The organism is Sphaerisporangium rhizosphaerae, assembly GCF_042665155.1.
Lineage (GTDB): Bacteria > Actinomycetota > Actinomycetes > Streptosporangiales > Streptosporangiaceae > Sphaerisporangium > Sphaerisporangium rhizosphaerae.
This window is the reverse complement of sequence record NZ_JBHTCG010000001.1, coordinates 56,987-114,657: the sequence shown is the minus strand read 5'-3', so window position 1 is coordinate 114,657 and position 57,671 is coordinate 56,987. Positions and strand designations below refer to the sequence as shown.

Annotated in this window: 47 protein-coding genes (2 of these 47 running past the window's edge); 24 read left to right on the top strand and 23 right to left on the bottom strand. The window is 69.6% G+C overall.

Features of this window, described 5'->3' with window-relative positions; all coding sequences use genetic code 11:
• From nirB to ACFQSB_RS00450, 4 genes are all read right to left on the bottom strand, one after another.
• A protein-coding gene (gene nirB, locus ACFQSB_RS00465; RefSeq protein WP_380823685.1) for a nitrite reductase large subunit NirB crosses the window boundary here: on the bottom strand, positions 1 to 847 show its 5' end (the start). It extends 1,607 nt beyond the left edge of the window; 847 of the gene's 2,454 nt are visible here — the first part of the coding sequence; the start codon lies at positions 845 to 847; its stop codon lies off the left edge, out of view.
• A gap of 11 nt (positions 848 to 858) precedes the next feature.
• The gene (locus tag ACFQSB_RS00460) at positions 859 to 3,303 is read right to left on the bottom strand and encodes a molybdopterin oxidoreductase family protein (protein WP_380823684.1); all 2,445 of its coding nucleotides are present in this window, start codon (positions 3,301 to 3,303) and stop codon (positions 859 to 861) included.
• A gap of 244 nt (positions 3,304 to 3,547) precedes the next feature.
• Positions 3,548 to 4,258: an alpha/beta fold hydrolase gene (locus tag ACFQSB_RS00455; protein WP_380823683.1), complete on the bottom strand. Its 711-nt coding sequence runs from the start codon at positions 4,256 to 4,258 to the stop codon at positions 3,548 to 3,550.
• 104 nt (positions 4,259 to 4,362) lie between these two features.
• On the bottom strand, positions 4,363 to 4,956 hold the full coding sequence (locus ACFQSB_RS00450; RefSeq protein WP_380823682.1) for a helix-turn-helix domain-containing protein: 594 nt from the start codon (positions 4,954 to 4,956) through the stop codon (positions 4,363 to 4,365).
• Positions 4,957 to 5,036: 80 nt separating this feature from the next.
• Here ACFQSB_RS00450 and ACFQSB_RS00445 point away from each other — a divergent pair, with 80 nt between their 5' ends.
• Both ACFQSB_RS00445 and ACFQSB_RS00440 read left to right on the top strand, forming a co-directional pair.
• Positions 5,037 to 5,969, top strand: a complete 933-nt coding sequence (locus ACFQSB_RS00445; RefSeq protein WP_380823681.1) for an NAD(P)/FAD-dependent oxidoreductase — start codon at positions 5,037 to 5,039, stop codon at positions 5,967 to 5,969.
• Between the two features lie 106 nt (positions 5,970 to 6,075).
• Positions 6,076 to 6,264, top strand: a complete 189-nt coding sequence (locus ACFQSB_RS00440; protein WP_380823680.1) for a hypothetical protein — start codon at positions 6,076 to 6,078, stop codon at positions 6,262 to 6,264.
• Between the two features lie 39 nt (positions 6,265 to 6,303).
• Here the strand turns inward: ACFQSB_RS00440 and ACFQSB_RS00435 are convergent, their stop codons facing one another.
• Positions 6,304 to 6,660: a nucleotide pyrophosphohydrolase gene (locus ACFQSB_RS00435; protein ID WP_380823679.1), complete on the bottom strand. Its 357-nt coding sequence runs from the start codon at positions 6,658 to 6,660 to the stop codon at positions 6,304 to 6,306.
• A gap of 52 nt (positions 6,661 to 6,712) precedes the next feature.
• A complete protein-coding gene (locus tag ACFQSB_RS00430; protein ID WP_380823678.1) occupies positions 6,713 to 7,348 on the bottom strand; it encodes an ATP-binding protein in 636 nt (211 codons plus the stop codon).
• A gap of 218 nt (positions 7,349 to 7,566) precedes the next feature.
• Here ACFQSB_RS00430 and ACFQSB_RS00425 point away from each other — a divergent pair, with 218 nt between their 5' ends.
• Both ACFQSB_RS00425 and ACFQSB_RS00420 read left to right on the top strand, forming a co-directional pair.
• The gene (locus tag ACFQSB_RS00425; RefSeq protein WP_380823677.1) at positions 7,567 to 8,943 is read left to right on the top strand and encodes a helix-turn-helix transcriptional regulator; all 1,377 of its coding nucleotides are present in this window, start codon (positions 7,567 to 7,569) and stop codon (positions 8,941 to 8,943) included.
• 504 nt (positions 8,944 to 9,447) lie between these two features.
• Positions 9,448 to 13,890 (top strand): AAA family ATPase, encoded by a 4,443-nt coding sequence (locus ACFQSB_RS00420; protein ID WP_380823676.1) that lies wholly within the window; start codon positions 9,448 to 9,450, stop codon positions 13,888 to 13,890.
• Positions 13,891 to 13,898: 8 nt separating this feature from the next.
• Here the strand turns inward: ACFQSB_RS00420 and ACFQSB_RS00415 are convergent, their stop codons facing one another.
• Together ACFQSB_RS00415 and ACFQSB_RS00410 are read right to left on the bottom strand one after the other, a co-directional pair.
• Positions 13,899 to 15,353: a phosphorylase family protein gene (locus ACFQSB_RS00415; RefSeq protein WP_380823675.1), complete on the bottom strand. Its 1,455-nt coding sequence runs from the start codon at positions 15,351 to 15,353 to the stop codon at positions 13,899 to 13,901.
• A 62-nt stretch (positions 15,354 to 15,415) separates the two neighbouring features.
• A complete protein-coding gene (locus ACFQSB_RS00410) occupies positions 15,416 to 16,150 on the bottom strand; it encodes an NUDIX hydrolase (RefSeq protein ID WP_380823674.1) in 735 nt (244 codons plus the stop codon).
• Between the two features lie 110 nt (positions 16,151 to 16,260).
• Here ACFQSB_RS00410 and ACFQSB_RS00405 point away from each other — a divergent pair, with 110 nt between their 5' ends.
• From ACFQSB_RS00405 to ACFQSB_RS00395, 3 genes are read left to right on the top strand one after another with little or no spacing between them, the layout of a single operon-like run.
• Positions 16,261 to 17,973 carry a hypothetical protein gene (locus ACFQSB_RS00405; RefSeq protein WP_380823673.1) on the top strand — a complete coding sequence of 571 codons (1,713 nt, stop codon included), beginning with the start codon at positions 16,261 to 16,263 and terminating at the stop codon, positions 17,971 to 17,973.
• 22 nt (positions 17,974 to 17,995) lie between these two features.
• Positions 17,996 to 18,907, top strand: coding sequence for a 5'-methylthioadenosine/S-adenosylhomocysteine nucleosidase family protein (locus ACFQSB_RS00400; RefSeq protein WP_380823672.1), 912 nt, complete (start codon positions 17,996 to 17,998; stop codon positions 18,905 to 18,907).
• Positions 18,908 to 18,945: 38 nt separating this feature from the next.
• A complete protein-coding gene (locus ACFQSB_RS00395; protein WP_380823671.1) occupies positions 18,946 to 19,617 on the top strand; it encodes a hypothetical protein in 672 nt (223 codons plus the stop codon).
• Positions 19,618 to 19,701: 84 nt separating this feature from the next.
• Here ACFQSB_RS00395 and ACFQSB_RS00390 read toward each other — a convergent pair whose 3' ends face one another.
• Positions 19,702 to 20,673, bottom strand: coding sequence for an HNH endonuclease (locus ACFQSB_RS00390; RefSeq protein WP_380823670.1), 972 nt, complete (start codon positions 20,671 to 20,673; stop codon positions 19,702 to 19,704).
• Positions 20,674 to 20,851: 178 nt separating this feature from the next.
• Here ACFQSB_RS00390 and ACFQSB_RS00385 point away from each other — a divergent pair, with 178 nt between their 5' ends.
• The 3 genes from ACFQSB_RS00385 to ACFQSB_RS00375 all read left to right on the top strand — a co-directional run bounded on the left by ACFQSB_RS00385 (position 20,852) and on the right by ACFQSB_RS00375 (position 23,626).
• Positions 20,852 to 21,319: a hypothetical protein gene (locus ACFQSB_RS00385; RefSeq protein WP_380823669.1), complete on the top strand. Its 468-nt coding sequence runs from the start codon at positions 20,852 to 20,854 to the stop codon at positions 21,317 to 21,319.
• A gap of 648 nt (positions 21,320 to 21,967) precedes the next feature.
• Entirely contained in the window at positions 21,968 to 22,471 is a 504-nt protein-coding gene (locus tag ACFQSB_RS00380) for a hypothetical protein (RefSeq protein ID WP_380823668.1), read from the top strand.
• Positions 22,472 to 23,071: 600 nt separating this feature from the next.
• Entirely contained in the window at positions 23,072 to 23,626 is a 555-nt protein-coding gene (locus tag ACFQSB_RS00375; protein WP_380823667.1) for a hypothetical protein, read from the top strand.
• A gap of 140 nt (positions 23,627 to 23,766) precedes the next feature.
• On the opposite strand, the gene ACFQSB_RS00370 is transcribed toward ACFQSB_RS00375, so the two are convergent.
• The gene (locus ACFQSB_RS00370; RefSeq protein WP_380823666.1) at positions 23,767 to 24,345 is read right to left on the bottom strand and encodes a TetR/AcrR family transcriptional regulator; all 579 of its coding nucleotides are present in this window, start codon (positions 24,343 to 24,345) and stop codon (positions 23,767 to 23,769) included.
• An 84-nt stretch (positions 24,346 to 24,429) separates the two neighbouring features.
• On the opposite strand from ACFQSB_RS00370, the gene ACFQSB_RS00365 reads away from it, so the two are divergent.
• The 7 genes from ACFQSB_RS00365 (at position 24,430) to ACFQSB_RS00335 (ending at position 35,533) form a co-directional block, all read left to right on the top strand.
• Positions 24,430 to 25,254: an NAD(P)H-binding protein gene (locus ACFQSB_RS00365; RefSeq protein WP_380823665.1), complete on the top strand. Its 825-nt coding sequence runs from the start codon at positions 24,430 to 24,432 to the stop codon at positions 25,252 to 25,254.
• A 12-nt stretch (positions 25,255 to 25,266) separates the two neighbouring features.
• On the top strand, positions 25,267 to 26,325 hold the full coding sequence (locus ACFQSB_RS00360; protein ID WP_380823664.1) for a haloalkane dehalogenase: 1,059 nt from the start codon (positions 25,267 to 25,269) through the stop codon (positions 26,323 to 26,325).
• A gap of 154 nt (positions 26,326 to 26,479) precedes the next feature.
• A complete protein-coding gene (locus tag ACFQSB_RS00355) occupies positions 26,480 to 27,019 on the top strand; it encodes an MBL fold metallo-hydrolase (RefSeq protein WP_380824043.1) in 540 nt (179 codons plus the stop codon).
• Positions 27,020 to 27,422: 403 nt separating this feature from the next.
• On the top strand, positions 27,423 to 29,948 hold the full coding sequence (locus ACFQSB_RS00350) for a GmrSD restriction endonuclease domain-containing protein (protein WP_380823663.1): 2,526 nt from the start codon (positions 27,423 to 27,425) through the stop codon (positions 29,946 to 29,948).
• Positions 29,949 to 29,994: 46 nt separating this feature from the next.
• Positions 29,995 to 31,425, top strand: a complete 1,431-nt coding sequence (locus tag ACFQSB_RS00345) for a hypothetical protein (protein ID WP_380823662.1) — start codon at positions 29,995 to 29,997, stop codon at positions 31,423 to 31,425.
• Entirely contained in the window at positions 31,422 to 34,367 is a 2,946-nt protein-coding gene (locus tag ACFQSB_RS00340) for a DEAD/DEAH box helicase (protein ID WP_380823661.1), read from the top strand. The genes ACFQSB_RS00345 and ACFQSB_RS00340 overlap by 4 nt, the downstream gene beginning before the upstream one ends.
• Positions 34,364 to 35,533, top strand: coding sequence for a hypothetical protein (locus ACFQSB_RS00335; RefSeq protein WP_380823660.1), 1,170 nt, complete (start codon positions 34,364 to 34,366; stop codon positions 35,531 to 35,533). The genes ACFQSB_RS00340 and ACFQSB_RS00335 overlap by 4 nt, the downstream gene beginning before the upstream one ends.
• Positions 35,534 to 35,588: 55 nt before the next feature.
• Here ACFQSB_RS00335 and ACFQSB_RS00330 read toward each other — a convergent pair whose 3' ends face one another.
• Entirely contained in the window at positions 35,589 to 36,185 is a 597-nt protein-coding gene (locus ACFQSB_RS00330) for a hypothetical protein (protein ID WP_380823659.1), read from the bottom strand.
• A 336-nt stretch (positions 36,186 to 36,521) separates the two neighbouring features.
• Between ACFQSB_RS00330 and ACFQSB_RS00325 the strand changes: the two genes are divergently transcribed.
• A complete protein-coding gene (locus tag ACFQSB_RS00325) occupies positions 36,522 to 37,928 on the top strand; it encodes a trypsin-like serine protease (RefSeq protein WP_380823658.1) in 1,407 nt (468 codons plus the stop codon).
• A 105-nt stretch (positions 37,929 to 38,033) separates the two neighbouring features.
• Here ACFQSB_RS00325 and ACFQSB_RS00320 read toward each other — a convergent pair whose 3' ends face one another.
• From ACFQSB_RS00320 to ACFQSB_RS00310, 3 genes are read right to left on the bottom strand one after another with little or no spacing between them, the layout of a single operon-like run.
• The gene (locus ACFQSB_RS00320) at positions 38,034 to 38,243 is read right to left on the bottom strand and encodes a hypothetical protein (RefSeq protein WP_380823657.1); all 210 of its coding nucleotides are present in this window, start codon (positions 38,241 to 38,243) and stop codon (positions 38,034 to 38,036) included.
• A 46-nt stretch (positions 38,244 to 38,289) separates the two neighbouring features.
• Positions 38,290 to 38,784 (bottom strand): group II truncated hemoglobin, encoded by a 495-nt coding sequence (locus tag ACFQSB_RS00315; protein ID WP_380823656.1) that lies wholly within the window; start codon positions 38,782 to 38,784, stop codon positions 38,290 to 38,292.
• Positions 38,781 to 38,936, bottom strand: coding sequence for a hypothetical protein (locus tag ACFQSB_RS00310; RefSeq protein WP_380823655.1), 156 nt, complete (start codon positions 38,934 to 38,936; stop codon positions 38,781 to 38,783). The genes ACFQSB_RS00315 and ACFQSB_RS00310 overlap by 4 nt, the downstream gene beginning before the upstream one ends.
• Positions 38,937 to 39,173: 237 nt before the next feature.
• On the opposite strand from ACFQSB_RS00310, the gene ACFQSB_RS00305 reads away from it, so the two are divergent.
• Positions 39,174 to 39,794, top strand: a complete 621-nt coding sequence (locus tag ACFQSB_RS00305; RefSeq protein ID WP_380823654.1) for a VOC family protein — start codon at positions 39,174 to 39,176, stop codon at positions 39,792 to 39,794.
• Positions 39,795 to 40,062: 268 nt separating this feature from the next.
• On the opposite strand, the gene ACFQSB_RS00300 is transcribed toward ACFQSB_RS00305, so the two are convergent.
• Positions 40,063 to 40,581 (bottom strand): CGNR zinc finger domain-containing protein, encoded by a 519-nt coding sequence (locus ACFQSB_RS00300; RefSeq protein WP_380823653.1) that lies wholly within the window; start codon positions 40,579 to 40,581, stop codon positions 40,063 to 40,065.
• A gap of 495 nt (positions 40,582 to 41,076) precedes the next feature.
• The gene (locus ACFQSB_RS00295; protein WP_354920541.1) at positions 41,077 to 41,397 is read right to left on the bottom strand and encodes a hypothetical protein; all 321 of its coding nucleotides are present in this window, start codon (positions 41,395 to 41,397) and stop codon (positions 41,077 to 41,079) included.
• A gap of 186 nt (positions 41,398 to 41,583) precedes the next feature.
• Here ACFQSB_RS00295 and ACFQSB_RS00290 point away from each other — a divergent pair, with 186 nt between their 5' ends.
• Positions 41,584 to 42,543, top strand: a complete 960-nt coding sequence (locus ACFQSB_RS00290) for an ArsR/SmtB family transcription factor (RefSeq protein WP_380823652.1) — start codon at positions 41,584 to 41,586, stop codon at positions 42,541 to 42,543.
• A 108-nt stretch (positions 42,544 to 42,651) separates the two neighbouring features.
• Here the strand turns inward: ACFQSB_RS00290 and ACFQSB_RS00285 are convergent, their stop codons facing one another.
• Entirely contained in the window at positions 42,652 to 43,278 is a 627-nt protein-coding gene (locus ACFQSB_RS00285; protein ID WP_380823651.1) for a TetR/AcrR family transcriptional regulator, read from the bottom strand.
• A 101-nt stretch (positions 43,279 to 43,379) separates the two neighbouring features.
• Between ACFQSB_RS00285 and ACFQSB_RS00280 the strand changes: the two genes are divergently transcribed.
• Positions 43,380 to 44,117, top strand: coding sequence for an SDR family oxidoreductase (locus ACFQSB_RS00280; protein WP_380823650.1), 738 nt, complete (start codon positions 43,380 to 43,382; stop codon positions 44,115 to 44,117).
• A gap of 54 nt (positions 44,118 to 44,171) precedes the next feature.
• Here the strand turns inward: ACFQSB_RS00280 and ACFQSB_RS00275 are convergent, their stop codons facing one another.
• Entirely contained in the window at positions 44,172 to 45,416 is a 1,245-nt protein-coding gene (locus ACFQSB_RS00275) for a cellulose binding domain-containing protein (protein WP_380823649.1), read from the bottom strand.
• A 197-nt stretch (positions 45,417 to 45,613) separates the two neighbouring features.
• On the bottom strand, positions 45,614 to 46,837 hold the full coding sequence (locus ACFQSB_RS00270; protein ID WP_380823648.1) for a cellulose binding domain-containing protein: 1,224 nt from the start codon (positions 46,835 to 46,837) through the stop codon (positions 45,614 to 45,616).
• A gap of 453 nt (positions 46,838 to 47,290) precedes the next feature.
• Here ACFQSB_RS00270 and ACFQSB_RS00265 point away from each other — a divergent pair, with 453 nt between their 5' ends.
• The 3 genes from ACFQSB_RS00265 to ACFQSB_RS00255 all read left to right on the top strand — a co-directional run bounded on the left by ACFQSB_RS00265 (position 47,291) and on the right by ACFQSB_RS00255 (position 53,169).
• Positions 47,291 to 49,024 carry an ABC transporter ATP-binding protein gene (locus ACFQSB_RS00265; RefSeq protein WP_380823647.1) on the top strand — a complete coding sequence of 578 codons (1,734 nt, stop codon included), beginning with the start codon at positions 47,291 to 47,293 and terminating at the stop codon, positions 49,022 to 49,024.
• Between the two features lie 32 nt (positions 49,025 to 49,056).
• Positions 49,057 to 51,150, top strand: a complete 2,094-nt coding sequence (locus tag ACFQSB_RS00260; protein WP_380823646.1) for an ABC transporter ATP-binding protein — start codon at positions 49,057 to 49,059, stop codon at positions 51,148 to 51,150.
• Between the two features lie 177 nt (positions 51,151 to 51,327).
• A complete protein-coding gene (locus ACFQSB_RS00255) occupies positions 51,328 to 53,169 on the top strand; it encodes a hypothetical protein (RefSeq protein ID WP_380823645.1) in 1,842 nt (613 codons plus the stop codon).
• On the opposite strand, the gene ACFQSB_RS00250 is transcribed toward ACFQSB_RS00255, so the two are convergent.
• From ACFQSB_RS00250 to ACFQSB_RS00235, 4 genes are all read right to left on the bottom strand, one after another.
• Positions 53,159 to 53,485 carry a hypothetical protein gene (locus ACFQSB_RS00250; RefSeq protein ID WP_380823644.1) on the bottom strand — a complete coding sequence of 109 codons (327 nt, stop codon included), beginning with the start codon at positions 53,483 to 53,485 and terminating at the stop codon, positions 53,159 to 53,161. The genes ACFQSB_RS00255 and ACFQSB_RS00250 overlap by 11 nt on opposite strands.
• Positions 53,486 to 53,861: 376 nt before the next feature.
• Positions 53,862 to 54,443, bottom strand: a complete 582-nt coding sequence (locus ACFQSB_RS00245) for a hypothetical protein (protein WP_380823643.1) — start codon at positions 54,441 to 54,443, stop codon at positions 53,862 to 53,864.
• A gap of 255 nt (positions 54,444 to 54,698) precedes the next feature.
• A complete protein-coding gene (locus ACFQSB_RS00240) occupies positions 54,699 to 56,027 on the bottom strand; it encodes a M1 family metallopeptidase (RefSeq protein ID WP_380823642.1) in 1,329 nt (442 codons plus the stop codon).
• A gap of 20 nt (positions 56,028 to 56,047) precedes the next feature.
• Positions 56,048 to 57,671, bottom strand: the end of a protein-coding gene (locus ACFQSB_RS00235) for a Pls/PosA family non-ribosomal peptide synthetase (protein WP_380823641.1). It continues 2,525 nt past the right edge of the window; only the last 1,624 of its 4,149 coding nucleotides appear in the window; its start codon lies beyond the right edge, outside the window; its stop codon occupies positions 56,048 to 56,050.

Sequence of the window (57,671 nt, the reverse complement as noted above, 5' to 3'; positions counted from 1 at the left end):
CGACGGCGTAGACGCCGGGCTCGCCGACCGCCCGCATCTGGTCGTCGACGACGACGCCGCGCTCCACGACCAGGCCGCCCGCCTGCGCCACCTCGGTGTTCGGGCGGATTCCCGCCGCGATCACCACCATGTCACAGGGGATGACCCGTCCATCGGACAGTGCGATGCCGGTCACCCGCTCGGCGCCCCGGATCTCGGTGGTCCGGGCGTTCAGCTCGACGGTGATGCCCAGCCTCTCCACGCTGCGTTTCAGGACCGCGCCTGCCTGAGGGTCCAACTGCTGGTTCATCAGGTGCCCGCCCGCGTGCACCACGGTGGCGGAAAGGCCGTGGCTCTGCAGCCCGCGCGCCGCCTCCAGGCCCAGCAGACCGCCGCCGATCACCACCGCGCCGTGGTGGCCGCGGGCGTACCGGAGCATGTTGCGGGTGTCGTCGATCGTCCGGAAGGTGAACACGCCCTGGTGGAAGCCCCGCTTGGCGCCGCGCACCCCGGGGATGTCCGGAACGAACGGCCGGCTGCCGGTGGCGATGATCAGCCGGTCGTACGGCGTGGACGTGCCGTCGTCCGCGTACACCTTCCGGGCGAAGCGGTCGATGCGTCTGACGCGGGTTCCCGCGTGCAGCGTGATGCCGTTGGCCTCGTACCAGGCGAGGCCGTTCAGGAAGATCTCGGTCTCGTCGTCGGTCCCGGCCAGGACGTTCGACAGCATGATCCGGTTGTAGTTGCCGTACGGCTCGTCGCCGAACATCGTGATGGAGAACCGTTCGCCTCCGCCCCTGGCGAGGATCTCCTCCACCGTGCGCGCCCCCGCCATACCGTTGCCGATCACGACCAGCCGCTGCCGCATGGCGTTCCTCCTCACACCTCGACCAGGCCGAGATCGACGACGGCCGACCCGGAGACGCCGTCCGGGGCGGCCAGGTACACCTCGATCGTGGTCCCGGCCATCAGGTCCTCGACGACGCGAAGGGAGACGTGGACGCCGGCCTTGGCGCCGATCGGCAGGTACCGCATGGGAGTTCCGTCGCGCATCAGGACCAGGCAGACGAGCTCGTCGCAGGAGTTGCCGCCCCGCAGGTAGACGGGCTGGGTGACGTAGCCGTCGGGGACGACGTAGCGCAACTCCGACGCCAGCGGGAAGGGGGCGTCCATGCCCTTGCCGGTGAAGGAGAAGATTCCCTGCAGGAAGCGGGGTGTCGAGTCCATCTGAGTCCTTCCGTCGAGCCGTGGCCGTGGGTCTTCGACCTTCCTGACGGCGACCGCGCAGGCCTTGAAGGCGGGCATGCGCGAGAGAGGGTCCAGCGACGGATCGGTGAGGGCGTTCGCGCCGGATTCGCCGCCCCAGTGGAACGGGACGAAGACGGTGTCGGGACGGATGCCGTCGGCCAGCTCCGCCGCGAAGAGGGCCCTGCCCCGGCGGGTGCGCAGCTCAACGGCGTCCCCCGCGCCGATGCCATGCCGTCTCGCCAGATCAGGGTGCATCTCCGCGCTCGGGACCGCATCGCCCTGCGTCAGCGCCGCGATCCTGCGCGTCTGGGTGCCGCTCTGGTACTGGCGCATGAGACGCCCCGTGGTGAGGACGTAGGGGAACTCCGCGTCGAGCCGTTCGGTGGCGTCCCGGTGCTCCACCCGGACGAACCGCGCCCGGCCGTCCGCAGTGGGGAACCGGTCGGTGAACATCCTCGCCACCCCCGTCTCGCCCTCGGGGCACGGCCAGAACACCCCCTGCTCCGCTTCGATCCGCTCGTAGGTGATTCCGCCGTAGTCGGCGGCGCCGCCGGAACTGGCGCGCCGCAGCTCCTGGAACACCTCGCGCGCGTCGGCGCTGAAGTACGCGCCGCGCCCGAGCCGCCGGGCCAGAGCGGTGATGAGCTGAAGATCGTCGCGCGCCTGGCCGGGCGGCACCCGTGCCGGCCTGCGCCGGACGACCCGGCCCTCCAGGTTGGTCATGGTGCCCTCCTCCTCCGCCCACTGGGCGGTGGGGAACACCACGTCGGCCTCCATCGCCGTCTCCGACAGGAACATGTCCGAGACCGCGAGGAAGTCCAGCGCGCGGAGCCGATCGAGCACGCGGTCGCGATCAGGGGCGGACACCACCACGTTGGAGGCGAACACCAGCAGGGCGCGCACCCCGCCGTCCCGGCCCATGCCGCTGAGCATCTCCTGCGCCGACAGCCCTGGACCGGGCAACTCCTCCGGGGCGACCCCCCAGACCGCGGCCACGTGGGCCCGGGCGGCCGGGTCGTCGATCCGCCGGTACCCGGGCAGCTGGTCGGCCTTCTGGCCGTGTTCCCGTCCCCCCTGACCGTTGCCCTGTCCCGTGATGGAGCCGTACCCGCTGCCGGGCCGGCCGGGAAGCCCGAGCGCCAGCGCCAGGTTGACGAAGGCCTGCGCCGTGTCGCTGCCCTGGCTGTGCTGCTCGGCCCCCCGGGCCGTCAGGATCATCGCGGAGGCGGCGGTGCCGAGCATCTCGGCCACCCGTTCCAGGTCCTCCACCGGTACCCCGGTGACGCGCTCGACCCGGTCCGGCCAGTACGCCGTCAGGCCCGCCCGCACCTCGTCGAACCCCGTGGTGCGCGCGGCGATGTACGCGAGGTCGGCGTGACCGGCGCGCAGCACCAGATGGAGCAGGCCGTTGGCCAGCACGAGGTCGGTCCCGGGCACCGGACGCAGGTGAACCGTCGCCGCCTTCGCCGTCGCCGACGTACGGGGATCGACCACGATCAGGCCGCCCCCGCGTTCGTTCAGGTACTGCATCGCCGGCGGCATCGTGTCGGCGAGATTGCTGCCGGCCAGGAGCAGCACCTGGGTCCTCGCCACATCGGCCAGCGGAAACGGCAGCCCGCGGTCCACGCCGAACGCCCGGTTGGCCGCGGTCGCCGCCGACGACATGCAGAACCGGCCGTTGTAGTCGATCGAGGCCGTCCGCAGCGCGACCCGCGCGAACTTCCCCAGCAGATAGGCCTTCTCGTTGGTGAGCCCGCCGCCCCCGAAGCACCCGACACTGTCCCTGCCGTACCGCTCCTGGCTCGCGGTGATCGCCTCCACGGTGCGGTCGAGGGCCTCGTCCCATCCCGCCGCGCGAAACGGGCTGCGGCGGTCGCCGGGAACCGTCCTGACCAGCGGCGCGAGCAGCCGATCCGGATGATCGAGCAACTCGGCCGCGGTCCACCCCTTCACGCACAGCCCACCGCGATTGGTCGGAAAGTCGGCAGGCGACAGCGAAACCTCGCCGTTCCGGACCTCCAGCGAGATCCCACACTGCAACGAGCAGTACGGGCAATGGGTCGTCGTACTCGGCATCCCCACGACCACAAGGCTCAGCCCCGGCGATTACACCGGCATTCGTACGACATGTAGGCGCCGTTAACCCCTCCTCACCGGCCCCGGATCAATGTCTCGGGTCGTGGCCATTCCCAGGCTCGGCGGCGAAGCCCAGGAAGCACCTTGGCGACGTCGTCGCTGACTTCAGCCGACCGAAGACGCGGTGCAGCGGCCGGTGAAGACCTGCTTCAGTGGCCGGTGGTGACCCGGGCTCGCACGGTCCTCAACGGCAAGCCCGCTGCCGGCGCGTCGACGCCTCCGCGCCGCATTCACCGAGCAGCAGCGCGGCGACCGCCTCAGGGGCTTCATGCAGAGCGTCGTGGCCGGTTGGAACGTCGTGGACCTGCCAACCGGGATCGGCGTGGAGCCGGCTGCGGAGCTCGGCGAACGGCGTCCGGTCCTCCCAACCCGAGCAGTAGATGAACTCCCGGCGGGGGGCAGGCGCGAGCGCGCCTGTGAGCCGGATCGCCTGCACGAACGAGGTGAGGGGATGGGGACGGCAGCGGGGATCCACGCCGTCCGGCGGCCGGACGGCGTAGCCGGTGGTCGCGGCGCCGGCGGCGAACGCCTCCCGATAGCGCTCGGTCGTCGACGACCAGCACGACTCGCCGTCGCGCGGTACGTAGGCGTCCAGATGCACCAGCCGTGAGACCCGGCCGCCGGCGCGATCGGCGGCCGCGGTGATCACCATCCCGCCGTAGCTGTGGCCGACCAGCGTCGCACTGGTGATGTGGGCGCGGTCGAAGAGCCGCAACACATCGTCGGCATGGGTATCGAGGTTGGCGGCCGCGACCGTCGCGTCGTCGTCGTCCGGCCGCAGACCGGTCAGGGTCAGGGCGTGAACGGTATGACCGGCACGCTCCAGCAGCGGAGTCACCGCCTCGAACGCCCAGGAACCGTGCCACCCCCCGGGCACGAGCACGAACGTCGCCATGCTTCCTCTTTCTCTCCCACGCCGCACCATCGAAGAACATTGTCTCGATGACCCGTGGTCGGTCTGACACCCGGCGCGGCCGAGGACCCTCGCATGAAGGTGCGTCACCGCGTGGACCTGTGGCCGCTTCTGGCCCGGACCTGCATGCGTTCGCCTGGACGGTCGAAGATGCTGAGCACCTCCGCAGGGCCCTCGCCGGTGCTTCCGAACCAGTGCGGCACCTGCGTGTCGAACTCCGCGGCCTCACCGATGCCGAGAATCAGGTCCTGGTCGCCGAGGACGAGCCGCATCCGTCCGGACAGCACGTACAGCCATTCGAAGCCGTCGTGTGCGCGCGGTCGCGGGGTGGACTGTGATCGCGGAATGACGATCTTCCATGCCTGGACACCTCCGGGAGGGGTCAGCGGAAGGACCGTGCGGCCGTTGACCTGCCGGGGCTTGAGCCGGATGCGCGGGTCGCCGACCGCGGGTGCGCCGACCAGGTCGTCCAGCGGGACCTGATAGACCTGCGCCAGTGGCAGGAGCAATTCGAGGCTGGGCCGTCGCAGGCCGGTCTCCAGCCTCGACAGGGTGCTCTTGGAGATACCGGTCGCCGCGGCGAGAGCGGTGAGGGTGATGCCGCGCTGCTTGCGCAGGCTCTGCAGTCGCGGCCCCACACGGTTCAGTGCATCGGCGATCGGCTGTTCCTGGACGCTCATGGCCACCATGGTCCGCCGTTTTTCCCGGAAACGGCAACGTTCGTTGTCCGGGGCGGAGACGCGGCCGCACCCTGGTGGACATGAATCAGTACGACGTAGTGGTGATCGGCGGCGGGGCCGCCGGACTGTCCGCGGCGCTGGTGCTCTCACGGGCCCGGCGCGAGGTGCTCGTGGTCGACGCCGGTGCGCCTCGGAACGCGCCGGCGACCCACATGCACGGGTTCCTGTCACGCGACGGGACGCCCCCCGGCGAGCTGCTCGCCGCGGGCCGGCGCGAGGTCAAAGGGTACGGCGGCGACGTCGTCGACGGACAGGCGGTGAGCGCGCGGCGCGCCGGCGCGGTGTTCGAGATCGAGCTGAGCGGTGGTGTCACCGTCCGCGCGCGGCGTGTCCTGGTCGCGACCGGCCTGCGCGACGAGCTGCCGGATGTCCCCGGGCTGCGGGAGCGCTGGGCCCGTGACGTCCTGCACTGTCCGTACTGTCATGGCTACGAGGTCCGGGGTCGGGCGTTGGGTGTGCTCGGCTGGTCACGGGAGGCGGTCCGCTACGCGCAGATCGTGCGCCAGTGGTCGGACGACATCGTCCTGTTCGCTCCTCCCGAAAGCCTGACCGAGGACGAACGTGAGCAACTAGCCGCGCGTTCCGTCGGCGTCGTCGAAGGACACGTCGCGCGGGTGGTGGCCGAGGACGACACGTTGCGCGGTGTCGCGCTCACCGACGGCCGGTTCGTCCCCAGGGACGTCGTCTTCGTGCCCCCGCGATTCGTGCCCGACAACGACCTGTTGCTCGAACTCGGCTGCGACATCGACGACACCGGGTGGGTGGTCACCGACGCCACCGGCCGTACGACCGTTCCCGGCGTCTGGGCCGCGGGTAACGTGCGCAATCCGCGCGCCCAGGTCATCACCGCCGCCGGCGAGGGCTCGGCCGCCGCCATCGCCGTCAACACCGACCTCGTCGACGAGGACGTGCGCGACGCCGTCCGCGCGCACCGCGACACGATCGACCAGTGAAGCATCTACAAGAGAGGAATCCGTCATGTCACACCAAACCCCTCCTTCAAGCGCTCCGGCCGCGGAAAAGCCGATCGGCCCACCCGGAAGGCATCAGCTCGCACTCATGATCTGGATCGCGGTCTTTCCGACCCTCACCGTCCTCAACCTGACGATCGGGCCGTGGCTGTCCGGCACCGGCCCCGTCCTGCGGACCTTCGTCCTCGCGACCGTCGCCGTACCGATCGTCATCTACGGCCTGATGCCCCGGCTGAACCGGCTGCGCGCACACCTGCTGACGCGTCTCGCGGTCTGAACACACCGGATATCGTGCTGCTTCTCTGCGGGTGACAGCTCAGCTGAGCGGGGGTGCCTTTCTGGCCGAGCCGCGGTAGTCCTCCACGGTGTAGCGCTTGTCGCTTTCGTCGAGTTTCGCGTGGCCGGCCGTCACAAGGTCGATGCCGAGGACGTCGGCGAGCCGGACCAGATAAAGCGTCACGTCGGCGATCTCGGAACGCAGCCGCGCGGCCGCCTCGGGGTCCGCCATGACCTCGGACGCCTCCGCGGGCGTCAGCCACTGCAACTCCGCGAGCAGTTCGCCGACCTCCCCCGCCAGCGCCATCGCCAGGTTCTTGGGCGTGTGGAACTGCTCCCAGTCCCTGTCACGGGCGAACCGCCGCATACGCTCGGTCAACCCCTCAAGCTCGCTCATGCCAGCAAGCTACTGCGGCGCCACGTCCGCGGGTGGACGACGGCCAGGTCGGTCACCCTGTCGCACAAGACTGCGTATACGGGGCATTACTCTCCGGGGCCGGGGGTGGGGTGGTGGAGCCGCCACTGGCGGAGGTGGGCGAGGCCGGGGCGGAGGTCGGGGAGGGCGGAGTAGGGGTGCGGGGTCCTGAGGCGGTGGGGAGGGCGAAGCCGACGGCCTTGCCGGGGGAGTCGGTGGTGGTCGTGGTCGTCCGGTACGCCTGGCAGTGGCCTTGGGACAGTTCGTAGGTCAGCAGCAGGCCGCGCCCATTTTCGGCGAGGAGCGACAGGTCGGGCTCGGGCAGGGTCGCCAGCCGCTGGAAGGCGTCACTGATCTTCTCGGGCCTCGGGTCGCCGTCGACGACCTCGCACCAGGTGGGGACACCGTCGATCCGGAAGACGCGCAGCTCGTACGGGCGCTGCCCGTGCCGCTCGGCGTTCGCGGCCAGCTCGGCGACCACGATCTCGGCGTCGATGATCGCGTCGTCGCCGACGCCCGCCTCCCGCAGCACCTCCCTGACCACGGTGCGCGCCCGTCGCGCGGCCGAGCCGGGCTGTAGGACCTTCACCAGCACCCGGATGTCCCGATGGGACGCGGAGGCGGCCGGCCGCTGGGCAGGGGTGTGCGGGTCGGGGTCGACGGGGGGCATGACGGTGCTCCGTTCGTTGCGGTGACGGTGCACAGCAGGAAAGACCGCCGGGGGAGCACGCGGAACGGCGTCGCATGCGCGTTGATCAGGGCCGTGGCATCGCGTACGTCGGAAGTGGTCGATCTCTGGTCGTTTGATCCGAAGGGCTTGGCGCGGGGCCGGGACCGGTGTCATCGTCATCACATTCAGTGGTCACGCGATTACCGAGGGGGTAGGTCGTGGGGGTACGGGTAGAGCAGGCGGGGCGTCCGGAGCTGGTGCGGGCGCGGCGGCGGCGCGGGTTGAGCCAGGAGGCCGCGGCCGAGGCGGTCGGGGTCTCGCCGACGACGTGGGCGCGGTGGGAGCGCGGCGAGCAGGGCGTACGGGCTCGGCACCGGGCGCGGATGGCCGTGGTGTTCGCGGTCGAGGCCGTCGAGGTCGAACGGTGGGTGGAGGGGTGGGCCTTCGTGGAGACACCTTCCTGGCCGCTGGTGGACTGTGGCGGCGGTTCGCTGGAGGCTACGGTGAGGTCGGCCGACCTGCTGTGGAGGTACGAGATGGATCCGTCCCGCCGTCACCTGCTGGCCACGCTGCCGTTCGTCCCGGCCGCGCTGGGGGAATGGCTGACGTCCTGGACCTACGACACCCCGGCCGCCTCGACCGCGCACGCCGGTTCCGCCCGGGCGGTCGGCATGGCCGACGTACAGCGGATCAACGAGGCCCGGCAGGCGTTCGGCCAGCTGGACCACCAGTTCGGCGCTGGCCTGGTCCGCCCCGTGGTCCTGCGCTACCTCAACGGCAACGTCACCCCACTGCTCCACGGCCGCTACGACGACAAGGTCGGCGCCGAACTGATGAGCGCGGCGGCGGGCATGAGCAGAATGGCGGGCTGGACGGCCTTCGACATGAGCCTGCACGGCCAGGCACAACAGCACTTCGGTCAAGCCCTCAGGTTCGCCAAGACGGCCGACAACCCCTTGGTGGCAGCCTGGGTACTGACGGCCATGACCCGGCAGGCCATCCACATCGACCAGGCCCTCTGGGCTCTGCGGCTCTCGCGCTCGGCCGTGGACACCGCACGCCAGGCGCAGGCATCGCCGCGGGTCATGGCTCTGATGACCGTGCGCGAAGCCTGGGCGACGGCGCTGAACGCCAAGCCCGGTGAGACGGGCGACAAGCACAGCGCCAAGCAGGTCGAACAACTGCTCGCCGAAGCTGAGCGCGCCTACGAACAGGGTCCCAGTGATCGCGATCCGGCCTGGATCGGCTTGCATGAGTGGGCGGAACTGAACGCTGAAGCCGGTCAGTCGTGGGGCCTGCTCGGCGACCACCAGCGCGCGGCCGCCTGCGCCGAAGCCGCGGTGACCGCCTTCCACGACCGCCTGCCACGCTCGGCGCAGTTCAACCGGGTGCACGCCGCGGACGCCTACCTCGGGATGAAGGAACTGGAGCAGGCCCTCGACTCCGCCCGAGCCGCCATCCCGATGGCCAAGGCGCTGAGCTCCGCTCGCTCGGTCGAGTTCATCCAGGCGTTCGCCGACCGCCTCGAACCGCACGGCACCACCGTCGCGGTCAGAGAGTTCCGCGACCACCTGCGAAGCGAGCTGGCCGCCTGAAGTAGCGACTGGCCGGAAGCCCGACCGTTTAAGTACGGCAAGGGCCTTCAAAGGGAGGCTCCGTGCCGTAACTGATCACTTGTGCGAACAGGACGCATGCCTCCGGAGGGCAGGCCTGTCAGCCCGCTCGGAGGCCGTCACATTCGCTGAAGTCCTCGTTGGCCTCGGCAGCACGAGAAACAGATGGTCCGCCCGTTCGCCGGTCGCCTGTTCCACATCGCGGATACGTAGCGCTCCTTCGCGCAGACGCTGAAAGACCGGTCCGTCCCCGCCCAGCACCTCGTAGAGCAGGTGGCCGTCAGGTGTGTCGCAACTGACGTCGACAAGCGGAGTGGGCCTGGGAAGGCAGGCGGTCGAGATCCGGAGCGCCCTGAGCGCGCCCGCTGTGGGCGACTGTCGACGGATGGACCTCGTCCTGTTCGGCTGGAGGAGCACCCGGAGAAGCAAGGGCTCCGCCGCTGCGGGGTCCTGAACAGATGATGTAGGTAAGCGAGAATAAGGAGGTTGGAGTCGACCACCGGAGTGACGATGAGCCCTCGGCCGGCAGGTGAGCCCGATAACGTCGACCGCTACGAGAGCGCCTGGATCGTGCAACACGTTCTCCATGTGCTGCAAGGCGGTGTCGAATGGATCATGGTGGAGGACGTCGGCGAGCGAGCGGAGGGCGCTGAGTTCACGATCCACCGGGCTGGGGCCATCGAGGTTCACCAGGTTAAGCGCCAGCAGGGGAATGCCAACGCTTGGACCGTGGCTTCGCTGCGGGCCAAGGGGATCTGGGCCGCGGCTGCGCGACACGCGGAGGCCGGGCGGCACGTCCACTTCGTGTCGACGATCCCGGCCCGTCCCGTGCAGGAGCTGAGTGACCGCGCCAGGCGTTCAGCGAGCCCGGCCGAATTTCTCGATCACTGGCTCTCTGAAGAGCTCCGTACGCCGTTCGACGAGCTTGTGTCGGATGCCATCTTCGGTTCGGTGGACACGGCGTGGAAGACGCTGCGCCTGTTGTGGGTCGAGTGGTACGACGAGCAGAACATCGTTCGGACGAACGCGGTTCTGGCGGGGCTCCTCCTGAAAGGTGCTCCCGGTTCGCTCGCCGCGGTGGGCTTGTGGGACCTTGTCGTGCAGAATCTCGGCGTCCGGCTCGACGCCGCGGCCATCGAGGCGCGTCTGGAAGCGTATGGCCTGCGGCAAGGCCTTACGGAGCCTGATGTTGGCCTGACCGAGCAAGTAGGCGCGCTCACTTCGAGATGGCTCGACGGCATCGAACGTCATCTTCTGCGGCCATTCATCCCCAGGTCGGAGGTCGACGAGCTGGTGGAGCTTCTCAGCGGCTCGGACCGGTTGCTCCTCCTGACGGGGACGGCCGGTAGTGGGAAGAGTTCAGTGCTGCATGAGATGGCGTCGAAGCTAGGCATGCCCGTGCTGGGCTTCCGGTTGGATCGTCTCGACCCCTTCTCTACCACCTCCGGGCTGGGGGAACTGCTGGAGCTCGGGACATCTCCGGTAAGCGCGCTTGCCGCAGTGGCGGGAGACCAACCATGCATCCTGATCGTCGATCAGGTCGACGCTGTCAGCCTGCTGTCGGGGCGGATGCCGAAGAGCTTCGACCCTATCGCCGACCTGGTTCGAGAGGCGTCGGCCTTTCCGGAGATGCGCGTTGTACTCGCCTGCCGCAAGTTCGACGCCGAGAATGATCACCGCATCCGTGCTCTCACCGATGATCTGCGCGCTCGACGGATAGAGATTGGGGAACTCTCCGATGAAGCAGTCGCTGAGGCCATCGCCGATATGGGCTTGGACGGATCGAGGCTCAGCGATCCGCAGCGGCGGCTGCTCCGCGTGCCACTGCACCTGGTCCTGCTGAAGACCATCGGCGCCGAGGCTCTCTCCTTCCAGAAGACACGTCAACTCTTCGACGCCTACTGGCGACGAAAGTGCCTCGAGTGCAAGCAGCGGAACGGCTCCGTCCGCTTTCAGAGGGTCATCGCCGTACTGGCGGATGCCATGAGTAGGTCGCAGCGTCTCTCCGTTCCGAGTGCGCTGCTAGACGAGGACGACTTGGCGCTCGATGGCGAACTCCTCGTCTCTGAGCACGTACTGGTGCGGGACGAGGAGCAGATCGCTTTCTTCCATGAGGGTTTCTTCGACTATGCTTTCGCTCGGGGCTGGGTCATACGCGACCAGAAGCTGGTCGACTTTCTCGTCAGTGGAGAGCAGGAGCTCTTTCGACGGGCCCAGGTTCGGCAGATCGCGAACCACCTACGTGAGCTGGATGAAGAACGCTTCGTTCGCGAAATACGAGACCTGCTGCTGGATCCCGCTGTGCGGTATCACCTGAAGGACGTTGCGATCACTTTGCTGGGGGGACTCTCCGTGCCGACAGGCCTCGAGTGCGCCCTGGTGGTTGACGTCCTGAGTAAGGTTCCTCTCTTCGCCGACCAATTGTGGCTCGCGCTGCGCACCGGTGACTGGTTCCGGGCCTTGGATGACGAAGGCCTGATCGAGGAGTGGATGAGTGGGGCAGACGAGGCGCTTCGATCACGCGCGGTCGAGATCATGGCTGGTGGGGTGAGGGATCACCCCGATCGTGTGGCAGCGATCCTCGGTGCGCATTCCGCGGCTGACGCGTATCCAAGGTGGCTGCATTTCATCGTCATGGCAGGCACGGTGGCTGACAGCCGAACCCTATTCGACTTGGTCGTATCGGCTGTCCGGCAAGGGAACTACGCGGGGACCGAGCATGCCCTTTGGATATCAGTCCACGGGCTGGCGCAACGGCGACCCGAGTGGGCGCTGGAGCTCATGGCGGCGCATCTCGATGAGAGGCTGGACGCGCTGGCCCTTGACGATGCAGGAAATGTCGCCGCTTTGACGAGCCGAGACCATGAAGCGCTAGAACTCTTGCGCACAGGGGCGCGGCTCCGGCCGGAGCTTTTCTGCAGGAAATTTCTTCCCTACATGCGGCGGGTCATGGCCCTGACCGCAAAAACCGGTGACCAGCCTATCGCAGACCGCCACTTCGGCTTCCGTCTTCCCGATCAGACTGGGGATGACCTGGCCAGCGTGCTGCTGTACGGGGCAGCCGGCGCGATCAAGGCTGTCGCCAAATCCGATCCTGATACGGCGAAGGCTCTTCTTGGAGACTTGGCCGGTGATCCGTATGACGCGGCGCAGTGGCTCCTCTATCAAGGTCTGGCCGGAGCTGGTGAAAGCCTCGCCATGTGGGCGGCCGAGATAGTGCTTCAGGGACCACACCGGTTGCTGAGCGGGTACATCTCCGACTCGTTGTGGACTACCCGCGAGGTCCTTCTGACAATCAGCGAGTCGCTCCCGCACGAGGTGTTCTCCCGGCTAGAGTCGGCAGTCCTACACCTGTCCCTTCCCTTCGCAAGACAGAACTCCGGCCCGTACGTGTTCACGCTTCTCTCGGCTATGGAGGCGGGGCCGCTGTCCGACCACGGTCGTCGTCGGCTGGCCGAGTTACGCAGGGCTTATGGAACCGATCAGCCTCCCCCGCCCGGAGGCATGCAGACGGGCTTTCTCAGACCGCCGATACGGGCTGAGGCCGCCGAACGAATGACGGACGACCAGTGGCTACGTGCCATGACAAAGCACGCTGAGAATAGGTTGGACTGGCGGACCTTCACCGGGGGTGCCGCTGCACTCTCTCAGGTCCTGCAGGGGCAAGTTGCAAAGGACCCAGTACGGTTCGCTCGGCTGGCTCTGAGGCTGACACGCGAGACCAGCCCCGCCTACACCAACGCCATACTCATGGGGCTTCGGGAGGCCGACCAGCCAGAGTACGCGGCGCCTATTTTCGACGCGGTCCGTCATATCGCCGGGCTGTGCAGGACTGACAACGACCGCTGGCTGGGCTGGCCGTTGCACGCGCACCTCGCCGCGGTCCCGCCTGAGGTCATCGCGCTCATCCTCGACCGGGCGATCCATTCCCCTGACCCGGCTGACGACCGTCATCATCATTCCGACGGCGTAAGAGATCGCGCTGAGCACCTGTATGGGCTAGCGATCAACTGCGTCAGAGGTATCGCCGCCGGGACATTGGCGCAGATCCTCGCCTACGACGCCGATGGCTCACGTACCGCGCTCGTCCTCCCGGACCTTAACAGGATCGCTGCTGACCGGACGGTAACTGTCCGTACCTGTGCCGCCGATCTTGTGCACGCGACCCTGCGTCACGCCAGGCCGCAGGCGCTGGACGCATTCCAGTTCCTGATCGACACCGATGACGTGCTCCTGGCCACGCCTCCGATGGAGGGCCTGCTCGTCAGCGTTGGCTATGAGAATCCGGAAGTGATCAGGCCGGTGGCCGAACGCATGCTTGGTTCATGGGCTTTTGAGACCCGGGCCGCGGGCGGCCGAATAGCTGCGTTCGCCGCCATGCAGTGGGACATGTCGCACCTGCTCGACACGGTCCTGGAAGGTCAGGATCTCGCGCAGCGAAAGGGTGCGGCTGCTGTTTGCGCACACCGGCTATCGAACAGCTCCGACACAAGGACAGCGGAGCTAGCCCTTGCGCAGTTCTTCGACGATCCTGAGAAGGAGGTGCGTGAGGCCGCAGCAGAGGTGGCGGCCGCTCTGCGTGGATTGCGATTGCGGCCGTTCGGTAAAACGCTTACCCGCCTTGTCCACTCTGCTGCGTTCGAGCCTGCCCTGCCGCAGCTCCTCATCACGTTGGAGCGAGCACCGGATCGGATTGACGATTTTGTGCTGGCCTGTGCCCGGCGGTTCATCGAGACGCACGGTGCGCAGGTGGCAGACATACGATTCGCAGCCGCGGCTGATGGACGGTCTATTAGCGAACTGCTCGTCCGAGCCTACGCCCAGGCATCGGCGGTGGGAATGCGGTCGCAGATCCTCGATCTGCTGGACGAGCTGTTACTTCTTGGCGCCTTCGGCGTCGCCGAGAGGATCAGCGAGTTTGAGCGCTGACTCGTGCGTCATCGACCTTCCGTGCGGAAGGCATGGAGTAGACGTGCACAGAGTTCTTCAGCGACGTTTCCGGTGTCAGAGGTGAGGTAGCTGAAAAGCAGGGCATCGTCGGCTGGTACGCGCAGAGGTGCTGATGACATAGGTATGGAGCCGCCCGTCCGCGGAAGGTCTGACACTCGGCCTTCCGCGACGAGATAGGTACGCGTGAGACCGATTGCGAGACCCACCTCCGTGGTAATCGGCGCCTTGATTGTGACAAGCAGCGCTAGCAGTTCCGTCAAGCGGCCGACGAGGTCCGCTGCGTCCAGTACGGCGCCAAACATATCTGCTGGTAGTGGTTGCCAGACGGAGCGCTGACCGTCGCGGGTGACTGCCAGACCAGCCCCGGAGGGCGAGACGACGGCCGCCGGAGCTTCCGTCCGTAGCCCTTCAGTCGATGTGAACAGACCCTTTGCCTGTCCGAGGGCGGCGAGCTCCTCCTTTACCGTCGTCAGTCTGCGGGCCTCCAACCGCCGGCTGGGGGCGATTGGAACGACGTGCAGTTCCAGTGCGGCGGACATGTTCGAGGTGTCCAAGCCGAGATCGGATAGCCAGTACGTCGCCAGGGGGGCGTCGAGGGGTCTCCAGGTGGTTTCGTCGGTCGCCGCGAGTTCTGGTGCGGTGTCGTAGGACACGCTTTCCTCGGCGATCGCGAGCTCCTCGAGAAAGGCGGCAGCGAAGACAGCGGCATGTGAGGCCGCCCGCGGCTGGAGCCCCGCCGCGTCGCTCAGGTGCTTCTCCCCGTCGGCCTTATCACTGATTCCTCGGATCGTAAGGACAGGGAGTGACGCGTTGAGATGAGCCGCGGTACCTGTACCGGCGCTCTCCATCTCAATGGCCGCTGCATCGTTGTAGTGGCTTCGCAACTGCACGGCGAGTGCCGAGTTGCGTGAGTTGAGGACGATATCGCCCGCCGCGATCGGCTTAAAATGCACCGTTGGCTTGGCTGATGAGGGCAGGTGGTCGGTCCACTCGTCGCGAAAGTCGACCATCCGCGCCACCTGCTCCAACCGGTGCGCCGCTCCCCAGCCGCGGGGACGGGCTCGAAATCCGTCGTCATCCTCTTTCCCGCCATGATAGTCGTGGATCCACGTCGCCACTACGACATCGCCAAGCTCGATGTCATCTTTAAGTCCCCCAGCGATGCCGACAACGAGCAGCAGTCGGGGTTTGAACTCGTTGATGGCCCGTTCGGCCAGCACAGCCGCGTTCGCGTTCCCCTCGCCTGTCACTATCAACGCTACCTGCCACGGAATCCCAGGTATGCTTCCCACCTCGAACAATGTTCCCTCGGGGTGCCACCGTTGCCGTAGGTCGACGAGTTGCGTGCGCATCGCCTTGTACTCAAGGTTCATCGGAGTGATCACGACCACTGTTGCGTTTTCGCGCACCATTCGCCTGTTCTGCTCGGATGGCTTGTTCATTGAGGGGCCACCTTTAATGCCGACGCTTCGTTGTGACTATCTGGAGGACAGAGGGAAGGGTGTCACAGGCACAGGGACGCGTGGGCCGCTTCGCCTGACCGCAGTAGCGGGGGGACGAGCAACCGCGCCGGCCCTCGTCGGTAGAGCGTGGCTGGGCGGCCAATGTCGGGGTAGCGTCGTTCGCCGGTCGGCACCAGGAATCCCTCGGCGTGGGTGACCTTACGGCGGAAGTTGCTGGGGTCGAGGGGGACCCCCCAGACGACCTCATAGATCTGTCGTAGATCACCAACGGTGAAGGGCTCGTTGCAGAAGGCGGCGGCGACGGTCGTGTACTCCAGCTGCGACCTGGCTCTTTCGAGGGCGTCGCACAGGATGTCAGAGTGGTCGAAGGCCAGGGAAACGCGGTCCAGGACGGACGCCACCGGTGTCCAATGGGCGGCCCGGGCGTCAGTTCCCGCCACCGGGTGGGGGAGGTCGGGGCCGAGGGCGAGGTAGGCCACGGTGATGATCCGCCCCCGCGGGTCTCGTTCCGGTTCGCTGTAGGCGCGGAGCTGTTCCAGGTGCAACTGGCGGCCATCGACCCCGGTCTCTTCGCTGAGTTCGCGGAGTGCGGCTTGGTCCAGGGTCTCGCCGTCACGGACGTACCCACCGGGAAGGGCGGGGAGGCCGAAGTACGGCTCGTTGCCGCGCTCAATGAGCAATACCTGCAGCACGTCCTGACGGACCGTGAAGATCACCAGATCGACGGTCACGAAGATGGGTGCGTGCTTCGACGCCCTTATCGGGGTTTCGGTCACGCCTCCCACTCTAGCTAAAGGTCACCTTGACTCAAAATTTTGAAGAGGTTAAGGTCGCTTCTACCTAAAGTAGAGCGGGAGATCGTCATGGCCGATCGCCGGGAGCTTCGATGAACGAGGCCTTCCACCAAGAGATGCGCGAAGACGCCGCGACCCGCAATCTTTGCGCTGGCGTCTACCTTGATCGGAACTTCCGATCAACGGTGATCCAGAAGGTGTACAACGACACCCGGCGTCGGGTCGCCCCGTCCTACGGCTTCGACCTGGTGGCCGTCGTCCGGCACGCCTGGCGGGCATGGGCGCTCGAGGTCATTCAGGATGTCGGCATTCTGGGCATGCTGCTGATGGGATTCGTGGCGAACGCCCCGGTCACGTTGACGGCGGTCAGTTGGATCGCCCTAGGCCACCTGGTGCGGATGGCGTTGCGCAATGCGCTGGTGCTCGCACCGCTCAAAGCCAAGGAAGTGGCCGACCGATGGCTGCACCGCGACCGATGGGCTAGCGAAGGGGAGCTCCTGAGGGTGCATGCACGGCTCTTGCGGATCAGCCTCGGGGCTTCTCTTCCGCTGCTTCTGGTGCCGATGGTGGTGTCGGGTCTGGTCGGCCGGCCGTTGGCGCGGGTGGTGGAGGGAGCGGTTTGGCTTGTGGCGCTCGTCGCCACGTGGGCGGCGGGGTCGGCCGTCGCCAAGCGGATCGCCATCAACAAGATGCATAATGCCAAGTCGCTCCGGATCGTGCCGCGCACCGGACGGTTGGCAGCGATCTCCTTCCAGGAGAAGCATCCCTGCGTGGTGTACTCACGGCCTCAAAGTGCTGAACCCGCCCGGAAGGGGCGGGCACTCGTCACGCCTACTCTGTTCGACGATCCGGACCCGTTCGATGAGCCAAGCCTGTTCGTGGGCAGTGGCAGGCTGATTCACCGGTGGCTACCGCCGCTCGCGATTCAACTGCTGCCGTCAGATGCGGATGCCCCGGTCGATATCGACATTCCCTTCGAAGCGCACGAACTGGTGGGTCGTCTCAAGAAAGATCTGGACGCGATGCGGCCGGAGGAGGATGCGCACCACCCCACCAAGTTACGAGGACTGGAGTGCAGGTCCCGTTTGTACATCGCAGAGGCGGACGTCTCGGCCACGAACCGGGAATCGCTTCATGTCCATCCCGACTCTCAGGACCTCGAGTCGATCATCGACCACCCGAACAAGCTGTACCACCATTTCCTGGAGATCGTTGTCACGGACACCGGAGAGCTCGTGACCAGCATCTATCTCCGAGTAACGGTCAAGGGACGCGCCCTCAGCCTGGACTTCGCGGCATGTGCGCTGACCCGCACTCCGGAGGAATACGGAATCTTCGATGCCGGCGGGCGAAGCGGCTGGATCGCCGTTGTCCGCTCCGCGCTGACCGGCCTGCGCGATCTCCCTCTGACTGTCGGCATGGTGTGGCGCGTGGCGGCGGCGCCGGCGACGCTCGTGCGTGCCGTACGGGCGAGCAAGCGCGGTGCTTATCCGCGGCGCCATGTACCAGGTTCGGGCACGCAAGCCAGCATTCGCGAACTGAAATCCATGAAATGGGAGGAGGCGAGCCTGGACAAGTTCACTATTTATGACTACATGAAAATCATAGAGCAGCACCTTTTGAAGACCACAAAGGAATTCCTGGATGGCAGAGGGCTCGATACGTCGACCTTCGAGAAACAAGCCTCCACCATCATCAACAGCGGTGTACTCAACATGGGCGGGACGACCGAGGTGCACAACTCCGCGGTGGGCGCCCATTCCCAGGTCAAGGCAGACATCCGCGAGGACGCGAACAGTCAATGATCGAAAGATGGAGGAGCCGACTATGGCGGCGAACGTGCGGAACAGCGGGATTCTCACCACCGGAGGGAGCACGACCGTCAGTGGATCGGCGGTGGGGGACAATGCCACCGTCAACGTCACCGAACCAACGCCCGTGCCGACCGGTCGCCGGAAGGCGGACATAGGAGTGATCGCTGTCAAGCCGGTGGAGTTACGCGCGGTTCGCGAGGTCCTCGGTCTCCGTCCCTCCAGTGGCGGCGAACTGCCCTTCCACGAGGGCGAAGTGCAGGTCCGCGATCGGACTGCTCGCGTCGCCGCCATACGAACCCTCTCGCAGGGGCAACGTTCGGCCGTTACCGCGTTCGGAGACCTGCGGCAGCATTACCAGCCAGCCGTTATCGCGCTTGTCGGTATCGGTGGAGGTATCCACAGGGACGTCAACATCGGAGATGTCGTGATCGGCACACAGGTCGTGTATTACGACCGGCGAAAGGAGACGCCTAGCCAGGTTTGGCGCAGGGGTGAGGACGTCCCTGCTCCTGCGCCGATCGTGCGCGCCATCAATACGTTCTTTGACGACCACGACGAGCCGGCCAGATTCCAGGCGCAAGGATCGGATGGTGTCCTGCGCGGCTACCAGGTGCTGCATGGGCCGATCGGCTCAGGCGAAGCCGTCATCGCGGACGTCGCCTCAGAGATCCGCCGCTATCTCGTCGCTTACAACGACACCACGCGCGCAGTGGACATGGAGGCAGGTGGGCTCGTCCGGGCCTTCTATGAGCAGTCCGGAGTCGGCCGCGTCGAAGGGTGGCTGGTCATTCGTGGCATATCCGACAACGCGGACCCGGATAAGGGCGACGATCCCCAAGCCGCTGCAGCGTGGCATGCAGCCAAGGTTCTGCGGGCGCTTCTGCCCTACCTGCCACTCGGCCGTTCGACGCGCGCTGAGCGCTGAAGTCCACGGTCTCCCTGCGTGACAACAAGGAGATGACCATGAGTGCCTTTGTGCTCGGGGTGCTGAGCTCCATTCTCGCGACGGCGCTTACCGTGACCGCAGGGTGGGTGGTTTCCCCTTGGGCCAGGCAGCTTCCCATAACGCTGCTCTCGCGGCTCACCGGCTTAGGACTTCGGCGCCTTTACCTGCAGCAGAGACTGGCCAATCTCGATCTGCCGGCCGAACTGGTCCGCGCCCGGTGGGTGAAGGTGCTCGCCGGGCGGGGGAACGAGATGACCCGTGATGGGTTCGCCGCCGTCTGGCAGAACATCGGCAAGCGGTTGCGATCGGTGGAGATACTGCTGCCCGACCCCGAACTCGGCCCAGCGTCCTGGCTGGCGATGAGAGAGGCAGAGTTGCTCCGAATCGACCCAGGATTCGCGGTCGGACTGCTCGGGGAGCAGATCCGTTTGAACGCGGCATACATAACTGCGGCGACGTCCGATCGCCAAGATGTCCGTTTGCGGTTCTATGATCTGCCCAACCTGCATCGCGTCATCGTGACCGACCGGGTCGCCTACCTCACGATCTATGGGCCCGCAGAGCACGGTCGCAACTCGCCGTGTCTGGAGGCGCGCCGGCCCGGGTTGCTCTACGACTACGCACTGCTGTTGTTCGCAACGGCATGGGAACATTCCCGACCGGCATCCGTCGCGTCGACTGAACACTGACCTAAGGTGAACGGCGATCGGGCCAGCGGGAGGCTTACCGGGCGGACAATGGCAGTGGAGGATGACGACGCACACTGCCACCGCTCACGATGACAGGAACACCTCGTCGAGGTGCCATTCGAGGGCTTCGCGGTGGGGACGGTCGGGGCGCTGATCGGGTACGGCTATCTCGGAACCCGCTCGCTTGTAGAACTCCTCGCCGTTGCCGAACTCCTCTCGGCGGCGAGGGCTGACCCGCAGTCGGTAGCCGGGGTCCACCGCCAGGTATCCCCGGTCGAACAGGGTGTGGACGTCCGAGCGGAGCAGCAGCCCATTGTCCAGGCGGTGCTGCCCGCCGGCCAACAGCGGACGGATGTGGGCGGCCTGCAGGACAGGGCGGATCTTCTCGCCGGTGACGGCGCAACGCCGGTTGTAGGCGCCGAGAACGACGGCCTGGAACGACTGTTGGCCAAGGCGGCGAGGAGCCAGGCGAGGATCGCCGTACACCGGGCCGTCACGGTGCCACGGCTCGGAGAGATCTATCTCTACGGGAGCGCCCAGCAGGCGTAAGAGAAGATCGTGGAAATAGTCGGCGCGGGGGTGAACCGCGAGATCGTACCCTTTGCCCTGAACGATGTTCGGGGCGAAGTCCGGCGGAGGTCCTTCAGCATCGTCGAGCGGGAAGAAGCGCGTGTCGCGGACGAAAACACAGCCGATCACCGGGTCCTCACCAGGGGCGATCAACTTGCTACGGTATTTGCCTATCCTCTGGCGCATCTCGTCCACATCGGCCGCGCCGTTGGCCTGACCGAAGAACTCCCACGCCTCGGACACGCGGAGCTGGGCGAAGCCGCTGTAGAACCCGCCGCCGATGACGCTGTTGTGCGGGTGGTGACTTTTGAAGAAGAAGGGCTCGCCGGGGCTGAGAACCCGGAACTCCCGCGCTCCGGAGGGCCGCCAGAAATTCACCTCGGCCAGGGCCGGGCGGGCAGCGAGGAAGCGGTACCACTCACCATCGGTCACCCCGACGTATGCCTTCATGCGGGAATTGTCCACCGCGTTGATCGTCCCCGCCACTCGATCTCCCCAAATGGCCGGCCCGCCGACTGTGCTGGAACCGGATTCTCGTGGGCCCGCATGCAAGTACGGGGCGGCCGAAACATGGTCCGTTGACGCCGATCGGCCCGTCGTGGACGACTAGGGTGAAGCATTCGGGCCGATTCTGAGGACGGACGGCAGGATGCGCACACGAACGGTGAACACCATCGTCGCGATGGCCTTCTGTGTGGTGGTGGCTACTGGAGCCTTCGTCTTCGTGAGGGCGGAGGCATTCCTGGACGCGCTTCTCATGAGGGCGGATCCGGCATGCATCGAGCTGGCGGCGGCCGACAACGAGAGACTGGCCGAGGCCATCGCGCCGTACCTGCCGTCGGTGCGGCACGATGACATCGAAGGCGGCCATGGCTGCCAGCCTCCTGAAACAGGCGCGTGGGTGGAGATCGAACTGAACGGCATGTCGATCGAGAGCGCCCTGCGCGGGTTCAACCCTCCGACATGGACGCGCCTGCCGGAAGCCGAAGTCCGAGTGCAGATCGCGCCCGACGAGAATTCCGCGACCGTCATTGGGAAGGTCGGTGATCGCGAGGTGAATGTCAGCGCGTACCAAGTCCGGTCCGGTAAGGGCCCCGTGACCGTCATGGCCTGGTACACGGGCGAGAAATGACGCCGAACTGCTACTCCGGCCGTCCGGGAGGCACGCGACCTCCCTTGCGGGCCGAGCCGGGCGCGGGTGCCCGGATTCCTGGTTGCGCCAGAATCTGTGGCGGACCGCTGAAAGCATAGGTAGTCACGTGGGGCGCCATCGCGTAATTGATGCTGACATGAGGTGAGATGGCATGACATCCCCCTCCGTAAGCGGAAAAGGTCGCCGGACCGGCGTGTCGCCGGGGGGTTGGGGTGCTGTGTGGGGGGCGTGCCGTACGGCGGGGCGGATGTGCATGCCCTTGCTGGCCGCCTCCGTGGTCACCGTGGGCCTGGCCGGGCTCGTGGACGTCGCCGTGCTGGTGTGGGTTGCCGTGCCAGACGCGTCCGTGATCAACGGTGTGCCCGTTCCCGGCCCCGGTTCCGTCGCGACGCCGGTCCTGCTCGGTCTCGCCGCCATCGGGTCCGTGGTCGCGAGGGTGGTGTCCATGGTCGCGGGCTGTCGCCTCGTGGTCGCCGGGCTCGAAGGGCGTCCGGTGTCGGCCGTGTGGGCACTGCGCGGACTGGTCCGCCGGACCGGCGCGCTGTTGCTGCTGTTGGCGATCCTGTTCGCTGCGATGGCGGTGGTCGTGATCCCTTGGCGGTGGCAGGGGCGTATGCCGGGACCGCGGTGGGTCTGTTGGTGGCGGTGGGGCCGTTCCTGGTGGTGTGCCGGGTGCTGCTCGCGATCCCCGTCGTCGGGGCCCAGCCGGTCGGGGCGGTGGCGGCCACGGTGCGGGCGGTGCGGCTGGCCCGCGGAGATCACCTCACGACCGTCGCGCATATGGGGATGGTGGCGGTGGTGTCGGCGCCGGCGTGGCTGCCGTCCTGGACGACCCGGTCGCTGTTCGCCGGTGGTCCGGCGGTGGTCGCGGGCAGCGTGGCGGCCGTCGTCCTCGAGACACTGCTGGCGCCCTTGCAGGTGGTGTTGCTCGCGTGCTGCTACACCCACCTGTGCCGGCGTGCCGGCGTGCCGGTGAGCGGGCGCTGCAGGTGCCAGCGCCCGAGCAGGTGGTGCCCGAGCGGGTGGTGCCCGAGCGGGGGCGTCGCGTCGCCGCGGCCGGCCGGCCGTCCTCGTGACGGTGCTGGGGGCATTGCTGCCGGGGGCGCTCTACGGTGTAGTCCTCCTCGGTGATCCGCTGGGGATCCTCACGGCCACGCTCGTGGCTGCGCCGGCGGAGCGGGAAGAGCTTATACCGCCGCGCATCGTCTTCGGCGCGGGCGGCGCCCCATCGTCGCGGGTGTCGAGCCGCTGGTCTGCGAGGACGTACGATGCGCGGGCCGGCGGACGGTCGAGATCGACCAGCGTCTGAGGCTCGTGGATCCACGCGGCATCAATGTGGTGCCCGGCAGCGACGGCACCATCCGCATAATCCCGTGGGTGGACGAAGGCGCGGACATGACCCTCCGTCTGATCCCCTGCTCTCGCGGCCGCTGAACCGATCTCATGAAGGGCCGGCGCCTGGCGTCGGCGTCGCAGGATGGCCTGTCCGACTACAGCACCGTCGCCGCCGGCGTCCCCATGCCGGTGGTCGCATCGGTGGTCCAGCCAGGGTTGGCCGAGCCCGATGTTGCAAGTTCTTCGAGACGCTCCGCTCGGCGACCCCGACCACGTCCTCGTCCTCGGCGGTCCTGCTGACGTTGTGCGAGAGCGTGACATGCGCGTCCGCGCGAACGGTCAGCATGTTCCGGGCTCGCCGACATCGTCTACCAGGACCGTCCGCTGGCTGTGGCCGTGGGGGACACCGGCCGGGCCGTCGTGGCCCATCTCGACAGGGACCGCGGGCTCATCACCGTGGCGGTCTGCGGGTCGGCGTCCTGCGCCGGCCACACGGTCGAGACGCTGGGGCCGCTGTCCGGTGACTGGGCGATCTCGTACGGCTACGTCCGGCTTGCCCTCGCGGTCAGGCGCGACGGCCGGCCGGTGCTCGCCTACAACGACCCGGACACCGGCGCGGCCCGGATACTGACCTGGGCGACGGCCACCTGTGCCGGTACGCCGCAGGTCACGGAGCTGCGCCATGTTGTGCCGCTGCGCGGGTTCGGGTTCGCTTTCGACGACCATGACCGGCCGCTGATCGCCGGCTACTCCCGGGACGATGACCGTGTCACCCTCCACGCCTGCGCGGACGAGAGATGCGACGACGGACGGGATGTGCCACTGCTGCGGGCGGCGGAGCCGGGCTCGCTGGAGCTCGCGATTGGCCCCGACCGGCTGCCGCGCGTCGTCTGGGGCGCGGCGGGCGAGTACAACGTCCTCACCTGTGACCGCCCGCGCTGCGGCGCGTGATCACCGAAGTCCTGCATCGACATGGGGAGGAGGCCGCGGCTTCCCACTTGGTGGTCGAGCTGCTCTCCTGCGCCCTGGTCGCGGGGGACGACGTCGAGCGTGCACTGTCTGGAGATCAACGCGCTGTTGGCGCCCGCCGTTCAGGTCAGCGAGTCGATCCAGCGTTCCAGGCGGCAGCCTTCGGTGGCCATGAGTTCGGGGTCACGGAAGGTGTTGGTCAGCAGGGAGATCCCCTGGTAGGCGGCGATCAGGGCTACGGCGAGCTCGCGGGAGTCGGACCGGCCCATCGCCTGGAACTGTTGCTCGGCCCAGTCGAGCAGGACTTGCATGATCTTGGCGATCTGGCGGTCCAGGCCGTCTTCGCGCTTGTCGAGTTCTGCGGCCAGTGTTCCGGTGGGGCAGCCGTACCGGGCCGCGAGCTCGCGCTGATCGACCCACCCGCCCACGAGCGCCTTCAGCCGCTCTTGGGGGGTGGGCAGGTCGTCGAGCGCGGCGATGATCGTCTGCAGGTTCTGCCCGTGCGCGTCGATCGCGGCCTCGACGAGCTGGTCCTTGGTCTTGAAGTAGTAGTAGACGTTGCCCACGGGCACGTCGGCCGCTCGGGCGATGTCGGCGAGCGTCGTCTTCTCGACACCCTGTTCGTGCAGGACGCGGGCCGCGGCCGTGGCCAGCCGCTCCCGCTTGCCCGGCTTCTGCCGCACCTTCGTCGAGTCAGTCACCTGACTAACTATAGACGCGTGGTGATCTGATCGACTATGGTCCTGAGTCAGTTAGTCAGCTAACTCACTCAGGAGATGGTTTGCGTGATCGTAGTAACGGGTGCGACCGGGAACGTCGGACGGAACGTCGTGCGGATCCTCGCCGCGGCCGGAGAGCAGGTGACGGCGGTTTCCCGGCAGCCCGTGCAGCCCTCGCAGCTGCCGCCCGGCGTACGGCACATCCGGGGCGACCTCGCCGAGCCCGTCAGCCTGAAGCCCGCGCTGGAGGGGGCCGACACGCTGTTCCTGCTCGTCGCCGGTGACGACCCGCAGGGCATCCTGGACCTGGCCAAGGCGGCCGGAATCCAGCGGGTGGTGCTGCTCTCCTCTCAGGGAGCCAGGACACGACCCGAGGTCTACCGCCATCCCGCCGCGTTCGAGGAAGCCGTGCAAGGCTCCGGTCTGGCCTGGACGATCCTGCGGCCCGGCGGCTTCCACTCCAACGCCTATGCCTGGGCCGATCAGATCCGGTCGCAGCGGACGGCCGCCGCGCCGTTCGGCGACATCGGGCTGCCGGCCATCGACCCGGCGGACATCGCCGAGGTCGCGGCCGCGACCCTGACCCAGGACGGCCACACCGGCCGCGCGTACGAGCTCACCGGCCCGGAGCCGGTCACCCCGCGGGAACGGGTCGCGGCGATCGGTGGGGCGCTGGGCACTCCCGTCCGGTTCGTCGAGCAGACCCGCGAGGAAGCCCGCGCGCAGATGCTGCGGTTCATGCCCGAGCCGGTCGTCGACGGCACCCTCGCCATCCTGGGCGAGCCGTCGGGCGACGAGCAGCAGGTGAGCCCCGACGTCGAGCGGATCCTCGGCCGCGCACCGCGCACCTTCGCCGACTGGGCGGCACGCAACATCGCGGCCTTCCGATGACGACCCCGGCCGGTGACCGTCTGGCGACGACCTCAGATCATCCCCGAGGGCGCCTCACCACCCTGGTGGACCGCTGCGCCTCGCCGAGGGGGCACGTCGCTGCGCCGAACGCTACCGGTCCGCACCGCCCGCCCCGCCCGGTGGGGTTGTGATCGAGATAGCGGTCGACTGAGTGATGAAACTCAACATCTGAAAGGGACACACACCATGCCCACCCAGCCCGTACTCGACTCGACGATGTACTACGAGGACCTCGGCGCCGGCGCCCCGATGGTCTTCCTGCACGGCAACCCGACCTCCTCCTACCTGTGGCGGAACGTCCTCCCGGCCGTCGGTGAGCCCGGCCGCCGTCTGGCTCCCGACCTGATCGGCATGGGCAGATCCGGCAAACCGCCCATCGACTACACCTTCGCCGACCACGTCCGCTACCTGGACGCCTGGTTCGACGCCCTCGGCCTCGACGACGTGGTGCTGGTCGGCCATGACTGGGGCAGCTTCCTCGCCTTCGACTGGGCCGCCCGCCACCCCGGTCGCGTCCGCGGCATCGCGTTCACCGAGGCGATCGTCAAGCCGATGTCCTGGGAGGAGTTCCCCGAAGGTGGCCGAGAGCTGTTCCAGGCGATCAAGACCAGCGGCGTGGGCGAGGCGATGATGCTCGACGACAACCTCTTCCTCGAGCAGGGGCTGCCGGGCAGTGTCGCCACCACCCTCGGCCAGGAGGACCTCGACGCCTACCGCAGGCCCTATCCCACGCGGGAGAGCCGCCTGCCGCTGCTGCGATGGGCACGGTCGATGCCGCTCGGCGGAGAGCCCGCCGACGTCGTGGCCAGGGTCGAGGCCTACGACCAGTGGCTGGCGACCAGCCCCGAGGTGCCCAAGCTGCTGCTCACCTTCAACCCCGGCCCCGGCCACATGATGACCCCGGCGATGTACGACTGGTGTGCGGCCAACATGGCCGGCCTGGAGATCCGGCATCACGACGTGATCGCCGGGCACCACACCCCGGAAGACCACCCTCACCTGATCGCCGCCGCCATCGCCGACTGGGCCGACAAGCACGGACTCCGCTGATTCCCGATGGCAGGGGCAGATGTCCCTGCCGGGGACCTGCCCGAGCAGGACGTTCTGCTCGGTGTTGTCCGCCGCCCATGCCGTGGCGGGCCGACGCGACGCCCGGTACCCGTCGAGATCGCGAAGATTGAGCTGACAGGTACCCAGGGGACCGATCTACAGTCGCCACGGCCATCTCGATGGGTGGGCGGGCGCGCTGGCGGACGCCGGGGTGGGCGCCGGTGACATCGCGCTGGTCGCGAACTGTCATCTGCATTTCGACCACTGCGGCGGCAACCCCATGCTGAGCGGTAGGCCCATCCTGGTCCAGGACTCCGAACTGGCCACCGCCCGCCGTGGCGGCTACACCGTGGACGCGCTCGTCGACTTCGCCGGCGCGACCTACGAGGAGCTCGCGGGGGAGACCGAGGTCTGGCCCGGCGTCTGGATCATCCCCACCCCCGGGCACACCGAGGGCCACCAGTCGCTGGTCCTCCAGCGTCCCGACGGGAGCGTGGTCCTCGCCGGCCAGGCCCACGACTTCGCGTCCCATTTCGCCTCCGACCACCTGGCCCGTCAGGCGGCACTCCACGGTGCGGCGGACCCGCTCCCTTCGTACCGGCCCTGGCTGGAACGCCTCGCCGACTTCGACCCGCGCCGTGTGCTCTTCGCCCACGACTGCTCGATCTGGGAACCCGCGCACATCGATTTCTAGCGCCGGGCCGCCCTCTGTCAGGCTCGCCCGACGCCACGGCCGCGACGCCGAGCCGTAGGGTCCGGGTCGAGCCGTGGGTCAGCCGCTTTCCCGATCACTTCCGGCGCGTCGTATCGAATTCGGCGTACTTCTGGGGAGTGCGGAGGTGAGTCCAAGGCCGGCGCGGGATATCAGGTGCCGGGCCTCCGCGTTGTCAGCTCATTGTCGTCCGCACCAGTCATTGGCGGATATATGCGTTATGCGAAGTATGGGTAATTGGTGATTACTTCTCACGTTCGCGTCTCTGGTCTTCTCCCGGGGATCAGTGGGTCGCTTGAATTCTGTGCCATCCATTTGCTCAATGGAGTCGGCCATGTGAGGATCATTAGCTCTGCTTGGCAGTGGCATTGCGAAGGGGATGGGTGTGAAGGCCAACGAGACGACGTTGCGGGAGATCATCGCCGGGGAGCAGCAACTGCTGGTGCCGCTGTACCAGCGGCCGTACTCCTGGGAGCGCGGGCAGCTTTCCACCCTGTGGCGCGACATCGAACTCCAGGCGGACCGCGTCGGGCAGGGTAAGGACAACAGCCACTTCCTCGGTTCGGTGGTCCTCGCTCCCGGTCCGAACAACTCGCCAGGCAACCCGGAGTGGCTGGTGGTGGATGGCCAGCAGCGGCTGACGACTCTGATGGTCGCCCTCTGTGCTCTCCGAGATCATCAGGCGGCCGAGGATCCGGTACACCGCGAGCGAATCAACGAGACCCATTTGATCAACAGGTTTCGTCCCGGTGACGCCCGCTATCGCCTCCTGCCCACGCAAATGGATCGGCAGACGTTCAAGGATTGCGTCGAAGGTCAGCCTTTCGGTGCCACCGACAGCCTCATCGCGTCCGCCTATCAGTTCTTCCGCACCAAGCTCGTCGAGGTCGACGACCCGGCGGACCCGCACGACATCGCGCGCATCGAAAGCGTCGTGCTCAACCGCTTGAACCTTGTACAGATCGTCGTGGAGGGCGACGACAACGCCTTCCGGATCTTCGAGTCCATCAACAACACCGGCATGCGGCTCAGCCAGGTCGACCTCATCCGCAACTACGTGTTCATGCACCTGCCCACCAAGGGCCAGTTCGTGTACGACACGCACTGGTTGCCCATGCAGCAGAAGCTGGGCGCCAAGGGGATGGACCAGTTGATGTACCTGGCGCTGATCCTCGACCGCGGCGATGAGGCGCAGTACAACGACACCTATCGCGGTCACCAGGAGCTCCTCCGCGCGGTGACCGTGGACAAGAAGGACGTCGAGGATCGGGTCGAGGCGTACGTCAAGAACCTGGCGCGCCGGGCCCGCTACCTGGAGCGCATTCTGACGCCGGCCGGCGAGTCGGAGATCGACGCGCGCCTGCGGTTCCTGAACGAGTGGAAGGGCAACACCGCCTACCCCGTCATCATGCGGCTGCTGGAACTCAACGAGAGCGGGGAAGCCAGCGAGGACGAGGTGATCGAGGCCCAGCGCTACATCGAGAGCTTCCTGGTCCGCCGTCTCATCGGGGGAGTCACCACCGGCAACCTCAACAAGATCTTCATGCGCCTGACCCGCGAGCTGACCGGGGAGGAGCCGGTGAACGACGTGGTGCGCACCGGCCTGTCACAGGCACGCCTGTACTGGTCGCCCGACGAGCAGTTCCGCTCTGACATCCGCAGCCGGGCCTTCTACTGGGCCGGGCGCACCGCGCAGCAGAAGCTCGTGCTTCGCCGGCTGGAGGAGTCCTACGGCGGCAAGGAACCGGTCGAGCTCTCCGACACGAAGATCACCATCGAGCACGTGCTGCCGCAGAGCCCCACGGCCGACTGGCGGGAGCAGCTCGCCGCCGACGGGGACGCCGACCGGGTCCACAAGGAGCTCGTGCACACCCTCGGCAACCTGACGCTCACCGGATACAACTCCGAGCTGAGCAACATGTCCTTCACCAAGAAGCGGGACTTCCTGGGCCGTAGCAGCCTCGTCATGAACCAGCGGATCGCCAAGCACGAGCAGTGGGGCAAGGCCGAGATCCAGTCCCGCGCCGACGAGCTGGCCGCACGGGCCATCGAGATCTGGCCGAGCCCGCTGGACCTCGGCCCGGTCGGGCCCTCACGAGACTGGACGCTGCTGCACTCGGCGCTCGCGGCACTGCCGGCGGGCACCTGGACGACCTACGGAGATCTCGCGGAGCTGATCGGGTCGCATGCCGTGCCCGTCGGCGTGCACCTGTCCGCGTCGGAGGTGCTCAACGCACACCGCGTGCTCACCGCGAACGGGCAGGTGTCCAAGGGGTTCCACTGGGCCGACGAGAACGACGACCGCGACGTTCACGAGGTGCTCAGCGCCGAGGGCATCAGGCTCGACGAGGCCGGCCGCGCCGATCCCGCCCAGCGGATCTCGGCCCGGGAACTCGCCGAGTTGCTGGAGCTTCCGGGGGCGGTGGATCTGAGCGAGGCGGCGCTCGCGGCCGATGACGATTACGCTCATGTCGGCGAACACGAGCAGCGCTTCTTCCAGCAAGTCGGTGAAGAGAAGGGGCCGCAGGCGGCCGGTGCGGTGTCCCGCCTTCTGGACTGGTGGCGCGGCCGTGGCGGCGAGGTGCAGTTCGGCCGGTCGGCAGGGGCGTCGTGCGCGCCCTTCGTCAGGCTCGGCAGCGAGATCCTGCCCATCGTCCGGCTCTACAACAAGACGGTGGAGGTGCCGTTCGCCACGCTCAAAAAGCGCGTCCCGTTCAACGATCCGGTTCTGCGGGACGAGCTGCGCCAGAGACTGAACGAGGCGCCCGGCGTCGACCTGCCCGCCGCGAAGCTGGAGCTGTATCCGTCGTTCGACATCGCCCTGCTGGCCAACGAGGCCGTCTGGGACGTGCTGGTCTCCGCCATCGACTGGTTCGTCAGCCGGACCAAGGGGGCGACGGAGGTGGAGTGAGGCGGGGTTCTCAGCAGGCAGGAGTTCTCAGGGCGGGAGCGTGAGGGTGTCGGGCACTGGGTTCGGGGTGGGGGAGCGTCCCATCGACTTCTTGGCGCACCATCAGCGCAGGGGAGAGGCGGGGGCGCGGGAGGACTTCGAGCAGATGCTGGTGTCCCTGGTCTCGGCGGTGACCGGCCAGGAGGCCGCTCTGGTCCGCGCCAACCCCGGCGACTGGGGCATCGACGTGCTCGTCGGCGACCTGAACGGCAGCGTCGAGATCTGGCAGTCCAAGTACTTCATCAAGGAGTTCGGCGAGTCGCAGAAGAAGCAGGTGCGCGAGTCCTTCGACTCGGCGATGCGTCACGCGGCGCAGGAGGGGCACACCGTGACGCGGTGGGTGCTGTGCATCCCCTGCGCCATGGACGCGCGGACGCTGAAGTGGTGGCACGGCTGGCGGGCTCGCCTGCGGGCGGAACACCAGGTCGAGATCGAGCTGTGGGACGAGAACGGGCTGCGCAGCCGGCTGGACCTGCCGCAGAGTGTGACCGTCAGGCGTGCGTACTACGACCCGTATCGCCCGGTGCAGGGCGAAGACCCGCCTCCCGTCGTGGTCGCCGACCACGTCATCACTGCTCCAGCCGCCGACTGGCGGGGCGGGGCGGAAGTACGGGTCGGTGACGCCTGCTACCTGCTGCATGACGAGCTCGTTCAGGACGTGAGCAAGGACCACGCCTGGGTGTGGCGGGAGGCCACCGCCGACCAGATCGAGCCCGCTGCCGTGCGAGTACGGCTGCGCCAGGTCGCCGTACTCCGGGAGACGCCTGGAGCCGAGGCCGCCCGCCGGGCCATGCGCGTCCAGGCCGAACTGCTCACCGCACTCGCGGGCGCGCGGGGTCTCCCCCGTCTGCTCGCCGTCCACGAGAACGGCGCCGGGATCACCACGGCGTCGGCGCTCGGCGCTGGGCCGACGTGGCGTGCGGCGTTCGGGCCGGGCCTGGTTCCGCTCGACCGGGTCACGGTCGCGGACGTCCTGGCCGCCGCCGCGCGACTGTGCGAAGCGCTGGCCGAGCTGCACCGGCACGGGCACGCGCACCGCATGGTCGGCCCTGACACGGTCGTCATGACCGGCCGGGACCACGAGCCGGCGCTGCGGGACATCGGCCTGGTCGCGTGGCCGCCACGCCCCGGGGAGGGGCCCGACGGGTGTCGCGCCCCCGAGCAGGCGCGCGTCGGCGTCCGCGGACGGGCCCCGGGAACGCACACCGACGTTCACCAGCTCGCCGCGCTCGTCTACCACACGGTGTCCGGGCACCCGCCGATGCCGGGCGGGTCACCGCCGATACGGGCCACCGTGCCATGGTTCCCGGCCGCGCTCGACGAGCTCCTGGCTCAGGCCCTCGACGTCGACCCCGCACGTCGTCCGCGGCGGATCGCCGTCCTCGGCGCCGCGCTGTCGCGTGCCCGGCGAGAGGTCTCCCGGGGAGGTCACGCGTGACGACGGTACGGGTGTTCCTGCCCGGTCCGGTGGCGGTGATCCCCTCCCAGAAGGTACGTGACCAACTGGCCCCGCGCCTGCGTCCCGCGCACCTCGTCGACAACATCAACGCGCTCGCCCGAGCCGGGGCGTTGCCGGCCCGCATGGAGGAGAAACATCTCGCCGTCTATACCGACACGCACGTCGTCGGGCTGTACGTCACAGAACTGGGTGACGCGTATCGGCTCGGGTGGGCCGCCCCGCGCGGTTTCCGGGACGAGGAGCGGCTGCTGCGCGGGGCGTTGCTCCTGGGCGGCGCGGCTGGTTGGCACGAGTACCACCAGATCAGGGACGTGCCGCGTGGTGTCACCTCCTCGCACATGGCGCTGCTGCGGCAGGCGTGGGCCGACGCCAACCGGCTCCAGCCGCCGCCACCGCGCCTTCCTCCGAGGCACACCGAGTATCTGGACCTGATGGAACAGGTCATCGAAGCCGGTCGGGACATCGAGGTCGCGCGCCAGCGCGCCGAGCCGCCCATCCACTACCGGCGGCGAGAGAGCACCCGTGAGGAGCGACGGTCGGCGAGCGGCGTCTACGCGTTCACCCTGGTGCGCCCCACGACGCTGGCTGCCGGCGCGGTCGTCCACCTCGCCGATCAGCCCGAGCTGCGGGGCAAGGTCAAGCGGCTCGAAGGCACGAACCTGGTCGTCCGGTTCGACGGGCCGATCGACTACGGGCGCATCCCGGCGCAGGGCGCGCTGACGGTCATGCCCAGCGACCTGGTCTTCCGGGCCCAGGCCGACGCCGTCGCGGCCCTGCGGCGGGGCGAGGTGAGCAACCCCGAGATGCTCCGCTGGTTCGTCGACCGGCAACTCGCCCCGTTCAGGACCGATCCGATGGCCCGGCCCCGCAGGGCGCTCGATCCGGGCGGCCAGCTACCGGCGTTCCAGAAGGCGCTGGCCGTGCCCGACGTTCTCCTCATCCTGGGGCCACCGGGGACGGGCAAGACCAGGACCATCACCGAGATCGTGGCCGCCTGTACCGCTCGCGGTGAACGTGTCCTGGTCACCTCGCACACCAACCGCGCCGTCGACAACGTGCTGCAACAGCTGCCCGAGGACATCCGGACGGTGCGGGTCGGCAACGAGGACGCCATGACGGGCCGGGCGCGCGAGCTGATGGTGGAGAACCACGTCACGGCCGCACGGGAGCACATTCTGGCCGCCACGCAGGCCATGGCGTCCCGCCTCGCGGTGTTCACCGGGGAGGCGGAGGCCGCCGGACGCTGGCTGGTCCATCTGACCGATTCCCTCGACGCGGCTCACCGGGCGGAGCAGGAGGCGGCGGGCTTGGCGGCTTCGCTCGACCACGCCGTCCGCCGTGCGCAGGCGCCGTTGGCCGGACGGCTCGCCGCCACCGGCAGCAGGGCCGAGGCCGCGCGGGCCGCCGCCGAGCGGCTGCGAGCGCGGGAGAGCCAGTGGGAGCAGCGGCACGCGCGAGCCCACGCGCGTGCGGGTGCGGGGCCGCTCGCCTTCTTCCACCGCTGGCTTGCCGACCGGCGGCTCGGCAGGCTGCACGCGGTGCGGCGGCGACTCGGGCCCGCGCACGCTGAACTCGCCGACGCGACGGCGGCCCACGACGCCGTACGCGCCGAGGCCGACCGGCTGGTCGCGGCCGACCCGGAGGCGACCGGCCTGATCGGGGCGAGGGACGCCGCCGTCGGCCGCCGGAAGGATGCGGCGGCCGAGGCCGGGCGATCCGCGGAGATGCTGTGGGCGATGGTCGCGCAGGTCGTGCCGGTGCCGCCTCTGGCCGTACCGGACGATCTCGCCGCGTGGCGTGTGCTACGTGACCAGTTCGGCGCGAGCGTGCGAATGCTGCGGGGGCGAGCGGGCCTGCTGGCCGAGTGGCGGGACGGCATCGGCGACGCCGAGCTCGACCTGCAACGCGAGTTCGTCAGGTACGCCGACGTGGTCGCCGCGACGTGCATCGGCACCGCAACCTCGAAACTGCTCGCGGAGCTCCAGTTCGACCTGGCGATCGTGGACGAGGCCGGGCAGATCTCCACGCCCAACCTGCTGGTTCCCCTGATCAGGGCGAAGCGCTGCGTTCTGGTGGGCGATCACATGCAGTTGCCGCCGTACCTGGACGACGAGGTGCGCCAGTGGCGTGAGAGCCTGGCGCGCGACGCCGCGCTTCCTCGCGAGGCGGCACGCGAGATCGGTGAGCTGCTGCGCCACAGCGCGTTCGAGCGCCTGTACGGCACCGTTCCCCCCGACCACCAGGTGATGCTCGCCGTGCAACGCCGTATGCCCCAGGAGATCGGCCGGTTCGTGTCGGACGCCTTCTACCAGGGTTCTCTGCTCACCGACCACAGCGGAGGCGGCGGCGACCCTGTCTTCACCAGTCCGTTCGCGATGGTCGACACAGCGGACCTGTCCGCCGGCGAGCGAGGGGAGCGGTCCGCGGGCCGGGGCGAGGGAGGCAACGGGCACGGGTGGGTCAACCCCCTGGAGGCGGACCTCATCGTCCGGCTGGTCACCCGGTACGCGCGGCACTACCGGGACTGGGCGGTGATCCTGCCCTACCGCGCGCAGGCCGAGCGCATCAGGGCCGGCCTCAGGAATACACTCGGGGACGGTCCGCAGGTGGCCGACAACGTCGGCACGGTCGACTCCTTCCAGGGAGGGGAGCGCGACCTCATCGTCTATGGGTTCACAGGCAGCAACCCGCGAGGCGAGGTGGGGTTCCTCACGGAACTGCGGCGGCTCAACGTCGCCGTCTCCCGGGCCAAGTGGCAGCTCGTCCTCGTCGGCGACACCACCACGCTGGGCGCCGCACGCGATGAGGGATTCCGCGCCTTGATGGGGCGAATGCTCGATCACCTCGGCGAGGCCGGTGACCGGCGGCCGTCCGCTGAGGTGCGAGCCCGCCTCGACCGGGCGGAGGGGGAGTTCCTGTGACGTCGCGCGCCATCTATGCCGCGCGGCGGGCGGTGGAGCACGCCGTGACCGTGCCCGGTGTCCGTCCGTTGCGACTGTTCCCCGTCCTGTGGCCGCTCTGGCAGGTGGAGATCAGTGCCAATGTCTACGAAGAGCAGGCGTACGAGGTCATCGACCGGTTCCTCGAACGCGCCGTCGTGGAGGGCGGCATCGACAGCAGGGACGAGCTGGCCCGCTTCTTCGGCCTGCAGCCCGCCCTGGTGGATCGTTGCCTGGCCTTTCTCGGGGTGATCGGCCACCTCACGGTCGACGGGGGTGTCGTACGGCTCACCGAACTCGGCCTGCAGTCGCTGCGGGCCGGCGTACGGCTGACGCCGAAGGAGAGCAGGCAGAAGGTGCTCATCGAACGCTTCACCGGCCGTCCCCTGCCACGCCGCTACCACCACGGGTCTCTGCACGTGCTGCCCGAGCCGCGGATCCCCGACCACCTGCTCGCCGACCGGTCCCGGTTCCTGCCCCTGTTCACCCCCACGGCCTTCGAGCCCGCGATCGTCGACGCGCTGGCCGCCCGCCCCGACCGCACCGAGTACAACCTGCCGAGCCGGCTCAGGGACATCACGACCGTTGCCGCGCAGGACGCTTACCTGCCCGCCTACCTCGTCGAGACGGAGAGGCACGCTCTGCTCGCCTATACGGCGATCGGTGATGAGCGTGACACCTTCCTTGAGGAGATCTGCCGGGACGTGCCCTCCGTCCAGCTGAAGATCGACGCCGAGACCCGGCTTGACCGCCGGGAACTGTGGACCGAATGGCTCGCCGAGAGCAGGCACGGCCCGGGTCGGCTGCAGCAACTCCGGAACGGCGTCTGGCGCGTGACGCTGTCACCGGCCGCGTTCAGCGGCGCCCCCAGACTCTCGCTCAGCAGCGTCGGCTCCTTCCAGTTGCGCAAGTACCACTTCCTGCAGTTGTGGTGTGACGACCAGGATCTGCGCGGCCGGGCCGTCGCCGAACGAGCCCTCGGCATGGCCCGCCTGAGCGAGGTGCGCACCCAGAACGATCTCGTCGAGCGCATCGGGGTACTGGCCGACCGGCTGGAGGTGAAGCCCCCGTCCGTCGCCGACCTTCGCGCCTACGCGACGACGAACGGCCTCCACGACCACCTCAGCCACCTGGACGCCCTGGCGTGAAGTGGTGGCCGCATGGATGACCGGTGAAAGCCCGGCGGTCGGCGGTCGGGTGCGGTCACATCAGGTTCAGCGACAGGCCGCACACGAGCGTGGTGAGCAGGATGGTCATGGCGAGGGTGCGCAGGCGTGCGCCGAGGGACGGGCGCAGGAAGATCACCAGGACGAGAGCAAGCGCGAGGCCGGCCCAGTCCTGCCATGGATAGCCCCACTCGACCGCCACACAGCACTCGCCGTCTGCCGAGTCCCACCACAGGGACAGCACGGCGGGGACCGTCTGCCCCTGGACGAGCGCTGACATGGCCAGGTCTCCGCCGAGTCCGTCACGGCGGGTGAGGTGGGCCAGCACCACCCCGGCCGACGGGAGCACCAGGGACCACAGCAGGTAGAAGGTGATCCCGGAGGCGTCGCCGGGGGGCGGGTACGGAGGGGGGACGTCTCTCACCAGGTCGACCACGGTCACGGCGACGGCGGCGCCGAGCGCCAGGAGCGGTCCCGCCGCCACCGCTTGGCGGACCCCGGGGATGGCCCGCCCGCAGGCGATGGCCGCTGCGAAGAACGCGAAACGAAAGAAGAACGACTCCGCGCCGAGGTACACCGGGGAGAGGTCCCCGGAGCGCTGGTGCAGCAGTCCCGCGAGACTCCCGAGAGCCACGCCGATGAGTCCCGCCAAGAGCGCGGGAGCGGCCCGGTGAGAGGTGGATTCCCTCGGGAGCCGATCCACGTGACCACGTGCTTTCGGGTGTTCCACCCCAACGCCCGCCCTTCGCCGCATCCGCACCAGCATACATACCAAGATCACACAAAGCCCCTCGGGAATCTTGGCAATCTTGAAAAAGGATGCGATAGGCCGCAAAACCCCATAATTGCGACTTTCGTAATTAAATCACCTATGGGCGCTGTGATTCACTTGGGCGGCAATTAGCCAGTTAGGCCCTCCTTGCTGTGGAGCCCCCCCATGCGCCTCCCGCTCGTCAGACGTGCCGCCCTTGTGAGTCCCGTACTCGCGCTGTCGTTCCTGGCCGGTTCATTCTTCCCCGCAGACGCCGCTCTGGTGACTCCCGTCCCGGTCTTCACCGATGACCCGTACGCGAACGTCACCCCTCCCGACTACAAGTTGAGCTACGCCCTGAACCAGGCCGTGATCCGAGCCCAGGCCAACCCCGATGCCTACGCCACCCCTTACGTCAGCGCCGGGGTGGTCATCGCCCCCGTGACCACTGCGGACGTGGTGCAGGAGGCCGGGCAGCCGCTGGTGCTGCCCCCTCAGCTCACCCCGCCGGACGACGGCACAGCGGACCTGGGGTCGGTCCCCCCGCCGCAGGACAAGGAGAACGTCCCGGCCGCGGCCCCCGCGGCGCGGACCACGGCGAACGGAGCCGATGCGACGGTCGCGCAGAAGAAGGCGGAGGCGGCGGCCCCGCAGGCGGTCGTCGGCGACCCGTGGCTCGTCTACCCCAAGGTGAAGATGGTCGGCTACAGCGCGAACCGGCTCGAAGCGATCAAGGATGAGATCATCGCGCTGCCCTCCGCCGACCTGCCCGGCGTCGACCAGGTGACCAACACCTACGTCCAGGTGGAGCAGGACCGGGTCGTGGTGGAGGCTACCCAGGCATCCCTGGAGTTCCGAACCGCTCTGGCGACCCGCTACGGTACCGACGCCGTCGCCGTCCGGCTCGTCGCCGACCCGGGCCCCGACGAGCCCAGTGGCCGACTGAACGACACGAGCGTGGGCGGATTCTACGGCGGCGCCAGCATCGAGAACTGCACGAACGCCTTCTCCTGGCGCTACAGCGGCTACCAGGCCATGCTCACCGCGGGACACTGCACCTCGCTGAACGGATCGGTCTACACACCCGCCGAGTACATGGGCACGGTGGTGAAGGACACCTGGGCCAACAGTTCCGGCACCGTATACATCGACGGGCAGAGCACCTACCACGGCGACGTGTCCCTGATCAAGCTGAGCGGCAGCAAGACGAGCGCCGCACGTATCTACGTCGGCTCGAAGAGTTCCTCCTCCAGCCGTGCGGTGGCGGGAATGTGGTCGCGGCGGGCCGGTAACGGGGACCAGTACTGCACAGGTGGCAAGGCCGCGGGCGAACTGTGCGGCTGGAAGGTCAACGCCGTCAAGATCAATGTGCGCTACAGTAGCGGCACCTACGCCAGGAACCTGATCCGCGGCACCAAGCAGGGCCAGTGCATCATCAAGGGGGACTCCGGCGGCCCGGTCTACACGGTGAACTCGGCCGGCAAGGTCGTCGCCAAGGGCGTCAACAGCGGCTCCGGCGGTGGCGGCTCCGACAACTGGGGCGGCGCACTCGACCCGTGCAGGCACTACTTCACTGACATCTATGAGGCCTACTACGGCTTCCCCGGCGTCATCGCAACGAGCTGAACCACGTGAGCAAGGCCCGGGCCGCCGAGGGACATCGGCCGCCCGGGCTTCGCCGTCTCTCCGGATATCCTCCGAATCGACCTGCTGAACGGGCGGCGTCGCCTCTCACGGCTGCTGAGGGGTGCCACAGGCCGGGAAGCAGATGCCGCATGGCCGGAAACCGGCCGCCTCGGCCTGCCCTCGATTCGGAAAGCGGAGCACGTCGTGAAGGGCGTAGCCCTGCGCCTCGCCGCCGGACCGGCCTGCCTGTAGCCCCCAGCAGTCCTCGGTCACGTGGTAGGCGTCGCCCGCCCCGGTGGCGACCAGTTCGTTCACCGGCCGGGCCTCCTTTGAACGCATTCGGGTGTGTGGCCGGCCGTGTTCAGCCGTTCGGTTGCCAGGGTGGGGTCTGGCCCCAGTGCCAGCGGGGTACGTCGGCCGCGTTGAGTGGAGGGGGGTTTTCGCCTGAGTAGATCAGGGCCATGCGGGTTCCCCACTCGATGTAGTAGGTGAACACCGCGCGGAACTCCGGGTCGGTCGGCAGGCCGACCTCGTCGGCCGTGTCCTGCAGGAGGTCGACCCAGCGGCGGCGCTGTGCCTCGGTGATGCCGCGACCCAGGTGCATGCGTGCCATGTGCGGGTGGCCGCCACGCTCGGCGGAGTAGGTCGCTGGACCGCCGAAGACCTCTCCGAGCCACATGGCGACGTGCCGCGGGTGATGCTCGTCCATGCCGGCGAAGACGGGGGCGAGGAGCGGGTCCTTCATGACGTGGCCGTAGAAGACCTCGGTGAGGCGGTTCAGCGCCTTCTCGCCGCCCATCCATTGGTAGATGGTGGGCACGCCGGACGCGGGCTCGTTCACCTGCTGCTCGGTCACGGCTGCTCCTGTTCTGCGGCATTGCCGGGGCCGGCGACGTCGGTGAGAAGGTGGTGCTGCATCTCCTCGATCGCCCTCATGTACGGGCGGACCGCGCTGAAGAAGGCGGGCTCGTACCTCTCGCGGGGCGAGGAGCACAGCGATGTAATCATGTAAGCAAGAGTCTTCGCAAGCTTCCTGCGGGTAAGTGGTGAACCGGAGAATGGCGTGGCCCAGACCGTCGACTGATACAGGTGGATCGGCGGGCAGTGGGTGACCAAGAGGCTGACGCCGGCGTGGTGGTCGCTGAGAGTGGGGGACGACACCTATCTCCAGTCTCCACGGACGTCGTGTCGAGGACCCGTCGTGTCGGGTAACGGGTGGCTCAGGTTGGGTGGGGAGAATCCGTGATGATTGATCCGGCTTTGGACCATCTTGTTTATGCGGGTCCGGACCTCGCGGCGGCGGTGGCGCGGGTCGCGGAGGTGACGGGGGTGCGGCCGGTCGAAGGTGGGCCGCATCCGGGACTGGGCACGCGCAACTTCCTGCTCGGGCTCGGCGGCCGGGCCTACCTGGAGATCATCGGTCCCGATCCCGGCCGGCCGGCTCCCGAGCGGCCTCGTCCGTTCGGGATCGACGAGCTGACCGCCCCGGCGCTGGCCGGGTGGGCCCTCGCGGTCGAGCCCGGTGGACTGGACGAGCGGGTGGCGAAGGCGAGGCGGGCGGGGTACGACCCGGGCGAGCCCGCCGCCATGTCGCGGCGCAGGCCGGACGGCACCCTGCTCGCCTGGCGGCTCACCCCGCTGCGGAGCGGGCCGTTGCCCTTCCTCATCGATTGGGGGACCACCGCCCATCCCTCCGTCGGACTGCCGGTCGTGCCGCTGAGGTCGCTGGCGATCATCCATCCCGCACCAGAGACGATCCGGCCGACGCTGACCGCACTGGGGGCGGCCGTCACCATCCGGGCAGGTGAACGTCCGGCACTGCTGGCAGAGATCGGTGCGGACGATCGAGCCTGCGCTCTGCACTGACCGGGCCGATCGGCGGACGGCTCGCCGTGCCGCCACTCGTCCGTTCACGGCATCACGGTTCTGTTCACGCCGTTCGCCGGAAGCATGGCGCTCCGGTCACGGACCGCACGGTATGGGGAGTACACCGGCCCACCGATGAGTGAAGGGAGTGCACCGGCTGACCGTACTGACCGCAGAGGTCAGGTACGGGGCGAGCGCGGCGGGCGAGTACGACATTCTCACCTGCGACCGCCCGCGCTGCGGCCTGTGACCGATCGCGGCGTCCGTCTCAGGATCGGCGGGCTCGGTGGCGGCGTACGGCGTCGCGGTTGGAGCAGCGGGGTGAGCAGTAACGCTGGGCGCCGCCTCTGGACACGTCCACGTACACCCGGTCGCAGCCTTCCCGGGCGCAGCGGCCGAGCCGGGACATTCCCCGGCCGGTCAGGTGGAGGGCGGTCCCCACGGCGACCAGGGCCTGGAGCACTTCTCCGAGCGGCAAGCCGTTGTCGCGGTAGTGCAGGTGCCAGCCGCTCCCGCCGTGGTCGGTCAGGCGGGGGTGGGCGGTCGCCGTCGCGAGCAGGCGGTTCACCAGCTCCGCTCGCCGCCGGTCGTCGACGGCGTCGACGATCTCCGTCCACCGCTCGATGAGGTCCAGCGTGCGGGTGAGGTCTTTCCCGTCCGTCGGCATGTCCACCACGAGACCGGCGCCCAGGCATCGTTCGACCAGTTCGTCGAGGGAGCCGGGCGGGAGGTTGGTCAGGTCGGCCATGAGGCACACGGCGTCCTGCCCGTAAGGGTTGAGATGCACAATGCCATTACATCACGCTGGTCTCATGAACGACCATGGCGAGCACACCTGGCGGACCCGTTCTCATCACCACACCAGCGAAGGCTCGGTGTACTACCAGTTCTGCCACTGCGGGCTATGGCGCGTCGTCGCCAGGCCCTCACCGCACCTGGCGGAGGCGGCCGGGTGGCCGGTCCTCCACCAGGAACGGCGGAACAGCACGTCAGAACGTCGAAACGGCATGTAGGGACGCCGGAACGCCGGCTGAGATCGCCTCGGTCGTGCTGTTCCTATCGATGCCGCGAGCGGCTACATCAACGGCATCGTCATCGTCATCGTCGGTGAGCCCAGTGTGTTGCCGGAGTAGCACACCCGGCGCACCGGACACACGGCGCTTTCCATGGACGGCCTCGATGGCCTGGAAGAGCGGGGCCGGGCCCGGCTCTCGCCAGTGGAGAAGAGCGTGGCCGGGCCCGGCTCCCGTCGGTGGGAGCCGGGCCCGGCGCGAAGGGAAGGTCAGTACTGGCGGTGCTCGTCGGTCGCGCGGTTACTGGGGTTGTAGGTGCAGTAGAAGGTGCCGCCGAACGTGTTGTGGTCGTACGCCGCGGTCTTCTTGCAGTCGTTGCAGTCCCAGAAGGATTGAATGAAGGTGCTGTTCGGCCGGGCGGAGGTCGGCAGGTTGCACGAGTTGGCCAGGATCCGGGCCGCCGAGCTCGTCCGCGCCGCCGAGGCGGTGGAGGCCGAGACCGGTGTGGGCGCGACGAACAGAGCGGTGGCCGTGAGAGCCGCCGCGGCGGCGGCCGCTCCCGTGAGCCGTCGGCGAGTAGCGGTGCGCATGGCATTCCTCCTGTGGTTGCGATGACCGGACTGTGGTTCCGGACGACCGAAGTCGACCTTGGTCACGAGCCTGTCGAGGCCCGGGGGAATCCACAAAGCCTTTCGGACCTCGCCGAAACACCGTTCCGCCGTGCCGTCACGGGGACGCAGGCGCGTGAAGATCGCCGGTGCGGGAAGATCGGGCGAATGATGCGTCTGCACTTCACCGCCGCCGACCTTCGTCTCATCACCTTCGCGCCGGCCCCGAACGCGCTGCTGGAGAGCGCTCTGAGCGTCCGCCGGCCATCCTGCGCCACCTGGTCGCGCCCCGAGGTCAGGGAGTGGCGCCGCTCGGTGGGCGACGGTTCGATCGACCGCGCGGGGGTGCTGGCGGACATGGTGCCCGAACAGAGCTTCATGCCGGACCTGTTGCTCCAGCCGGAGGCCGACGACCTGGCCGCGGCGGTGGAACTGGCGAAGAACACTCCGATGGAGCAGGTCATGGCCGACCTGAGCCTGCTTCCCCCGCCGGCCGCGGGCGGGTCGTGGCGGCGCGGGCTGGCAGAAGGCGAGGCCGTCGCGTGGCGGACGCTCACCGGTGACCTGTACGACTACTTCTCCTCCTCGCTGGCCCCCTTGTGGCCGAGGATCCACGACGCGGCCGCCGCGGACCGCGCGCTGCGCGCCGAGACGCTGCTGCGCGGCGGCACCGACGCCCTGCTGGCCACGTTGAGCCTGCACTGCCGCTGGGAGCCGCCGGTCCTGCACGTCCAGGTGGCGGGCGAGTACGACGTCCGGCTCTGCGGGGACGGGCTGCTGCTGGTCCCGTCGTTCTTCGCCGCCGGCCCGCTCATGATGTACCGGCCCGGCCGTGCCACCGTGCTGGTGTATCCGATGCACGCCGGGGGCCGGCCGGCCGCCGCGGCGGACGCGCTCGGCCCTCTGCTCGGCCGCACCCGGGCCGCCGTGCTGGCCACATTGCGGCACCCGGCCACGACCAGCGCACTCGCCGACCGACTCGCGATCTCGCGGGCCTCCGCCAGTGAACACGCCACCGTGCTGCGCGAAGCGGGCCTGCTCTCGACCACCCGGATGGGCAGCGCCGTCCTGCACTCCTTGACCCCGCTGGGCGCGGCCCTGCTCGCCGGCGACTCCGCCAAAGGCTGACAGCACGCGACTTCGATGAGCGCTCCGCTTCCGGCCGGCCGACGTCGACGCGCAGGAGACATACCCGGTCCGATGTCGGGCGCGGGAGGTCACTGGCCACGAGCAGGATCATTGTCGGGAGGGAGGTGTTCGGGGGGAGGTGAGGGTGGTCCACGCGGCCAGCGCGCAGTCGATGATCGTCTCCAGGCGTGTCCGGCCGGCTCCGTCGCGGGATTGGACGGCCATGCCTTGCAGGACGGTGGCGTAGAAGGCGGCGACGGCGTCGATGTCCGTGCCGGGGGTGACGTCGCCCTCCTCGATTCCCCGTTCCAGCCGCCGCCGGAAGGACGACGGCACGAGCGCGCGGCGTTCGGCGAGGAAGTCGCGCAGCCCGGCGTTCGCGGTCGTGCCGGTGAGAGCCGACAGCACCACCATGCAGCCCGGCGGCGTGGCCGGATCGGCGAACCTGTCGGCGTTGATCCGGAGGGCGCGGGCGATGCCCTCCCGGGCGGTCGCCGAGGCTTCCAGGCACCGCAGCGGCTCGGCGCCCTGTGTCGCCCCGTACAGCTCGACGGCCTCCCGGAACAGGTGCTCCTTGGACCCGAAGCAGGCGTAGATGCTGGCGGAGGCGATGCCCATGGCGGCGGTGAGGTCGGCCATCGAGGTGCTCTCGTACCCGTGCTCCCAGAACGTCAGCATCGCCTGGCGGAGCGCCAGGTCTCGATCGAAGCCACGCGGCCTGCCGCGTTCCGCCACGCCCGCCACCTTTCTTTGTCGATTGACCAATATATCCCTTGACCGGCTCGGGCGCATCCTGGTACCTATTTCTTTGCTGATCGACAAAGAAATGGGGAGACGTGACCGAACTGACCGGCAAGGTGGCGTTGGTGACGGGGGGCGGCCGCGGCATCGGCGCGGCGATCGCCCTGCGACTGGCGCAGGACGGGATGGACGTGGCCATCACCTACGCCCACGCCGCCGAGGAGGCAGAGAGGGCCAAGCGCATCGAGACCGCCGGCGGCCGCGCACTGGTGATCGAGGCGGACTTCGCCGACCCGCACGCGGCCGTCGCGGCGGTCGAGCGGACCGCGAGGGAGTGGGGCCGGATCGACGTCCTGGTCAACAACGCGGCGGCGTTCGTCGCCGCGGAACTGGGACAGATCACGCCTCAGGAGGTCGACCGGGTGCTGGCGGTGAACGTGCGGTCGGTCTTCCTGGCCTGCCAGGCGGCGGCCCGGCACATGGGCGCGGACGGCCGCCTGATCAACATCGGCACCTGCGTGACCGAACGCGTCCCGGGGCCGGGAATGACCCTGTTCGCGATGAGCAAGTCCGCGCTCGCGGGCCTCACCAAGGGGCTGGCCCGCGATCTCGGTCCGCGGGGCATCACCGCCGTCCTCGTCCATCCCGGCCCGATCGACACCCACGCGAATCCGGCCGGCGGGCCGCAGGCGGCCGGATTCAGCGGCGCGACCGCGCTGGGCCGCTACGGCGCCGTCGACGACATCGCCTCCACCGTCGCGCACCTGGCCGGCGAGGGAGGCCGCTACATCACCGGGTCCGCCATCAGCGTCGACGGAGGCTTCGCCGCCTGACCCGGGGCTCCGTCCCCGAGTCCGCCGCCCGGACGCGCGGCCGCCCCCGGACGGTCATCCTGAGGCGCAGGTGGCGCCGTTCAGGGTGAAGGCGGTGGGAGAGGGGTTGCTGCCGGAGTAGACGCCGTTGAAGCCGAGCCACAGGACCTGGCCGGGTTGAATGATCTTGCTCCAGGACTGGTCGGTCGCGGAGACGGTCGTGCCGGACTGGGCCCAGACGGCGGACCAGCCCGAGGTCAGGCGCTGGGTGGTGAGGGGGAAGTCGAACGCCAGTCGCCATCCGTCGATCGGCGTGCTGCCGGTGTTCTTGACGTTGACCACGGCGATGAAGCCGGTCGCCCACGTTGTGGCGTCGTAGGTGACCGCGCACGCCACGGAGGGCGTCGGTGTCGCGGTCGGTGTCGCGGTCGGTGTCGCGGTGGGCGTCGCGGACGGTGTGGGTGAGGGGGCGGTGTAGGTGGCCGGGTCGGACGGAGGGCTCAGCAGGGTGCCGGCCGTGTTGCGGGCGATCACCTGGAAGGTGTACGAGGGCTCGGCGCCGATGCTCGCCAGGGTGCGCGGGATCACGCTGTCGATGGAGTAGCTCCACTCGGCGGAGGAGCGGCGGAAGGCGATGAAGACCACCGAGTTGCCGGCGTCCTCGGTGGACCACGTCAGCGTGACGTTGCCCGTGCCGAGCCCGGAGCCGATGCGCAGGTTCGTGGGCGCGTGCGGGATCGCCGGCGCGGGGGACGGGCCCGGGGTCGGCGGCTCGACCATGGCCGTGGCCTTGGTCAGCAGGCTCGGCACGCTCCTGTTGCCGGCGGCGTCCACGGCGACCACGTAGAACAGGTAGTCCCGGCCTGGCGTGAGGTCGTACACCTCGGCGGTGACCGCAGTGGTCGACGACGCGGTGGTGATGCGCGCGTGGGCCAGGGCGAACGGGACGTTCGCGGGGGTGCCGTACGCCCAGGCGTACACCTGGTACCCGGTGACCCCGACGTCGTCGCTCGACGGCGCCCAGGTCAGGCCCGCCACGCCGTTGAGGTACACGTTACGGGGGGAGGGCGCGCCGGGTTCGCTGGGCGGCGTCGTGTCGGCGGCGCCCGCACCGTTCGCCGCCGAGCCGAGGACGTCGCCCGAGGCGGGCAGCGACCCCGAGCCGACGGCGGCTCCCGGTACGGCCGGCGGGCCCGAGCCGACGGCGGCTCCCGAGGCGGGCAGCGGGACGGCGCCGAGGGCGGCCGCCGTGGCGACGGCCGCACAGCCTGCGATCAGGAGGTCACGTAACGCGGCCCCACGGGGACGGGGGAAGGGCATGGGGAGCCTCTCTCGACGGGCGGACGAGGCCCGGGCGGGCCTTCGTCCGCGACGTGCCGGTCAGGTGCGAGGTGTGCTCGGATGCGAGGTGTGCCGGTCAGGCGTGAGGTGTGCCGGTGAAGTGAGAGGTGGGTCGTTCTCATGCGAGGTGGTGCGGTCGGCCGCCCGCTCCAGCGGTGGGCGGCCGCCCTGAGGTGTCAGCCCGAGGTGCATGGGGCGCCGTTGAGGGTGAAGGCGGTGGGGGAGGGGTTGGCGCCGGAGGAGGTGCCGTTGAAGCCGATCTTCAGGGACTGGCCGGGGTTGATGGTCTTGTTCCATGCGGTGTTGACGGCGGAGACGGCCGTGCCGGACTGGGCCCAGGTGGCCGACCAGCCCGAGGTCAGGTGCTGGGTGGTCAGCGGGAAGGAGAAGGCCAGCCGCCAGCCCGAGATCGGAGCGCCGCCGGTGTTCTTGATCGTGACGTCGGAGGTGAAGCCGGTCGCCCAGCTCTTCGCCGCGTAGGTGATCGCGCACGTGCGGGGCGCGGAAGGGGTCGCCGAGGGGGTCGTGGGCGGCGTCGGAGTCGTGGGCGGGGTGGGGGAGGGCGACGGATGGGGGTTGACGTAGGTGACGGCGTTGGACGGGTTGCTGAGATTGCCCGCGTCGTCCCGCGCCGCCACCTGGAAGGTGTAGGACGCCTCGCCGCCGATCGGTACCACGAAGGTGCGCGGAAGCGGACTGTCGTCCCCGCGCCACCATCGGGTGGAGGAGCGGACGAACACCGGCCAGTGCGTCTCGGGCGTGTAATCGCTGGTCGACCACTGCAGCGACACGATGCCGGTATCGGGCCCGTCGAAGACGCGCAGGTCCCAGGGCTGGGGCAGCGTCGACGGGCCGGGGGACGACGCGGTCGGAGGCTCCGACATGGCCCTGTTCATCGCCAGGAGGCTCGGCACGCTCCGGTTTCCGGCGGCGTCGATCGCCACGACGTAGAACACGTAGGAGCGATCGGGCGTGAGGTAGAACACGTCGGCGTTCACCGTGGTGGCCGTGTGGGTGAAGTCCGCCTGGACGCGGCTGAACGATTGGTCCGAGCCGTATGTCCAGGCGTAGATGTCGTACCCGGTGACCCCGACGTCGTCGGTCGACTGCGTCCAGGTGAGGCCGGCCACCCCGTTGCGGTAGACGGTGCGGGGGGTGAGCCCGGTCGGCTCGCTGGGCGGAGTGGTGTCGGCTGCGATCTGGGCCGCGTCGTAGGCGGCGCCCACGGCGCCCACGGCGGGCACCTGCCGCGCGACGGAAACCGGGCCCGAGACGGCGCCGGAGGCGGGCACCAGGCCGCCGCCGAGCATGACCGCCGTGACGGCGGCCGTGACGACGGCCGTACAACCCGCGATCAGAAGGCCACGCGACGCGGTCCCCCGTGAACGTGGAAAGGGCATGAGAAGCCTCTCTCGTCGGGCGGGCAGACCCAGGACGGGCCCGCCCGCTGGGTGCAGGGTCAGAGCTGGTGCTGGTGCTGCCGGACGCGCGGGCGACGCCTGCATGCCACCGGCCGTCGGATCAGGAGCGCCCCCCGTCAGACGCGCTCGCGACCGGTTCGTCGCATCGGCTCCCCCGAGCGGGACGGCGACACGCGTGCCGTCCATCCTCGATCGTGCGCCGCGGGCGAGACCCGGTCCACCCCTCGTCGTGACCGGCGGTCTCCCATGACAGGTCACAGGTGGGGCGGCGGTCACGCGGAGCTGAAAGTTTCAGCCGGATGCGTAGGACATGCCCGGTCTTCGCGGGCGGTTTCGCCAGGCGAAAAACAGGGGAGAGTGGGTCAACTCCTCCTATAGCGTGACCCAAGTGATTACCACGGTGGGTTCTGCCGCGCTGACCGGGGCGCGGACATGTTGAGCCGGTTGTTGCGGGTCCATCTGCGGCCCTATTCGGCGGCACTGGTAGCGGTGGTCGCGTTGCAGCTCGTGGGGACCATAGCGTCTCTGTACCTGCCGAGCCTGAACGCCGACATCATCGACAAGGGGGTCGCCACCGGGGACACCGGCTACATCGTCGGCACCGGTGGCTGGATGCTGACGGTGTCGCTGGTGCAGATCGCCTGCTCGATCGCGGCGGTGTACTACGGGGCCAAGGTCGCGGCCGGGTTCGGGCGCGACGTGCGGGGCGCGGTCTTCCACCGCGTGGTGGGGTTCTCCACCCGTGAGGTCGCCCAGTTCGGGGCGCCTTCGCTGATCACGCGCAGCACCAACGACGTGCAGCAGGTGCAGATGCTCGTCGTGATGACGTGCACCATGCTGGTCGCCGCGCCCATCATGTGCGTCGGCGGCATCATCATGGCGCTGCGGCAGGACATCGGCCTGTCGTGGCTGATGCTGGTCTGCGTCCCGGCGCTGCTCGTCTCGATCGGCCTGATCGTCTTCCGCATGGTGCCGCAGTTCCGCGCGATGCAGACCCGCATCGACGAGGTCAACCGGGTGCTCAGGGAGCAGCTGTCGGGCATCCGCGTGGTGCGGGCCTTCGTCAGGGAGCGCGAGGAGACGCGCCGGTTCGCCGACGCCAACCAGGCGCTGACCGACACCGCGCTGCGCGTCGGCCGGCTGACCGCGCTGATCTTCCCCGTCGTCATGCTCATCCTCAACGCCTCCAGCGTGGCGGTGCTGTGGTTCGGCGCGGCGCGGGTGGACAGCGGCGAGATCCAGGTCGGCGCGCTGACCGCCTTCCTCATGTACCTGATGCAGATCCTGATGTCGGTGATGATGGCCACCTTCATCTCGATCATGATCCCGCGGGCCGCCGTCTGCGCCGAGCGCATCGGCGAGGTGCTGGACACCGAGTCGTCGGTGCGCCCGCCGGACGAGCCGGTGCGCGACGCGGGCAGGCGGGCCGAGCTGGTGATGCGGGACGTGGAGTTCCGCTACCCGGGCGCGGCGGCGCCCGTGCTGTCGGGCATCTCCTTCCGCGCCGTCGCGGGGCAGACCACCGCCGTCATCGGCAGCACCGGGTCGGGCAAGACGACCCTGGTGTCGCTGGTGCCGCGGCTGTTCGACGCCACCTCCGGCACCGTGTCGGTCGACGGCGTCGACGTCCGCGACCTGGACCCGCAGCTGCTGTGGACGCGCATCGGCCTGGTGCCGCAGAAGCCGTACCTGTTCACCGGCACCGTCGCGAGCAACCTGCGGTACGGCAACCCGAACGCGACCGACGAGGAGCTGTGGGAGGCCCTGGAGGTCGCCCAGGCGCGCGACTTCGTCGAGGCGATGCCTGAGGGGCTCCAGGCGCCGATCACGCAGGGCGGCACGAACGTGTCCGGCGGGCAGCGGCAGCGGCTCTCGATCGCGCGGGCGCTGGTCAGCAAGCCCGAGATCTACCTGTTCGACGACTCGTTCTCGGCTCTGGACCTGGCCACCGACGCCCGGTTGCGCGCCGCCTTGCGTCCGCGCACCGCCGAGGCCGCCGTCGTCATCGTCGGCCAGCGGGTCTCCACCATCGCCGACGCCGACCAGATCATCGTCCTGGACGACGGCGTGATCGCCGGCATCGGGACCCATGACGAACTGCTGGCCTCCTGTCCGACCTATGTCGAGATCGTGGAGTCCCAGGTGACCGCGGGGAGCGCAGTATGAGCCGGGTTCCGGCCGACCGTCAGGAGGGCGGCGTGAGCGAGCGCCCCACCGCACCGGCAGACCAGGCCACACCCGCCGGGGGACCGGCCCAGGACGGCCAGGGGACGCAGGCCGGGCAGGGTGGACCGGGCGCCGCCGCGGGGGGCAGGCCGCTCGCGGCTCCGGTGCGCCCGCCCGCCGGAGGCGGACCGTTCGGCAGGGGGCCCTTCGGCGGCGCGGGGATGCCCGCGGAGAAGTCGATGAACTTCGGCCCCTCCGCGCGCCGGCTGATCCGGCGGCTGGACCCCGAACGCCCTCGCATCCTGGCCGTCATCGCGCTGGCCGTGATCAGCGTCGTGTTCGCCGTCATCGGGCCGAAGATCCTCGGCCGCGCCACCGACATCATCTTCAGCGGCGTGATCGGCCGGCATCTTCCGGCGGGGACGACCAAGGAGCAGGCCGTCGAGGGCGTCCGGGCCTCCGGCAACGGCAACCTCGCCGACATGCTCGCGCGCATGGACCTGGTGCCCGGCCACGGCATCGACTTCGGCGCGCTCGCCACGGTGCTGACCTGGGCCCTGGTGCTGTACGTCGCGGCCTCGGCCTTCAGCTGGCTGCAGAACTACCTGCTCAACGACGCGACGCAGCGCACCATCTTCCGGCTGCGGTCCGACGTCGAGGACAAGATCAACCGGCTGCCGCTGAAGTTCTTCGACGGCCAGCCGCGCGGCGAGCTGCTCAGCCGGGTCACCAACGACATCGACAACGTGTCGCAGACCCTCCAGCAGACGTTGAGCCAGCTTCTCACCTCGCTGCTGACCGTCATCGGCGTGCTGGTGATGATGTTCGTGATCTCGCCGCTGCTCGCGGTCATCGCCCTGGTCACCATCCCGGTGTCGATGGTCGTCACCGGCCAGGTGGCCAAGCGCTCGCAGAAGCACTTCGTCGCCCAGTGGGCGCACACCGGCACCCTCAACGCCCACATCGAGGAGGCGTTCACCGGCCACGAGCTGGTCAAGGTGTTCGGGCGCGGCCCGGAGGTCGAGGAGGTGTTCCGCGAGCGCAACGAGGACCTGTACAAGGCGAGCTTCGGCGCCCAGTTCATCTCCGGGATCATCATGCCGGTCATGATGTTCATCGGGAACCTGAACTACGTCGCCATCGCCGTCGTCGGCGCCCTGCGCGTCGCCACCGGGGCGATGAGCCTCGGCGACGTCCAGGCGTTCATCCAGTACTCCCGGCAGTTCACCCAGCCGCTGACGCAGGTCGCCTCGATGGCCAACCTGCTGCAGTCGGGGGTGGCCTCGGCGGAGCGGGTCTTCGAGCTGCTGGACGCCGAGGAGCAGGCCCCCGACCCCGCCGACGCGGCGCCGCCCGCCGACCGGCGCGGCCGGGTCGAGTTCGAGCACGTGTCGTTCCGCTACAACGCCGACCAGCCGCTCATCGAGGACCTCTCGCTGGTGGCCGAGCCCGGTCACACCATCGCGATCGTCGGCCCGACCGGCGCGGGGAAGACCACCCTGGTCAACCTCATCATGCGCTTCTACGAGCTGGACGCGGGACGCATCACCCTGGACGGCGTCGACATCACCGCGATGCGCCGCGACGACCTGCGCTCCCAGATCGGCATGGTGCTCCAGGACACCTGGCTGTTCGGCGGCACCATCCGCGACAACATCGCCTACGGCGACCCGCGGGCCACCGAGGAGCAGATCCAGGCCGCTGCGCGGGCGACCTACGTCGACCGGTTCGTCCGCACGCTGCCCGACGGCTACGACACCGTGATCGACGAGGAGGGGAGCAACGTCAGCGCCGGCGAGAAGCAGCTGCTCACCATCGCGCGGGCGTTCCTGGCCGACCCGTCCCTGCTCATCCTGGACGAGGCGACCAGCTCGGTGGACACCCGCACCGAGGTGCTGGTGCAGCACGCGATGGCCGCGCTGCGCAGCGACCGCACCAGCTTCGTCATCGCCCACCGGCTGTCCACCATCCGCGACGCCGACCTGATCCTGGTGATGGAGGCCGGGAGCATCGTCGAGCACGGCACCCACGACGAGCTGCTCGCCGCCCGCGGCGCCTACCACCGCCTGTACTCGGCGCAGTTCAGCGGCGCCCTGGTGGCGGCCGACGGCGACATGGCCGGGTGAGTCCACCTCCGGCGGTGGACCATCGCTCGGCGGTGGCCACCGGGCCGGCGGTGGGCCACCGCCGGAGGTGGGCCGCGCTTGGCGGTGGGCCACCGGGCCGGCGGTGGGCCACGGGTCGCAGGTCTGTCGCGGTCTTCACCGATTCCTCGGTGACGCCGTGATTGCTACCGTTTACCGGTGGTCGCCTACACCGACGCGCGCCGGCGGCTGAGCGCCCTGGTACGGGGCGCCCGGCCCGGCGGACCGGTCGTCGTCGTCAACCTCTGCGGGCCGGTCGGCGTGGGCAAGAGCCGGCTGGCCTCGGCGCTGGTGGCCGGTGGCGGCGCGGTCGGTCCGCTCGTGGTCGACGGCGTCGACCACGACGGGCACGCTGAGGCCGTCCGCGAACTGCTCGCCGGCGTGGCGCCGGGCACGTGCGTGCTGGTCGTCGGGCGCAGGCCGCTGGTGTCCCGGCCCGGCTGGTCCGACCGGCCGGTCGAGACGGTGCCGCTGTCCCCGTGGAGCCGGACGGCCGTGCGCAGGTTCGCGCGCTCGCGGGGTGTGCGCGACCCGGCCCGGCTCGACCTGGTCGCCGACCTGTCCGGCGGCATCCCGCTCATCGCCGACCGGCTCCTGTGCGCGCTCGCCGGGGGCGGGCACGCGGACGTTCTGGGAGGTCCGGCGGACGTTCTGGGAGGTCCGGCGGACGTTCTGGGGGGTCTGGCGGACGTCGTGGCGGGGGAGCTGCTGCGGCGGCTCGCCGTCGAGACCGCCGGCCCGCCGCCCGGCGCGCTGCCGGTCGTGGCCACCGTGGGCGGTGCGGACGCCGACCTGCTGGCCGCGCTCGTGCAGGGGACGCCCGCCGACTTCGACCGGCTCAGCGCTTTGAGCGTCGTACGGCCGGAGGCGCACGGGCTGGTCGTGGTCGAGCCCTTCCGCACGATCTTCGAGCTGGCCTACCGGTGGCGGCACCCGGTCACGGCCCGCACGCTTCTGGACAAGGGCTCCGCGCACCGGCGGCGTCAGATCACCCGCACCGGTGACCCGGGCGTGCGCGCCAAACTGGCCGACCAGGTGCTGCACATGTCCGCCCATCCCCAGGTCCGCCCGATCTTCTTCCCGCCCGTGCCGGGGCCGCTGCGCGTCAGGGCGGCGGAGGCGGCGGACGAGGACGACATCGTCCGGCTGACCCGCCAGTGGGCCGGCATGGAGGCGCTCGACCCGCGCCGCGCCGACCGGATGCTGGAGCTGTGGATGACCACCCCCGGCAGCCGGTTCGACCTGGTCGTCGACGGCGACGACCGGCCCCTGGGCATGACGAACATGACGGGCATCGGCGCCGGGGCCGCGCCGCTGCTGGAGGCGCTGCTCCAGCAGCACGCGCCGCCGCCGGCCCCCTCGCCCGGCGGCGACGGCTCCGCCGGCGTCGTCCTGGGGATGCTGGTCACCGCGCCCCGCCGCCCGGCGGCGCGCGCCGTCATGCTGCGGCACATCCTGGCCACCGCCATGGCGAGCGGCAGGGTGGTCGTCTCCACGCCGTGGGCGCCGTACCAGCGGCTGTCGGAGCGCATGGGCCTGGTCCGGATGGGAGAGACCCGCGACGACCTGTTCCGCTGCGGACGCAGGAGCGGCGTCTTCGCGCGCTCGTTCACCCCGCGCAACCTGCCCGGCTGGCTGCGGCAGCTCGAACGGGGCGCCGTCCCCGCCGAGGACGACGCGCTTGCGGAGGCGGTGCGCGCCGCCCTCGCCCGGCTGGGCGACCCGCGCCGGCCGGCCGAGGGCCCGCTGGCCGCGATGCCCGGGCTGGGGTCGCCCGAGGCGATCGCGGCCTTCGTCCGGCGGCAGGTGGAGGCGCTGGCGAACTCCGGCTCACCCGTGGACCAGGAGGCCGGGCGTGTGCTCAGCCTGTACTACCTTCGTGGCGGCATCGCGCACGAGGCGGCCGCCCACCGCCTGCACCTGAGCAGGGCGACCTACTTCCGCCGCCTGGACCACGGCGTCCGCCGCCTCACCGAGGCCCTGCGGGCCGCTACGCGTTGACCAGCGTGGAGGGGCCGAGCTCGGTGTTGTGCGGGCACCGCGCCAGCGACGTGTCGCGCCCCGGGCCGTAGGCCATGGTGCCGTTGACGTACACGACGGTGCCGCGGGGCGTCTCGCACGCGACCCGCAGATACCAGCCGGTCGGGGTCGGGTTGTTGCAGGTGGCCGAGACCTGCGGAATGGAGAGGTTGTAGCCGTAGACGCAGCTCGCCGGGTCGACGGCGGCAGCCGCCGGTGCGGCCGTGGTCGCGACGACGGCCGCGGCGCCGATCAGGGCGGCGGCCGCCCCGTTGCCGAACCCTCGGACGATGGACATGATGACCTCCTTCGTGGGCTTGTGCCCGGAACCTAACAGCCCGTGCCGGCCGTGAAGTCTCACAACCGTCTCAAGCCCCCGCCGCCCCCCGCAGGGGCGTCGGTGAAGCTCCGCTCGGCGTCGTGACCGCATGACAGGCCGGCCCGCGGTGCGCCGCACTGATGCGCTGTCCAGGAACGTTCACCGGCTCGGGCGCCGTAGCAGGCGCCGGCATCGCCGTACCACGACCCGCCGACCCGGCGCCCATCACGTCCAGCACATGGCGGGAGTGGGGGAGCCACCGTCGGTGCACGCGCGTGCTCACGTACTGGTGTCCCGTGCGGGATGTTCACCCGCACCCGGAGGCCGCAGGCGACATGGTTGACGCGCGCCGCGGTCAGCCGCGGGCCTGGGTGGTCTCCAGGCGGCGGATGATCGGGGTGAGCAGGGCGTTGAGCTCTCTGACCAGGGTGGTGACCGCGAGCGCGGCGGTGGAGGACAGCGTGTCGCTCGGGCCGTCGGGGGCGGGCGGCAGGGCGTCCAGCGGCAGGGGCGCGTCGATCACCAGGGTGGTGCGCAGGAACGGGTTCCGGGTGAGGTCCTGGTCGCTGGGCTCGAGGTACTGGCCGAAGGTCTGCGGCCACTCGCGCCAGCCGCGGTCGTGCCACCACTCGCGCGAGGCGGTGAGCTCCGCCGGCGGCGGCGAGACGAGGAGCACGCGGGCGGTGAGCGTGCCGTCCCAGGCGTTGCGGTCGCAGGCGGCGGACAGGATGCGCCGGTGGCGCCGCACGTAGGGCGGCGAGGGGGTGATGGCCAGCCGCCAGGCGGCGCACGCGAAGGTGACCGGGGCGATGTCGCCCCACGCGCCGTCGAACGCCGCGACGTTGTGCCGTACGTGCTCGGCGTACCGGCTTGACCCCTCGGAGGCGAGTTCGCGATCGTGGCCGTGGTCGATGCGGAAGGCGTCGTGCTCGCCCATGCTTCCCTTTCCTTCGGCGCGGCTCCCGCCATCGCGGTGGTGGCTCCTGGCGGGGACTCGGGCGCCGCGTGGCTCCCAGGGGTCTTGGCGTGGCCGGGGCCCCGACAGCCAGTCAACGCCACCGTGCCGATCGGCACGCGCGGTTTCACCCACAGCCGATCCAGGACTTCGTACGGCCGTCCCCAAGACCGGCCCCCACAGACGGGTCCGCAACCCGCCCGGCCGTCGCCAGGCAGGACGTTGTCGGCCGCGGGGTCAGACCGTCCGGTGGGTGAGGGAGGCCGGGAGGCGTTCGGTGTGGAGCCACTCGGCGAACAGGTCGTCCAGCGAGGTCGCGGCGTGGCGGGCCGCGAGGCGGGTGAACCGCTCGGTGGTGACGCCGCCGTGCTGGTAGGTGGCCGTCCACTCGCGCAGCAGCGCGAAGAACGCCTCGTCGCCGATCGCGCGGCGCAGCGCGTGCAGGGTGAGGGCGCCGCGCTTGTACACCCGGTCGTCGAACAGCCGGCGCGCGCCGGGGTCCGCCAGCGTGAAGTCCTGCGGGAGCGCCGCCAGCCTGCGGTGCCAGCGGGCGGCGAGCGCGTCGGCCGTCTCCTCGCCCGACGCCTGCGACCACAGCCACTCGGCGTAGGCGGCGAAGCCCTCGTGCAGCCAGATGTCGCGCCAGTCCTCCAGCGTCAGGCTGTTGCCGAACCACTGGTGGGCCAGCTCGTGGGCGATGAGGCGCTCCTCGCCGCGCCGCCCGTCCACGTGGTTCGCGCCGAAGATCGACATCCCCTGGGCCTCGACCGGGATCTCCAGGTCGTCGGCGGTGACCACGACGGTGTACCCGGCGAAGGGGTAGGGGCCGAACAGGTCGGAGAACAGGGCGATCATGGCCGGCTGGCGGGCGAAGTCGGCCCGCACCCGCGAGGCCAGCCGGGCGGGGTGGACCAGCCGCTGCGGCACCGGCCCCGGCACCTCGGCCGACTGGTACCGCCCGATCTGCACGCTCGCCAGGTAGGTGGCCATCGGCTGTGGCTGCTCGTACACCCAGGTGGTGGTGGACGCGGCCCGGCGCCGGTCGGCGAGGCGGCCGTTGGCCACCACCTCGTACGCCGACCCGGTCGTCACCGTGACGCGGTAGGTGGCCTTGTCGGCCGGGTCGTCGTTGCAGGGGAACCACGACGGCGCCCCGGTCGGCTGGCCGGCGACGATGACCCCGTCGGTGAGCCGGTCCCACCCGAGGCCGCCCCAGCGGCTGGTCAGGGGACGAGGGTCGCCCCCGTACCGCACGTCGACGGCGAACAGCGTGCCCTCGTGCAGCGGGCGCGCCGGGGTGATCCGCAGCTTGTCACCCCGGTGCGTGTAGCGCGCCGGCTCGCCGTCGACCAGCACCCCGGACACGCGCAGCGAGGACGAAAGGTCCAGGGTGAAGGCGGGAAGGGACGGGGACCGGCTCGCGAACGCCGAGATCACCGCCGACGCGCGCAGCCGGCCGGCGCCGACCCGGTAGTCCAGCGACAGCTCGTAGTGCTCGACCCAGTAGCCCTCGTTGCCCCGCTCGGGAAAGTAGGGACGGCGGGAGACGCCTGGTGCCACGCTCACGTTCTGTCATGCCTTCCGGGTCAACGCGACGGCGGACGGGACCACGGCGTGATCGGGTTCCCGAACCAGCGGGCGCGCGCGGGCACCGTCTCGCCGCGCATCACCAGGGACGCCGGCCCGACCGTGGTGTCCTGCCCGATCGTCGCCGCGGGGAGGACCACGCCGTGCGGCCCGAGCGTCGCCCCGTGCCGCAGCACGACCTTATCGATGCTCATCACGCGGTCGTGGAACAGGTGGGTCTGCAGCACGCATCCGCGGTTGACGCTCGCCCCGTCGCCGACCTCGACCAGGTCGGCCTCGGGCAGCCAGTAGGTCTCGCACCACACCCCGCGGCCGACGCGCGCGCCCAGCGAGCGCAGCCACAGGGCCAGCGGGGCGGTGCCGAGCCACGCCTCGGCGAACCACGGGGCGGCGAGCACCTCCACGAAGTTGTCGGCCAGCTCGTTCCGCCACACGAACGAGCTCCACAGCGGGCGGTTGCCCGCCGCGATCCTGCCGACGATCGCCCACTTGGCCGCGGTGGCGGTCGCGGCGGCCACGGCTCCCGCGCCCGCCAGCACCACGCCGACCAGCCCCGCCGCGGCCGCGAAGCCGTAGGAGCCGGCGAGGAACTCCAGCGTCGCGGCGACCAGCACGGCGAGCGCGACCGTGCCCATGGCCGGCACGACGCGGCAGACCTCCACGAACGCCCGCGCGGCCTTCAGCCGGCGCGGCGGGTCGTAGGTGCGGCTCCGGTCGCCGGACTCGGCCGTCCTGCGCAGTTCTATCGGGGGCATGCCCAGGTAGGACGACCCGGCCTTGGCCTTCTTCGGCGCGGCCGACAGCACGCCGACCAGCCCATCCTTGGGCACCTTGCGCCCCGGAGCGGTCATGCCGCTGTTGCCGAGGAAGGCCCGCTTGCCGATGCGCACCTGGTCCACCCGCAGGCTGCCGTTGACCAGCTCGTACGGGGCCACCATCGTGTCGTCGGCGAGGAAGGCCCCGTCGCCGACGGTGGTCATCGTGGGCAGCGCCAGCACCGTGGACAGCTCGACGTCCCGGCCGACCTTCATGCCGAGCGCGCGCAGCCACGCGGGGGTGAGGATGCTGGCGTACAGGGGGAACAGCCAGACGCGGGCCGCCGCCATGAGCCGGCCGGTCGCCCACGCCTGCCACGCCTGGCGGCTGTGCACGGGGTGCCGTCCCGGGCGCAGGCCGGCGCCGAGCAGCCGCACGCAGACCACGACGATCAGTGCGAAGGCCGCGAGCGCGGTCACCGTGGCGGGCGCGACGCCGTAGAGGGCGGCGGGCAGTGCCTCGCCGAGCGTGGCCACGTCGCCGGCGAAGACGTCCAGCACGATCAGCCCGCACAGCGCGGCCACGACCGGGATCAGGCTCAGCGCCATCGCCGACAGGCCGTACATCGCCTCCCAGCGCCGGGAGCGCGGCGGCCGCTCCGACGGCGGGAACCGGCGCGCCTTGCCCTGCCGGCTCGCGGGCGCCCCCGCCCAGCGCTCGCCGGACGGGACGGCGCCCTCGACGACGGCGCCCGGCGCGACCTGCGCGTTCTTGCCGACGCGGGCCCCGGGGAGCAGCGTCGCCCTGGCGCCGATCGTGGCGGAGGCGCCGACGCGGATCTCACCGACGCGCAGCAGGTCGCCGTCC

What these genes read in the sequence shown, in the direction of transcription:
- ACFQSB_RS00460 (WP_380823684.1), bottom strand. Translation starts at nt 3,303, where the DNA reads ATGCCGAGTACGACGACCCATTGCCCGTACTGCTCGTTGCAGTGTGGG.
- ACFQSB_RS00455 (WP_380823683.1), bottom strand. Translation starts at nt 4,258, where the DNA reads ATGGCGACGTTCGTGCTCGTGCCCGGGGGGTGGCACGGTTCCTGGGCG.
- ACFQSB_RS00450 (WP_380823682.1), bottom strand. Translation starts at nt 4,956, where the DNA reads ATGAGCGTCCAGGAACAGCCGATCGCCGATGCACTGAACCGTGTGGGG.
- ACFQSB_RS00445 (WP_380823681.1), top strand. Translation starts at nt 5,037, where the DNA reads ATGAATCAGTACGACGTAGTGGTGATCGGCGGCGGGGCCGCCGGACTG.
- ACFQSB_RS00440 (WP_380823680.1), top strand. Translation starts at nt 6,076, where the DNA reads ATGATCTGGATCGCGGTCTTTCCGACCCTCACCGTCCTCAACCTGACG.
- ACFQSB_RS00435 (WP_380823679.1), bottom strand. Translation starts at nt 6,660, where the DNA reads ATGAGCGAGCTTGAGGGGTTGACCGAGCGTATGCGGCGGTTCGCCCGT.
- ACFQSB_RS00430 (WP_380823678.1), bottom strand. Translation starts at nt 7,348, where the DNA reads ATGCCCCCCGTCGACCCCGACCCGCACACCCCTGCCCAGCGGCCGGCC.
- ACFQSB_RS00415 (WP_380823675.1), bottom strand. Translation starts at nt 15,353, where the DNA reads ATGAACAAGCCATCCGAGCAGAACAGGCGAATGGTGCGCGAAAACGCA.
- ACFQSB_RS00405 (WP_380823673.1), top strand. Translation starts at nt 16,261, where the DNA reads ATGAACGAGGCCTTCCACCAAGAGATGCGCGAAGACGCCGCGACCCGC.
- ACFQSB_RS00400 (WP_380823672.1), top strand. Translation starts at nt 17,996, where the DNA reads ATGGCGGCGAACGTGCGGAACAGCGGGATTCTCACCACCGGAGGGAGC.
- ACFQSB_RS00395 (WP_380823671.1), top strand. Translation starts at nt 18,946, where the DNA reads ATGAGTGCCTTTGTGCTCGGGGTGCTGAGCTCCATTCTCGCGACGGCG.
- ACFQSB_RS00310 (WP_380823655.1), bottom strand. Translation starts at nt 38,936, where the DNA reads ATGATTACATCGCTGTGCTCCTCGCCCCGCGAGAGGTACGAGCCCGCC.
- ACFQSB_RS00305 (WP_380823654.1), top strand. Translation starts at nt 39,174, where the DNA reads ATGATTGATCCGGCTTTGGACCATCTTGTTTATGCGGGTCCGGACCTC.
- ACFQSB_RS00295 (WP_354920541.1), bottom strand. Translation starts at nt 41,397, where the DNA reads ATGCGCACCGCTACTCGCCGACGGCTCACGGGAGCGGCCGCCGCCGCG.
- ACFQSB_RS00290 (WP_380823652.1), top strand. Translation starts at nt 41,584, where the DNA reads ATGATGCGTCTGCACTTCACCGCCGCCGACCTTCGTCTCATCACCTTC.
- ACFQSB_RS00275 (WP_380823649.1), bottom strand. Translation starts at nt 45,416, where the DNA reads ATGCCCTTCCCCCGTCCCCGTGGGGCCGCGTTACGTGACCTCCTGATC.
- ACFQSB_RS00270 (WP_380823648.1), bottom strand. Translation starts at nt 46,837, where the DNA reads ATGCCCTTTCCACGTTCACGGGGGACCGCGTCGCGTGGCCTTCTGATC.
- ACFQSB_RS00265 (WP_380823647.1), top strand. Translation starts at nt 47,291, where the DNA reads ATGTTGAGCCGGTTGTTGCGGGTCCATCTGCGGCCCTATTCGGCGGCA.
- ACFQSB_RS00250 (WP_380823644.1), bottom strand. Translation starts at nt 53,485, where the DNA reads ATGTCCATCGTCCGAGGGTTCGGCAACGGGGCGGCCGCCGCCCTGATC.
- ACFQSB_RS00245 (WP_380823643.1), bottom strand. Translation starts at nt 54,443, where the DNA reads ATGGGCGAGCACGACGCCTTCCGCATCGACCACGGCCACGATCGCGAA.